The following is a 56,423-nucleotide window of genomic DNA, read 5'->3' on the forward strand; positions in this document are numbered from 1 at the left end:
AGTACCTCGTGCTCGACGAGGCCGACGAGATGCTCAAGATGGGCTTCGCCGAGGACGTCGAGACGATCCTCGCCGAGACCCCGGACGACAAGCAGGTCGCGCTGTTCTCGGCGACGATGCCCGCGCAGATCCGCCGCATCTCGAAGCAGTACCTCGACGACCCGGCCGAGATCACCGTCAAGCAGAAGACCACGACGTCGGCGAACACCACGCAGCGCTACCTCATGGTGTCGTACCCGCAGAAGGTCGACGCCCTGACCCGGATCCTCGAGGTGGAGAACTTCGAGGGCATGATCGTCTTCGTCCGCACCAAGAGCGAGACCGAGACGCTCGCCGAGAAGCTCCGGGCCCGCGGGTACTCCGCAGCGGCGATCAGCGGTGACGTCGCCCAGGCGCAGCGCGAGCGCACTGTCAACCAGCTGAAGTCCGGCAAGCTCGACATCCTCGTCGCGACCGACGTCGCCGCCCGCGGTCTCGACGTCGACCGCATCAGCCACGTCGTGAACTACGACATCCCGATCGACACCGAGTCCTACGTGCACCGCATCGGCCGCACCGGGCGCGCCGGCCGGAGCGGTGCGGCGATCAGCTTCGTCACGCCCCGCGAGCGCCGTCTGCTCGGCGCCATCGAGAAGGCCACCCGCCAGCCGCTCACCCAGATGCAGCTGCCGACGGTCGAGGACGTCAACGTCACCCGCCTGACCCGCTTCGACGACGCGATCACGGCCGCGCTCGAGCAGCAGGACCGCATCTCGGCGTTCCGCGACATCATCGCGCACTACGTCGAGCACCACGACGTGCCGGAGAACGACGTCGCGGCGGCCCTCGCGGTCGTGGCGCAGGGCGACGAGCCGCTGCTCCTCGACCCCGCCACCGAGCGCCAGCGTCGCGCCGCCGAGGACCGCGGCCCGCGCGTGTTCGACCGCGATGACCAGTCCGGTGGCCGAGGCGACCGCAGCGACCGCGGTGACCGTCCGGAGCGCCGTCGTTCGAGCCAGCCGATGGCGCCGTACCGGATCGAGGTCGGTCGACGTCACCGCGTCGAGCCGCGGCAGATCGTCGGCGCGCTCGCGAACGAGGGCGGACTCGGCCGCGACGACTTCGGGCAGATCCAGATCCGCCCGGACTTCTCGATCGTGGAGCTCCCGGCGTCGATGGACCCCGGTGTGCTCGACCGCCTCCGCGACACCCGGATCAGCGGTGTGCTCATCGCCATCCGGCCGGACCGCCGGGGCGCACCCCGCCGTGCCGACGACCGCGACGACCGTCCGGAGCGGAAGCCGCGCCACTAGCAAGCATCACGGTCGCCCTCCGGACGGTCGAGCATGCACGAACGCGGGGTCTGACCGAGGTCGGACCCCGCGTTCGTGCATCCTCATCGAAGGACCGGACAGGACCGGACCGGACCGGACCGGACCGCGTTCCGGACTGGAGGGACGGTGCCAGCTGGTGCCGTGCCTCCCGTCCGTCAGGCGCGTGCGCCGAGCGCTGCCGTCGCCGCTCTGCGGGTCAGGAGCAGGTTCGCGACAGCCGCGAGCACCACGATCGCCGCCGCGACCGCGGGGAGCGTCATCGCGGCTGGCGTCCCGAGACGCTCGGCGACCTCGCCGGTGACCGCCGACGCGATCGACTGGCCGACGATGACCGCCGAGCCGAGGATCGTCATGGTCGTCGCCGAGCGCCCCACCGGTGAACGGTCCGAGCCGAGGCTGTACTGCGACACCAGCGTCGGACCGATGCCCACGCCCATCACCGCGAGCACGATCGCGACGGCGAGGACGGACCCCGCCGTGGCGAAGGCGATCGCACCGCCGAGCAGCACCGCCCCGAACACGAACCACCGCCAGCCGAGCGCGAACCGCTCCGGGAACGCCGCCGAGCCGAGTGCGAGTCCCGCAGACCCGATGCCCATGAGCCCGTAGAGCAGTCCCGCCCGCGCTGGTTCGCCCTGGTCCCCCATGAACGCGGTGAGCGACGTCAGGGTCGCTCCGAAGAAGAGTCCGACTCCGAGGATCCCGACGACGACGGCCACGAGCGCCGGTCGGAGGAGCTCCCGGGCAGGCGCCTGCACCGACTCGGCGCTGTGGCCGACCGCGAGCCGGCCGGTGGGGTGGAGCGCGAACGCCGTGACGAACACGAACGTCAGCGCGGCGGCACCCGCGAGGGCGACCCACGGCGCGATCGCGCTCGCGAGCAGCCCGACGAGGAACGGACCGATGATGAACACCGTCTCGTCGGCGGCGGACTCGTACGCCATGGTGCCGCTCAGGGTCCGTTCACGACGCTCCGGGGCGAGCCGGGTCCGGATGATCGCGACGAGCCGCGTGCGCGACATCGGGGCGACCTGGGGCGCGGACGCCCCGATGAGGAACGACATCGCCAGCACCGCGACGTCGGGCGACCCGCTCTGGACCACGAGTGGCAGGAGAGCGAGGAGGACCCCGTTGACGATGCCGATCGGCACGAGGACACGGCGCTGCCCGAGTCGGTCGGCCGCGGCACCGAGCATCGGGCCGAAGAGCGCCGACCCGATGCCGACGAACGCGGAGTTCACACCGCCGAGTGAGAGCGATCCGCGTTCCGCGACGACGAGCGTCAGGACACCGACGACCATCATCGCGAACGGGAGCCTGGCGATGAACGCCACGGGGAAGTAGGTGCGGCCGGCGTGCGCGATGAGGGAGCCGCCGGCGGGACGGGTGTGGAGCATGGGTCGGTGCCTCAGGGCCCGGCAGTCGTGGCGGGCCTCGTGTCGGGGTGCCGCCGTGGTCCGACGAACTGTGCTCGACGGCCGGTAGATACACGCTGGGTGTTCGAACTGCGACGCCATCCTACCCGGGCGGTGGGGACGGGGACGGGGACGGGAGACGGGGTCAGGGTAGCGTTGCGGCGTGGTCGAGGTCGTCGAGTACCGATCGTCGTGGCCGGCGCGGTACATGCAGCTCCGGGAGGCCTACGCCGAAGCACTCTTCGCCGCCGACGTTCCGTGCCTGAGCATCGAGCACGTGGGCAGCACCTCGGTTCCCGGGCTGGCCGCGAAGCCCGTGATCGACATCGACGTCGTGGTCGCTGTCGAGCACGTCGAAGGAGCCACGGAGGCTCTGGCACGGATCGGTTTCACCCCGCTCGGGGACCTCGGCATACCGGGCCGGGCGGCCCTCGTGACCCCGGAACGGTTCGCGCCGAGCAACACGTCGGTGATGGTCGACGGCTCGCTCCCGTTGCGGAACCACCTCGCAGTCCGGAGCGTCCTGCGCGCAGACCCAGAGCTCCGCGACGAGTACGCGACCGTGAAGCGCCGGGCGGCGGGATCGGCGGTGGACATCGACGACTACCTGCGGCGCAAGAGCGACGTCCTCGAGCGGATCCTCGAGCGGGCGGGACTGTCCGACGCGGACCGGGCGGCGATCGCGGCGACCACGCGGAGCATCGTCGAGCGGGGGGCCGCCGGATGACTCCGGTCAGCCTCGGAGCGTGGCGCTCGGCAGCTCGTCGAACCGAGCCCGGTACGCCGCCGAGAACCGTCCGAGGTGCACGAACCCCCACCGCGCCGCGGTCGTGCTCACCGAGTCGTACGGTCGTGCCGGTGACGACGCTCTGCCGATGCTCGAGCGGAGCAGGTCCCGCCGGACGTTGCCGAGTCGGACGTTCCGCAGGTAGTCGTGCGGCGTGGTGCTGAGGTCGCGCTGGAACGCCTGCTGCAACCCCCTCGCCGAGAGCCCGACCGCGGCCGCGATGTCCTCGGTGCTGATCGGGAGACCGGCGGACGCCTCGATGTAGTCCATCGCGCGCTGCACACGCGGGGCCCGGACGGGTCGGTCGAACGCCGGCACCGGTGCCCACCGGGGGAAGGTCCGGACGGTCGCCTCGGCCAGTTCCCGGTTGCACGCCCGGCGGGCCCGTCCGGTCATCGAAGCGACGGGCTCGAGCAGTGCGACCGCGGCGGTCCGCACGGATGCCGTCCAGCCGGCGAGCTGTTCGTCGGCGGGCACCGCGCCCGCGATCGAGCCGCTCGGCGCGCTCCCCGGCATGCCTGCGTCGGCAGCGACCCGGTCCAGGAAGTCCGCGCGGAAGTGCACGTGGTTCTGTCGCGCATCGTCGAGATGCAGGACGACCCGACCCGGAGGGAGCATCACCGGGCGGCCCGTCGTGAGCGGCGTCTCGAACCCGCCGATGCCGACCGACCCCGCACCCGCCGTGAGCCAGAGGACGACGTACTGGTCGCCGAAGTCGAACGGCCCCGAGACGAGGGCACTGATCGCCGACGACTGGAGCGACACGTCCGCGTCGCCCGTCGTGCCGGAGCGGAACCGGAAGGCCGAGCGTGTCGGGATCAGCTCCACCTCGGCCCCGGCGTACCGGCGGAGGAGGACCTTCGCGCGATCGGGGTCGTCCGTGTCGAACCTCGCGGAGAAGGCCCCCGTCGTGGCGGATGGTGACAGCTGGTCACCCATGGGGAGCCTCCTGTCGACATCGGATCGGGGATCCGGCGACCGAGGTCCGGGGCGGCCGTGATGGAGAGTATGCCCGGCGCGCTCGATCCCGCAAGGGGCTTCCTCGTGCGGGGAAGTGTCGGCGGGTCCGTCGGCGCGGTAGGTTGTACACCGCAGGCACCCGGACCCAGCGCGCTGCACATCGAAGCTGGGACGAGGGAGTGCACCCATGCAGGACACGTGCGAGCGGTGCAGACGCCGCCATGAGTGACTTCGTCGTCGCGGCCGCGGCGTTGCAGGCCGCCGGCACGGATGCCGATCTGTCGCCGCCGTTCATCGCGGCGCTGCGGGTCTCCGGCGTGAGCATCTCGACGCTGGCGGAACCGTTCGACACGGAGACCGTCTCCGCGAGCAGCGCCCGCGCGGCGCTCCTCGACGAGATCCAGCTCGACCTCGGCGAGGGTCCATGCTGGGAGGCGATGCGCACCGATCGTCCGGTCCTGACACCGGACGTCAGATCGGCCGTGTCGGACCGCTGGCCGACGGCACTGCTCGCGCTCCAGCACGCGGACTTCCGCGGGGTGTTCGCGTTCCCCATGCGGATCGGCACCATCCGCGTCGGAGCCGTCGACCTGTACACCGATGCCGCCGCCGACCCGACCGAGGCGTTCGTCTCCGACGCGACCGCACTGGCCGGCATCGCCGCACGACACGTGTTGCACCGGGCGCTCCGTGCCGTGGAGCGCGCGGACACCGGTGACCTGCCGGCGGGTGAGTACTCTCGACGTGAGATCCACCAGGCATCCGGGATGATCGCGGCGCAGCTGTCCGTCACCGTCGAGGATGCCCTCCTGATCCTCCGGGGGCACGCGTTCAGCTCGGACCGGTCGGTCAGCCAGATCGCCGCGGACGTCGTGTCCCGCACACTGGACTTCACAGCCCCCGACGTATCCTCGCGGAACGCATCCGGATCCGGTTCCGCATCCGGGTCCGGATCCGAGGGACCATCTGCACCACCCACGGCCTCCGAGAGCCAACCAGGGAGCACCGATCATGACCCAGACACGTGAGCACCGCCTCGTCGACACGTTCGTGCGTCTCACCGACACGCTCGTGGCCGACTACGACGTCGTCGATCTGCTCCAGCGCCTCGTGGACGAGGCGACGGAGCTGTTCGATGCGCAGGCCGCCGGGATCCTGCTGGCCAACGACGACCACGTCCTCGAGGTCGTCGCGTCCACGAGCGAGCGGAGCAACTTCATCGGGTTGCTCCAGTTGACGTCTGGAGAGGGACCCTGCGTCGAGGCGTTCACGACCGGCCGCGCGGTGTCGGTCGTCGACACCGCCGAGATGCAGCGCCGCTGGCCGGTCTTCGCCGAGGCGTCCCGGGAGTCCGGCTACGCGTCGGTCCACTCCATCCCGCTCCGACTGCGGGACGCCACGCTCGGATCGATGAACCTGTTCCGCGAGACCGAGGGCGCCCTCAACGAGGAGGACGCCCGTGCGGCGCAGGCGCTCACCGACGTCGCGACGATCAGCATCCTGCAGCAGCGTGTCCTCGAGCACGCGACCGTCGCGCAGGAGCAGCTGCAGCGCGCGCTCGACAGCCGCGTCGTCATCGAGCAGGCGAAGGGGTTCCTCGCACACACGCGACAGGTCGACATGGACGAGGCGTTCCGCATCCTCCGCGGGCACGCGCGCTCGAACCGGCTCCCGCTCGGCGACGTCGCCCGCGCCGTGGTCAGCCACGAGCTGGAGCTCTGACCCCGTGGTGGACGCCGGATGGCTCCGCACCGGCCCCCGGGTCGGAGCACAGCGAGGCACGTCGTCCTACTCGGAGCTGCTCCGCCGTGCCAAGGCCGAGGGGCTCATGGGCCGCCGCACCGGCTGGTACTGGACCGTGTTCGCGGTCCTCGTCGCCGGGCTCGCGAGCGCGTGGACGGCCTTCTCGATGCTCGGCGACAGCTGGTGGCAGCTGCTCGTGGCCGGCGGACTCGGCGTGCTGTTCACCCAGTTCGCGTTCCTCTCGCACGAGGCCGCGCACCGACAGGTCTTCGCGTCGAACGCCTGGAACGACCGGGCCGCCCGCTACGGCGGCACGTTCCTCGCGGGCATCAGCTACGCGTGGTGGATGAACAAGCACACCAGGCACCACGGCAACCCGAACACCGTGGGCCGTGACCCCGACATCTCCTTCGACGCGATCTCGTTCCGCGAGGAGGACGCCCGCAGCCGCACCGGGTTGCTCCGCGTCCTCGTCCGTGTGCAGGGGTACGCGTTCTTCCCGATGCTGCTGCTCGAGGGCGCGAACCTGCACTGGCAGTCGATCCGCACGTACCTCACCGGGACGGGGGTGCGAGGCCGATGGTCGGAGGGCAGCGTGTTCCTCGTGCGGTTCGTGCTCTACCTCGGGGTGCTGTTCTGGTTCCTCCCGCCGGGGCTCGCGGCGACGTTCCTCGGCGTCCAGCTCGCGGTGTTCGGCTTCTACATGGGGATCGCGTTCGCGCCGAACCACAAGGGCATGCCGATCATCGAGCACGACCAGAAGGTCGACTTCTTCAGCCGTCAGGTCCTCACGTCCCGGAACATCCACGGCGGGCGGTGGGTCGAGTACTTCATGGGCGGCCTGGACCACCAGGTCGAACACCACCTGTTCCCGAACATGGCCCGGCCGAACCTCCGCGCCGCCCGCATCCTCGTCCGCGAGTTCTGCGCCGAGCGGGACGTGCCGTACACCGAGACGAGCCTGGTCCACTCGTACGTGATCGTCGTGCGGTACCTCAACCGTGTCGGGCTCGCGGCACGCGACCCCTTCGCCTGTCCGATGGTCGAGCAGTATCGCTGACACGGCGGGCGCCTCGCACACGCTGCACGTGACCGTGGTCGTCCCCGTGCTCGACGACGCCGACCAGCTCCGGACATGCCTCGCCGCCCTCGCCGCTCAGACCCGTCCCGCTGACGAGGTGATCGTCGTCGACAACGGGAGTTCCGACGGCAGTGCCGACGTGGCGCTGGCTGCCGGGGCGACTGTGCTCCACGAACCGGTCCGCGCGATCGGCGCTGCCGCGGCCCGCGGGTACGACGCCGCGCGCGGGGAGCTCATCGCGCGGATCGACTCCGACACGGTGGTGCCCGCGGACTGGATCGAACGAGCCGTCGCGTGGTTCGACGACCCGATGGTCGCCGCGGTGACGGGACCCGGGCACTTCCGCGGGCTCGGTCCACTCGCGAGCCTGTTCTGGCAGGCCGCCTACATGCGCGCCTACTTCCTGCTCATGACGGCGGCACTCGCCCGTCCGCCGCTCTTCGGCTCGAACATGCTCCTCACCGCTGCGGTCTGGCGTGCCGTCCGGGGCCGGGTGCACCGTGCCGATCCGCTCGTGCACGACGACGTCGACCTCGCCTTCCAGCTGGATCCGGCTTGGCGGACCGTGCTCGACCGTTCGCTCGCGGTCTCGGTGTCGGGGTCCCCGGTGCGGGATGCGTCGGGGTTGGTGCTCCGGGTCCGCAAGGCGTACCGCACCATCCGGCTCGCCGGCGTCCGTGGTGTGCCGACCCTCCGGTTCCTCCGGCGGCTCGCCGCGGGGCCCCGCACGCCACCGCCGATCCTGGCACCCGAGCCCGGTCCCCACGTGACCGATCCGGATCCGGAACCGTCACGGCCGACCTGACCCGTCCCTCCATTCCGAGCGCAGCGCGTCGGTCTCCTCGCTCACTCGCCGCGCCAGATCGCGCTGCGCCGGGTCGGACCGGGCGGCCGCCTCGCTGAGCGCCCGCATCCGTGACACGGCGCTCCCGGCAGGATCGACCGCGCCGACGCGCGCGAACCCGCGCTCGAGCAGTCCGTCGACGTCGCCCCGGCCGCGCGCGACGGCCTTCACCGCGGCGACGACGTTCATCAACGCGCTCTCGGCCGGCGACCATGTCGCGCTCGCGACCGACCGCTCGAACGTGCCGACGATCTCGAGGTCCAGGCGCCAGGCGAGCGGCCACCCGGCGAACCGCACGAACACCAGGCGGCGGTTCCGCTGGCCGGCGGAGTCGGGGTCGACGCGGACGGACTCGACCGGGTCCACCGATGCCAGGAGCTCCGGGAGCGCTCGGAACGCCGCGTCGCCCTCCTCGCCGACGGACCAACGGAGATCGATGTCGCTGTGCGCGTCGGCGGTGCCTGACGCGATCGATCCGAGCACCTCGGTCGTCGAGCGCCCCCGTGACGAGGACCCGCGCCATCCGGCGAGGACACCCCGGACCGACGTCACGAGTGCGGACCGGTCTCGGACAGTCATGCTCCGGGACTCGTGTAGTGCCGGGACTGCCGCATGAAGAACCACCAGCCGACGACGAGCAGCAGCGGCCCGGCGAGCGGAGCGACGGCCGCGAACCACACCGGTACGAGCAGCTCTGCCGTTTTGCCGAGCACGATCGTCGCGGGGAGGTAGGCCACGAACGCGAGCGGCAGCGCGAAGGTCAGCGCGAAGACCCCGGCCGGACCGAACACGGGCAGCGGGTACGCCCCGAAGTCCGTGAACGTGTTGTCGACCGTCACCTTGAGGTCCCGCGTCGACCCGAGCCGGAACGACAGGCCGGCGAGCCCGATCTGCAGCCCGGCCTCGACGAGCCCGCCACCGACGACCGCCGCGACGGTGAGGACCACGAGCCCCGGGGTCCAGTCGATGGGTGCGAGACCGATGGCCGTCCCGAGGATGCCGAACCCGAGCGCCAGGTCGCCGAGTGTCCCGAGGTTGAAGTACCGGGTCAACAGCTGCACGAGCGGACTCACGGGCCGGAGGAGGAACCGGTCGTACTCCCCGAGCCGGATGACCGAGTCGGTCGCGAGGTGCTGCCCGAACAGGGACGTCCCCACACCGTGCGCGGTGAGTCGCAGCCCGTAGAGGAACGCGATCTGCGCCGTCGACCAGCCGGCGATGACCCCGAACCGGTCGAGGAGCACCCCGATGAAGAGCAGCTGGGTCCCCTGCAGCGCGGCGCTGCCCGCCACCATCAGCACGAGGTTCCCCCGGTGGATGATGCTCGACCGGAACGCCGCACCGAGCAGGATCCGCCATTGGCCCAGTCGGCCGGGAGGCGCGGCTCGGCTCTGTTGGACCACGGTCGCGCCCGCCTCATCCACCGTTGATCACCGTCCTCCGGAGTGCCCGCAGCCAGACCAGGTGGGAGACACCCGCGAGCAGCAGGATCCATCCGGCCTGCAGGCCGAGCTCGCCGAGGACGTGCCACCCGGGAGCGTGGTCGAACCAGATCGACAGCGGCGTGAAGATCTGCGCGCTGAACGGCAGGAACCGCAGCGTCGTCGCGAGACCGTCCGGCATGAACCACAGCGGGATGAGTGACCCGGAGCAGAACGCGGCGGCCATGCTGTAGACCATGTACGCGCCACCGACCTCGGTCGTCCAGAACGCCGTCAGCCCGACGACGAGGTTGCACTGGATCGCGATGACCAGCCCCAGGAGCGCACTCACGACGAATGCGACCGCCTGCCACCAGGTGTCCGGCCCGGGGACGGCTCCGAGCACCAGTGCGAGCGCCAGGCCCACGACGGCCTTCGGCACACCGGCGAGCGTCGTGCCGAGCTGGTCGGCCGTGGACTGGGTGATGAGGCTCACCGGTCGCATGATGTCGAACACGACGTTGCCGGTCCGCACGCGGTCACGGAGCGACGAGAACTGCCACGGCTGGAGCACGACGGCGAACAGGGCGCCGAGGACCGCGTACCCGACCGCGTCGTCGCGGGCGATCCCGCTCACCGTCACCCGGTCGCCGTACACCGCTCGCCACACGAGCATCACGAGGATGACACGGAGCAGGGTGCTGACCGTGCCGACGAGCAGATCCGCGCGGAACACCAGCACCGAGCGGACACCGTGTCGGACGAGCGCGGCACGGACCGCGAGCCCGTCAACGGCCATGATCGGACCCGGCGACGGTGTCGATCGGCCGTACCGCGCGCGCGGTGTAGATCTCGGTGATGACCTCCTCGAGTTCTGGCTCCCGGACCGTGAGGTCCGCCACCGGGAGCACCGCCGTCGTCCGCGCGATCGCCTCCGACGTCGAGACCTCCGTCGGGTCGAAGCGGAGGTCGAGGACGGTGGTCTCCATCTGCTGGCGTGAGCCGGCACGGTGGAGCCCGTCGATCCTCCAGTCCGTCGGCTCGTCCGCCGAGAGCTGCACGCGCAGCATGCGGTGCGGGAGGTACGCGCGGCGGAGCGCGCCGAGGTCGCCGTCGAAGAGGATCCGGCCCTCGTCGATGATCACGACGCGGTCGCACAGTTGCTCGACGTCGCCGATGTCGTGCGTGGTGAGCATGACGGTCGTCCCCGTGGTGCGGTTACGTTCACGGATGAACTCCCGGATGCGCGCTTTGGCGACGACGTCGAGGCCGACCGTCGGCTCGTCGAGGTAGAGCACCGGCGGCTCGTGCAGCATCGCTGCGACGAGGTCACCCCGCATCCGCTGCCCGAGGGAGAGGTTCCGGACCGGTCGGTCGAGGAACGAGCCCATGTCGAGCAGGTCGACGAACTCGTCGAGCGTCCGGCGGTGGTCCGCCGCGCTGACACCGTAGAGCTTCGCGAGGATGTCGAACGAGTCCCGTAGCGGGAGGTCCTGCCAGAGCTGCGTGCGCTGCCCGAAGACCGCGCCGATGGTCTTGGCGTTGGCGGACCGGTCACGCCACGGCACGATCCCGTTCACCGTCACGCTGCCCGACGTCGGCACGAGGACACCGGTCAGCATCTTGATCGTCGTCGACTTCCCCGCGCCGTTCGGACCGAGGTACCCGACGATCTCGCCGGGCTCGATCCGCAACGAGACGCCGTCCACTGCCCGGTTCGTGACCCGCCTCGTGCTGAACACGCTCCGGATGCTCGAGAACGCCCCCGTGGCGCGCACGGGGCGGGAGAACTCCTTGACGAGGCTGTCGGCGACGATGAGCGACATCCGACCAACGTATGGGAACACCGCCGGCAACGGAACCCCGTGGCCGGTCGGTGCCGGAGTCCGCTGCCGGTCGGTGCCGCAGCGCACTGCCGGTCAGTGCCCGGGCGCGCGCCCCGTCAGGATGGCCTCGTTGCACCCGTCCTCGAGTGCCACGTGCAGGACGTCGGCGATGAACTGGTCCGCGCCGAGCGCCAGCAGGTGCGTGACCGCGGCCTCGTGCTCCGCGAACTCCGGGTTCCACTCGTCGTGCAGGAACGCGACGATGTGCCCGGAGTCGTGGATCGTCACGGCACCGATGTGCTCGTGCCCGAACGACGTGACCTGCAGCGCCTCGAACGTCCGCGGGTCGCCGTCGTCGTCACCCACGAGGTCGAGCTCCACCTCGCCGTCGCCCGGCCACGGTGCCTCGGGCGGTGTGAGGCGCGGGATGTGCAGGTGCGGGGTGTCCTCGTCGGCGGCGGGATCGAGCGTGCCGTCCATCGCCTGCTCGACGCGGACGTGGATCTGGTCGTGCAGCTCCGGCCAGTACTGCCAGTAGCGCGTGTGCACCTCGCGGAGCCACGCCTGGGTCGCCGCAGAGGACTCGGTCGCCACACCCACGAGCTGCGGCGCGTTCCCCGGGCGGCCGACGACCTCGAGTTCCGCGTCGTGCGTGTGGATGCTCAGCGCCCCGGTGTCCTCGTCGGCGTCGAGCCCGTGGATGTCGTCGGGCACGCCGGCGACGACGGTGTCCGGCAGCGTCGGCGGGAGGTCCATCGGGACGGGCACCGACGGCCCGGTCATCGCCTGCTCGACGAGGTCGGCGAGCCACAGCTCGTCGGTGCGCGCACCCTGCGGGAACGGGATCACGGCGTCCCCGTCCGCGAGACGCTCCTCCACCAGTTCCGCCGCGGCCTCGGGATCGGCGTTCATCGCGACGAGCACGTCGGTGCCCGCCCACGCGGTGAAGCCGTCCTCCTCGAGCTGGTCCCGGACTGACGATCGGTCTCCGGAGCGCTGACGGTCGGTCGGCTGCCGGACTCCCAGGCGTCCGGAGGTCGTCCGGCCGGGCGCCTCGACGTCCCACCCGGACGGTGCGACGACGACGAAGGCCGCCGCTCGACCAGCGGGCCCGTCCTGCACGGCGGACACGATGTCCGCGACGAGGTCGTCGACACCGTGGAACGGAGCGCGGACCGCCACGTGCCCGATCACGAGCAGGTCGGGCAGGTTCAGGAGGCTCGCCGCGGAGTCGAAGAGCTCGAGGAACCCGCCGTTCTCGGCGTCCGGGGCGGCCAGGGCGACTCCGATCCGGGGATCCACCTCGGACTCCCCCAGCGCCTGGCCGACGTCGTCGAGGTCCTCCGGCGACAGGATGGTGAACGCCGTCACCGACGCGACCGCGACGAGCTCGCTCCGACCGCGGAGGCGCACCGGGACCCGGACGTCGATCTCCCACCGGTCGACGTCGGCTGCCGGGAAGCCGTCGCCGTCCTCGTCGGACACCGTCGTGTGCACGAGGTGCAGCCCGCCGTCGTACTGGTCGCGGGCGGCTCGGTCGAGGGCGTCACTGTCGGCGGTCACACACGCAACCGTAGCCGGACTGGAGGGACGGTGCGGGCGGGTGCCGCGCCTCCAGTCCGGCGTCCGGTCGCGCCCGGCTCCCGCGGTGTCGGCCGCGTCCGGTGGCGTCCGCCTACCGCGGTGTCGGCCGCGTCCGGACCGGGGCGAGCCACGTGGTGACCGCGACCGCGACGAGGGCGCCGGCCGCCATGATCGACGCGAGGACGACGATCTGGAACCTGCCCGCCTCGAGCGGCGAGACACCGCCGAAGATCGCACCGACGAAGGCGCCGGGAAGGGTCACGAGTCCGGTCGTGCGCGTCTGGTCGGTGGTCGGCACCATGGCCGCATGCACGGCGCGCCGCACGAGGTCGGCGGTGGCGCGGCGCGGGGTCCCGCCGAGTGCCAGCCAGCCCTCGACCTCCTCCCACCGGTCGTCGACCAGCTCGACGAACCGGCGGCCGCTCAGCGTGGCGATGGTCATGGTGTTGCCGATCACGATGCCGCCGACCGCCAGGACGTACCGCGGGGAGAACTCGATCGCCCCGGTCGCGAACACCACCCCGAGACTGACGACCACCCCGATCGCCATCGACAGCGCGACCGGTCCGAGCATCTCGCGGCGTGTGCCCAGTCGCCCCGCGGCCGTCCAGCTCGCGACCGAGAACATCACCACCAGGGCCGCCGTGATCCACAGCGGGTCGCGGATCACGCCGGCGAGCACGAGGCTGATGGCGGCGAGCTGGACCGTGCCCCGGAGCACCGCGAGGGCGGGGGCCCAGGGGCTCGGCGCGCGCGAGACGAGCAGTACCGTGGTCGCCACGGCCACGAGGGCGAGCACGCCGACGAGCGTCGCGACGATCGTCGAGGTGGTCAGCATCCGACGACCCTACGCGGTGGGCTGCGGTGGGCTGCGGTGGGCTGCGGCGGTCCGCGCCGCTACGCTGCCGGGATGTGGCCGACGGAGGATGCCTGGCGGACGACCATCCCGTCGACCATCGACCGCGCGGTGGAGCGGTGGGACCTCGAGGTCCTCGACCCCTACACCGGCGGGAGCGCCTCGCACGTCGTCGCGGTCCGGACGGCAGACGGTCTCGACGCCGTGCTGAAGCTCTCGCTGCCGCACCGCGAGGCCCGGGACGAGGGTGCCGCCCTCCGCTGGTGGGACGGCAACGGAGCCGTGCGGCTGCTCGCGAGCGATCCCGACGATCCCTTCGTGCTGCTGCTCGAACGCTGTGCCCCGGGTGTCCGGCTCGCGGACCGTGCCGGACTCGCCGCCGACGACGGGCTCACGATCGCCGCCTCGCTCCTCGTCGAGCTCTGGTCGGCCGGCGATCCCGACGATGCCCCGTTCGAACGGCTCACCGACGTCGCCGACGAGTGGGCCGACCTCGCCGAGGAGCGGATGTCCACGCTCGCGCCGCCCCTCGACCCGGGCGTCGTACGGAGGGGCGTCGGCCTGCTGCGGGAGCTCCCGCGGTCGGCCGGGTCCACGGTGGTGGTGCACGGCGACTACAACCCGGGGAACGTGCTGACGGCCAGTCGTCGGCCGTGGCTGGTCATCGATCCGAAGCCGATGACCGGCGATCCCGCGTACGACCTGTGCCCGCTGCTCATGCAGGTCGACGACCCCTTCGCCCGCCGAGACCCGGTCCGTCGGCTCCGCGAACGCATCGCCCTGCTCTCGGACGTGACTGCGCAGCCCCGGGAGCGCATCGCGGCGTGGTGCGTGGCGCGGCTCGTCGAGTCGGCGCTCTGGTCCGTCAGTCGCGGGCAACCGCGGGACGCCGAGGACGGTGTCGCGCGCGCAGCGCTCATGGCGGGGCTGGTCGACTGACGGGCGGGTCGGGCACCGGGATCACCGGTGGGTCATCCGATCGAGTTCCGGACCATCGCGAGCGCAGATCCGACGAACGGGGACGCGAGCAGCACGACGCCGGCGAGCACCAGCCACCGGCGGTCCCTGCGGGTGAACGTGCCGCACAGGGTGATCGTCACGATGGCGATCGGGACGAGCAGGAACGCGGCGACCATCAGTTGACCGCCAACCGGGGTCAGCAGTGCGCCGCCGAGCAGCGCGACGTTCACGAGCGAGGAGACCGCGCTGACCGCCCACCCCGTGACGAGCGCGCGTCTCGACTCCGGAGGGGCTGCGCCGTCCGCGGTCCCCGGCCGCTCCGGGTACAGGTCCACGTCGTCGTCGGTGTTCCAGGCATCGAGTCGTTCCCCCATGTCGGCAGCCTAGGAGGCGCCCCGAGCGCGCACATCCGTCGGATGGCTGATGCTACGTTCCGGGACCACCGACAACGAAGAAACCCCCGGTGATCGGTGCTCTGGGCACCGGACCGGGGGTTTTGTGTGGTGGGCGATACTGGGATCGAACCAGTGACCTCTTCCGTGTCAGGGAAGCGCGCTACCGCTGCGCCAATCGCCCAGAGGGGATCATCCGGTCCTGACGGAGCCAGATGGAGGTGGGGACGGGATTCGAACCCGCGTGGACGGCTTTGCAGGCCGCTGCCTCGCCTCTCGGCCACCCCACCCTGTGGAGAACCACTCGGCCGTTCGCACGGCGTCGTGTCCACGCAATCAGGTGCACCCGATCGGTGGGGTACCTCTCTGGTGAGCATCCAGAGTTCCGAGGAACTCCGTACTCGAGCGGATGACGAGATTCGAACTCGCGACCCTCACCTTGGCAAGGTGATGCGCTACCACTGCGCCACATCCGCATGTCCCCGCTGCTGCGGCGACTCCGTAACTGTATCCGACCTCGCGGCGCAATGCCAAAACGATCGGCCGGCGGTCGACCGTCGGAGGCTCAGTTCCCCGGAATTCCGGGCATCCGGGGCGGGTAACTGGCGCGCGGGCCGGGCGTGTCTCGCCGCGAGAAGCGGGTGACTGTCGGGTGCAGCACCGCGACCCAACAGTTGGACAGGTCTCACGGGCTCGGCGGCCTGGGCACCGAACCGAACCGAACGCCGGGCCACGGGCCCCCGGCCCACGCCCCACGCCCCACGCAGCGCACGTCAGGCACCGGTCGCACACCGCGCCACGCCGTCGCCGCCCGAATAGGACGCCGCGGGAGTTTCCACTACTATCGACGAGCGCAGTTCGCTGCGTAGGGGCGATTGGCGCAGTTGGTAGCGCGCTTCGTTCACACCGAAGAGGTCATCAGTTCGAGTCTGGTATCGCCCACCCTCATGTTCTCCCAGCAGTCAGACGGCACCGCCGTGCGCCGAACTCCCGGATCCAGGAGCTCGGCGCGGTGACCGACCTGGAACGCGAGTTCTCCCGCGTCCGGCAGGTCCTCGACCGTCCGACGCTCCGACTCATGTCGCGGCCGACGTCCGCCGCCGTGATCGCCGTCTTCCGCACGGTGTTCGACCGCGACGTGCAGTACGTCCCGGCAGACCGCATGCACCTGCAGGTCGAGGAGCACGTCGCGCGCCTGCGGTCCCTCGGGGCACGGGTCCCGGCGGGAGCGGCGGGAGCGGCGGGAGCGGCGGGAGCGGCGGGAGCGGCGGGAGCGGCGGGGAGCACCTCGGACCAGGACCGCCCTGACGGCCGGACCCTCTGCCGGGAGTGGGTGTCCGCACAGTGGCTCGTCCGCTCCAACTCCCCCGACGGCGACGAGCAGTACTCCCTGACGTCCCACGCGCTCGAGTCGCTCTCCCTCGTCGACGCGCTCTCCACCGACCGTGCACTCATCAGCGAGTCCCGGCTGACGATGATCGTCGACGCCGTCCACCGCTGGGCCCACCGCGCGGACCCGGACCGCGACGCGCACCTCCGACGCCTCGACGCCCAGATCGACGAGCTGCAGGCCGAGCGGGGCCGGATCCGGGACGGTGGCGACGTCGTCACGGTCGACGCTCCGAGGATGCGGGACGGGTACGCGAACCTCATCGACCTGATCCGGCAGCTCCCGAGCGACTTCAAACGGGTCGAGGAGGCCGTCGCGACGATGCACCGCGAGATCGTCGAGGACTTCCGGCAGGAGCTCCGCCCGATCGGCGAGGTCCTCGACGACTACCTCGCACGGACCGACTCGCTGATGGAGTCCACGCCGGAGGGTCGCGCGTTCGAGGGTGCGTTCGAACTCCTGCGGGACGACGACCTGCTCGTGCGCCTGCGGGACGACATCGCGACGATCCTCACCCACCCGTTCGCGCAGTCGCTGACGAGCCAGGAACGCCGCGCCTTCCGGAACACCGTCGCCATCCTCCGCCAGGGGATCGAGGACGTCCTCGCCCAGCGGCGCCAGCTCACCGCCACGCTCCGCGACCAGATCGTCGCCCACGACGTCGTCCGCGACCGTGAACTCGAGGCCACCCTCCGCAGTGTGAACCGCCGACTCGCGACCCTGATGCAGGCTCCGGGCGGCCCGACCAGGGTGCCGCTCGAACTGCTGCCGCCGACCGCCGAGATCGAGCACCTGCGCGAGCGGTTCCACGACCCGGACTCCGACTCCGTCCCGCCGGCGATCGAGGACGAGGACCTCGACGCGTTCGAGCCCGTCGAGGTCGACGACCTGCGCCGCCACGGCGGTCCGCTCCTCGACGAGCTCCGCGCCGCCCTCGCCGCAGCTGTCGGGAGTACCACCGACGCGGTGTTCAACGCGCTCCCGGCTGCGCACCGGCGTCCTGTCGAGCTGTTCGGGCTCGCGCACGTCCTGGCCGCGGTCGACGGGCTCGACGGCGCCACCGCGACGACACACCGGGCGATCCGCCCGGACGGCACCACGGTGACCTTCGACATGCCGGCCGTGCGGGTCGAACGCGATCTGGACGCGGCCGGCCCGACCGGTTCGGGACATCCGAGCGGCGAACGAACACGGCCCGATGTCCCGAACCGGTCGGCCGGCCCGAACGACCCCGTCCGGCGAGGACCGGAGCACGACAGGAGCACCGATGACTGACCCGGCACCCGCGTCCGCAGGCCTCGACAGCGCAGACGTCGACACCAGCGACCTCGACACCAGCGACGACCACGACAGCACCTTCGCGCTCTTCGAGGGCGACGAGGGCCACCTCGCAGACCCCGAACGCCGAGCACTCGTCGCACTCCTCCGACACCGCTACGTCAGCGCCCGCTCGCACCCCGTGGAGTGGCGCGCCCTGCTGACCGCCGAGCACCACCTCCGCTCCCGGCTCAACGACCTGTTCCTCGAGCTGCACATCGACCACGAGCGCGAGGTCGCGTTCAAGCGCCAGGCCCGCTCGGAGAGCACCAGGCGGCCGTTCCCGACGCTCCTCCACGACACCGCCTACACACGCGAGGAGACGCTCGTCCTCGTGTACCTCCGGATGCGGCTCCGCGCCGACACCCGGCCGGGCCCCGACCAGGTCGTCGTCGACCGGAGCGAGGTCCTCGGCCACGTTGCGGGGTTCCGTCCGGCGACCGCGACCGACCGGACCCGCGACGAGGGTCGGGTCGCGAAGGCCATCGACCGCCTCGTCACCGCCAGGATCCTGCTCCGCACGACGGACCCGGACCGCTTCCGGATCGCGAGCGTCGTCGAGGTCCTGCTCCCCCTCGAGCGCCTGCAGGAGCTGGACCGCTGGCTGCAGACCCAGACCGACACAGCGGCCCAGACCGGTGCAGTGACCCAGACCGACACAGCGGCCCAGACCGGTGCGGTGACCGAGACCGGTGCGGTGACCGAGACCGGACTGGAGGCGCGGGGCGGCCCCGCACCGTCCCTCCCGTCCGACACGGTGACCGTCGCCGGACTGGAGGCGCGGGGCGGCTCCGCACCGTTCCTCCCGTCCGGTGCGGAGCACGATGACCAGGGTGACCCGGACGCCGTTCCGGACGACCCGACCGACGCACCGCTCGAGGGACTGGACGACCGCGCATGACCGACGCACGCACGACCGAGGACGTCGGACTCTTCGACGTCGTGGCGCAGTGGCGCGCCGAGAGCCTCCAGGTCGTCAACTGGGGCGGGTTCCAGGGCCACCGGCAGATCGACCTGTCCGAGGGGTCGACGCTCGTCTCCGGTGCCTCCGGGACCGGCAAGTCGACGCTCATGGACGCGTACCTCGCGGTGATGATGCCGTCCGACGTGCCGTTCAACGGTGCGTCGAACGACGCCACGACCGGCCGCGCACGGAGTGCCGACCAGCGGAACCTGCTGACGTACCTGCGCGGCAAGGTGGACTCCCGGCGCGACCCGGAGACCGGGAGCCTCCGGGACGTGAACCTCCGCGGCGACGACCAGGCAACGTGGGGTGCCGTCGCGGTGACGTTCCGGAACGACGACGAGCGACGGTTCACCGTGTTCCGCGCCTACGTCGTGCCGAAGCGGGCGCGCGGCGTGTCGGACATCCAGATGACGATGGCGACGGTCGACGACGTCTTCGACCTCCGGCGGCTCGAGCAGTTCGTCCCGACGCGGTTCAATGCCGCCGAGCTCGCCGGGTACGTCCCGGGGCTCGTCGTCCGCGACACCTACACGGAGCTGGCCTACACGTTGCAGACCCGTCTCGGCATCGGCGACAGCGGTGGCGGTGGCCGGGCGATGCGACTGCTCGCCCGGATCCAGGCCGGCCAGCACATGCCGACCGTCGACACGCTGTACAAGTCGATGGTGCTCGAGACCCCGGGGACGTACGATGCCGCGGACCGGGCCCTCGCGCACTTCGCGGCGCTCGACGAGTCCTACGAGGCGATGGACACCGAGGAGCGCAAGGTCCGCATCCTCGAGCCGATCACCGGACTGCACGAGGAGATCGAGCGGAGCCGGGCGTCCGCTGCGGCGCTCGACGGCATCGGGGCGCTCGATCCGTCCGGCGAGGCGCCGCTGGCGTACTGGACCGCCGCCAGGAAGCGTGCGCTGCTCGACGCCGAGGTCGCACGGAACGCCCGTGAGCGGACGGCCGCGGCCGCGGAGCTCACCGCGGCGACCGTCCGGCACACCGCGGACGAGGTCCAGCTCCGCGACGCCGAGGCCCGACTCCGCGAGAACGGCGGCAACGCGCTGCAGCAGCTCGAGGACCGGATCGACCGCGTCACGGCGGACGTTGCGGCGGTCCGGGCCGCGCGGGCGACGTTCGAGGAGCGGACCGCGGTGCTCTCGCGCGAACCGGGAGCGTCCTCGTCGACCGACGCGCGCTCGTCGACTGACGCGCGCTCGTCGACTGACGCGCGCTCGTCGACCGACGCGCGCTCGTCGACCGACGCGCGCTCGTCGACCGACGCGCGCTCGCTCACGGACGCCCGCTCGTTCGCGGAGACGCAGTCCAGGAGCTCCGCGTTCCTGACCGAGTTCGACGCCGAGCGCGCGGCCCTCGGTGACCGCCGCGACGCGCTCAGCCGCGAGGAGTACCCGCTCCTCGACCGCGAGCGGGAACTCCGACGCGAGCGGAACTCCCTCGAGCACCGCCAGGGCGCCATGCCGCTGCCGATGCACGAGGCACGGGTCGCGATGGCTGCCGCGGCGGGGCTCGACCCGAGCGACGTGCCCTTCGTGGCCGAGCTCCTCGACGTCCTGCCGGGCGAGGAGCACTGGCGGACCGCGATCGAGTCCGTCCTCGCCCCGGTCGCGCGGACCCTGCTCGTCGACGAGGAGCACCTCGACCGCTTCAGCGCCGCGATCGACGACGTGCGGATCCCCGTGCGGATCGCGTTCGAGGGCGTCGCACCCGGGTCACTCCCGGCCCCCGCCGGTGACCCGTCGATGGTGTCCGGCAAGGTCGCGCTCAAGGACTCCCCCTTCGCGGCCTGGGTGCACGACCGGATCACCGCCGACCGTGCCGACGCCCGGTGTGTCGAGGACGCCGCCGACCTCGGCGGCGGTGGTCGACGCGTGACCGCGAGCGGGCAGCTCCGCGACGGTCGGCGCGGACAGCACGGCGACCGTCGGCAGCCGAACATCATCGGCTTCACCAACGAGGCGCGCCTCCTGGTCGTCGACCGTGAGCTCACCGAGATCGCCGCCGACATCGCCGGACTGGAGGCACGGCGTGCGTCCGTCACGCGCGACCTGTCCGACCTGGAGGCACTCCGCGTCGCCCACCAGCACGTCGTCGACACGACGTGGGACCGCATCGACGTGGCCGGCGGAGCCGCCGCGCTCGACCGCCTCGAGCGGGAGCGGACGGCACTGCTCGCCGCCGACGACGGCCTCCGCACGCTCCGCGACTCCGTCGCCGGGTTCCGTCGGGCGCTCGACACGTCCGCAGATCGGCGGTCCGAGGCCCGCACCGGCGTGGCACGGCTCGACGAGCGTCACGCGGTGCTCGTCGACGGCCAGGACGCCGCCGCCGAGGTCCTGGAGCGGTTCGACGACCGCGCGGACCTGCTGCCCGACGACACCCAGACCGGCATCCTCGAGGAGGCCTTCGCGGAGATCGGGGCGCCGGCCGACCTGGACGGCTTCGACGACGCCGCGCGACGACTCCGCCGGCGACTCGAGGAGCGTCTGACCCAGGCACTCGACGGCGCCTCCGCGGCGACCATCGCCATGGTCACGACCTTCCAGCGCTACCAGGACGCCTGGCCGGACCCCAACCTCGGCACCGGGGCCGCGTCGTACCCGGACTACGCGCGGATCCTGGAGCAGATCCTGGAGACCGGGCTGCACTCGCGCCGGGCCGAGTGGCGTCGCCGGCTCAGCCAGTGGAGCGGCGAGGACCTCGTCCCGCTCGCCGGTGCCTTCGACCGGGCCGTCGTGGAGATCGAGGAGCGGCTCGAGCCGGTCAACGAGATCCTCCGGGAGCTGCCGTTCGGGGCCAACCGCGACCGACTGCGGATCGCCCTCCGACGGGTGTCCCGCGAGGACGTGGCGTCGTTCCGTCGCGAGCTCAAGGCCCTGTCCGCGAACGTCGCCGAGGCGCTCCCGGACGACGCGCTCGAGACGCGGTTCCGACGCCTCCGCCGGTTCATGGACACGATCCGCCCGGACGCCGGTGCCCCCGGCCGGCCCGGCGCCGGTGGCGGTCCCGGCGGGCGTGGCACGGGGTCGCTGCTCCGGGATGCGGTGCTCGACGTCCGACGGCACATGGAGATCACCGCCGTCCGGTACGACACCGACGGCAACGACCTCGGGGTCTACTCGTCCCTCGGCGACAAGAGCGGTGGCGAGACGCAGGAGCTCGTCGCGTTCATCGTCGGGGCGGCACTCCGCTACCAGCTCGGCGACGAGACGAGGCCCCGCCCGCGGTTCGCCCCGGTGTTCCTCGACGAGGCGTTCATCAAGGCGGACTCCGAGTTCGCCGGGCGTGCCGTCGCGGCGTGGCTCCGGCTCGGGTTCCAGCTGGTCGTCAGCGCGCCCCTCGACAAGGTGACCGCGCTCGAGCCGAGCATGGACCGGCTGCTGGCGATGCGCAAGCACCCGACGACCGGGCACTCGTCCGTGACGGAGATCGTCCGGGCCGACTGAGCGGCGAGAATGCAGGAACCGGCAGTCCCAGCACGTCGGGACTGCCGGTTCTTGCATCCTCACGGGCGCCGTGGGCCAGGGCCAGGGGCCAGGGGCCGGGGGCCGGCGGGGGTCTTACTGCTTGCCCTCGTAGCCGCCCTTGAGCATGGCTCCGAAGGCGGCGCAGACCCCGACGCCGCCGAGGACGCCGATGCCGATGATGACGACTGCGATGAGTGTGAGCATGGTGGCCCTCCGATCGGAACGAACAGCGCCGAGTCTACCGGCCGGAGCTGACGAACCAGGTCCCGCGCCCCGGCGTCAGCGCACCCCGCGCATGAGCTCCAGCACCGGCCGGGCGAACGCGAGCAGCACGACGCCGACCACCACCGCCGCGATGCCGAGGATCGCGAAGTACGGGCCCTCGTTCGTCGGGTCGTAGTACTTCGAGAGGAGACCGGTTCCGGCGGTCCCGAGCGCCACGGACAGGAAGAACAGCGCCACCATCTGCGTCTGGAACTTCGCGGGCGCGAGCTTCGTGGCGACCGACAGGCCGACCGGGGACAGCAGCAGCTCGGCGATCGTGAACACCAGCAGGATGCCCACCAGCGCGATCAGCGGGGTGCCGTTCTCCCCGGTCCCGATGAACGGCAGGAAGAGCAGGAACGCGACGCCCATGATCCCGGTGCCGAGCGCGAACTTGGTCGGGGTCGACGGCTGGCGGTCCCCGAGCTTCGTCCAGACCGCGGCGAAGACCCCGGAGAGCACGATGATCATGATCGGGTTGATCGACTGCACCCACGACACGGGCATCTCGAACCCGAAGATGCTGCGGTCCAGCCGCTCGTCGGAGTACACCGTCAGCACGGTGAACTGCTGCTGGTAGAGCGACCAGAACACGGCGCTCGCGAAGAACAGCGGGATGAACGCCAGGATGCGCGAGCGGTCCACCGGGTCCAGCCGACTCGTCAGGATGACCACGAAGTAGATCACCGTCGCGACGAGCGTCACGATGACCACGATGTTCGGCAGGGTGCTCGGGGTGATGACCCCGGTGAGCACCGCGACGCCGATCACGACGAGGCCGATGACCGCGATGCCGACCACGAGTGGCATGCGGCGGCGCTCGAGCGGGTTCGGCACGGTCCTGGCGCTGTCCGGCAGCTTGCCGCGGCGGAGTGTGTACTGCACGAGACCGGCCGCCATGCCGAGCGCGGCGAGCCCGAACCCGAAGTGGAAGCCGATCGAGGACTGCAGCAGCCCGGTGAGGATCGGTCCGGCGAACGCGCCGAGGTTCACCCCGAGGTAGTACAGCGAGAACCCGGCGTCTCGGCGCGGGTCCTCGGCGGAGTAGAGCGTGCCGACGACCGTCGTGGCCGTCGCCTTCAGCCCGCCGGAGCCGACCGCGATGAGCACCAGACCCACACCGACGCCCGCGACACCGGGGATCAGGGCGAGCGCGATGTGCCCGCACATCACGACGATCGCGCTCCCGAGCAGCGTCCGGTCGGCGCCGATCAACCGGTCGGCGATCCACGCCCCGAGGATCGTGAACAGGTAGACCGCGCCGCCGTAGGCACCGACGATCCCGGTCGCGACGCCCTGGTCGATGCCGAGCCCGCCCCGCGTGACCGAGTAGTAGAGGTAGATGAGCAGGATGCCCTGCATGCCGTAGAACGAGAACCGCTCCCACAGCTCGAGCGCGAACGGCGTCGACAGTTCGAACGGCTGCCCGAAGAAGGTGCGGCCCCCGCCCCGACCCGTCGCGGGGTCCGGTGTCGACGGATCGTGTGCCGCTGGGGTGATGTCGGTGCGGGGCATGCCCGCCATGATGCCCGGCCCGTACGGACCCGGTCGAATCCTCAAGGAATCCTCACCTGAGTTTCTTGGAGGTTTCCTCCACTCGCATCCGTGAGCAGAACACCGCCGATTGTGCAGCGCACATCGCCGGTGTGCACCGGACCACCCACCTGCCTAGCCTGGTCCCGACAGCGCGCACCGGGCCTCCAGTCCGAGTGTGCGCCGGGGCGTACCGCCCCGGTCCGGACACCGTCGTTCAGGAGACGCCCCATGGTCGACACCATCCCCGCAACCGCCCCCACCACCGGTCACCGGACGGGAGGCACGGCTGACGTCCGCCCCGCAGGCGGGGGCGACGACGCGGTCCGGTTCGACGTGGACGCGGTCGCGTCGATGCTCCTCGGGCGGTGGGCCGACGACCGACGCACCTCGCGGCGGCTGGCCCTCGACCCCGCACTGCACCGCGTGGACGGCCTGACCATGGCCGAGCAGCGCGAACGGGTGCTGGCACAGTGCCGGATCCTCGTCGAACAGGACGCCATCCAGCGGCCGTTCCCCACGGCCTTCGGCGGGACCGAGAACCACGGTGGCAACCTCGCCGCGTTCGAGGAGCTGACGACGGCCGACCCGTCGCTGCAGATCAAGGCGGGTGTGCAGTGGGGGTTGTTCGGGTCCGCCGTGCTCCACCTGGGCACCGCGCCGAACCACGCGGAGTTCCTGCCAGCGATCATCGACTTCCGGGTCCCCGGATGCTTCGCGATGACGGAGACCGGCCACGGGTCCGACGTCCAGAGCATCGCCACGACCGCGGTCTACGTCGAGGACACCGAGGAGTTCGTGGTGCACACGCCGTTCCGCGGGGCGTGGAAGGACTACATCGGCAACGCTGCGGTGCACGGCACGGCGGCGGTCGTCTTCGCCCACCTCGTGACTCGGGGCGTCGACCACGGCGTGCACGCGTTCTACGTGCCGCTCCGCGACGACACCGGCGCGTTCCTCCCGGGCGTCGGCGGTGAGGACGACGGCGTCAAGGGCGGACTCGGCGGCGTGGACAACGGGCGGCTGCACTTCGACCACGTGCGTGTTCCCCGGACCAACCTGTTGAACCGCTACGGAGACGTCGCCCCGGACGGTACCTACTCGTCGGCGATCGACTCCCCCGGGCGCCGGTTCTTCACCATGCTCGGCACGCTCGTCCAGGGCCGCGTGTCGCTCGACGGCGCCGCGATCGTCGCGCAGAAGCTGGCACTGCAGATCGCGCTGACGTACGCCGGCGAGCGGCGGCAGTTCCCCACGGGCGGCGGTGACGAGGGCGTGCTGCTCGACTACGGCCGGCACCAGCGCCGACTCATCCCACGGCTGGCCACCGTCTTCGCGCAGTCCTTCGCGCACGAACAGCTCCTCCGGACGTTCGACGACGTGTTCAGCGGACGCCAGGACACCCCGGACCGCCGACAGGAGCTCGAGACGCTCGCCGCCGGGTTCAAGGCGCTGTCGACCTGGTCGGCACTCGACACGCTGCAGGAGGCGCGCGAGGCCTGCGGCGGGGCCGGGTTCCTCGCCGAGAACCGGCTCACCTCGCTCCGGGCCGACCTCGACGTCTACGTGACGTTCGAGGGCGACAACACGGTCCTGTTGCTGCTCGTGGGCAAGCGGCTGCTCACCGACTTCGCCGCGGCCGCACCACGGGACCCGGCATCGACCGCGAAGTTCGTGGCCGCGCAGGTGGGGAACAGGATCGCGGACGTGTCCGGGCTCAGGATGATCGGGCAGACGGTGCTCGACCGCGGCTCGGTGGCACACGCCGTCAAGGACCTGCAGGACACCGACACGCAGCGCGCACTCCTCACCGAGCGCGTCGCGACGATGGTGTCCGGCATCGCGATGCAGCTCCGGACGGCGGGTCGGGACCGGGCCGCGGCGGCGCGCATCGCGAACGACCACCAGCACGAGCTCATCGAGGCCGCTCGCGCCCACGCCGAGCTCCTGCAGTGGGAGGCGTTCACGGCGGCGCTCGAGGACGCGCCCGACGACGACACCCGTGGCGTGCTCACCTGGCTCCGGGACCTCTTCGGCCTCGGGCTGGTCGAGGAGCACCTGGCGTGGTACCTGCTGCACGGCCGTCTGTCGATGCAGCGCGGACAGGCCGTCTCGGCGTACATCGACCGACTGGTCCGCCGGCTCCGTCCGATCGTCCCCGACCTGGTGGCGACGTTCGGGTACGAACCGGGTCACGTCCGCGCGGCGATCGCGTCGGGCGCGGAGGGTGCGCGGCAGGACGAGGCTCGCGCGTGGTTCGCGGCGGAACGTGCTGCGGGTCGACTGCCCGAGCAGGAGAAGAAGCCGAGGCGCTGACAACGTTCGGAGGTTGATCTCGTGGTCATCAACCGCATAGGGTTGATCACCGAGGAGGCAACCCTGTGTACGTGATCACCGCAGACCAGATCGACAGCCGCCACAGCCGCGACCTCGTGGCGTCGACCATCCGGGTGCTCGACGACGAGTTCGGCGATCGGCTCGCGCTGCCGCCGGACCGCACCGCCGGGGACGAGCTCCAGGTCCTCACCGCCGATGCGGCGGCCGCACTCGACGTCGTCCTCCTGCTCGCGCGGAGTGGTGCGTGGAGCATCGGCGTCGGCATCGGATCGGTCGAGGAACCACTCCCGGAGGACACCCGGGCAGCATCGGGCGGGGCGTTCTTCAGCGCCCGGGACGCCATCGAGACCGCGAAGACACGCCAGGACCACTTCGCCCTCGTCGTCGAACCCGGCCGACACCGACGGAGCGCCGACGTCGAGCCGCTCGTCGCCCTCATGCTCGTCCAGCGGGCACGTCGGAGCGCCGAGGGGTGGGAACTCGCCGACCTGCTCGCTGGCGGAGGGACGCAGCGGGCGGCGGCGGCGGCGCTCGGCATCACCCCGCAGGCGGTCAGCAAGCGCGCGGGCGCGGCGGGGCTCCGGGTCGACGAGGCTGCGCGTGGCGCGATCGTACGGCTCCTCGAGGACGCCGACACCCGAGCGTCGGACGCTGTCGGTAGCGTCGATGGCATCGGTGGCGTCGAGTCCATCGGTGGCGTCGAGTCCGTCGATGGCATCGGGTCCGTCGGAAGCGTCGGTGGCGTCGAGACCGGAGGGGCGAACGGATGACTGCAGCGCAGGTCGTGGTGTGGCCCGTCGGCCTCGTGGTCGTCGTGGCGTGTGCGGTGCTCGCGGTCGTCACCGCCCGACGGCCGACCCGCGTCGGCGGACTGCTCGGACTGCTGCCGATCGTCCTCGGTGGCCTCGCGATCGCGTTCGACGTCGTCGTCCCCGCCCCGCAGCCGGCCTGGGCGACGGGCATGGCCATCGCCGTGGCACTGCTCGGCGTCGTCGGAGGCGGTCCGGCCACGTCGGTCATCCTCGACCTGTCGACGCAGCACGACATGCACACCGGCGACCACGGCGGGATCGTCATCCTGTCGGCGCCCACCCCGTCGGGCGCGCTCGAGCGACACGAGGTCCTGCGTGGTGGGGCGGCGATCGGGTACCTCGAACGTGTGGCGGTGATGGGCGCGATCGTGCTCGGACACCTGTCGATCGTCGCGGCGGTGATCGCGATCAAGGGCCTCGGGCGGTTCTCGGAGCTCGACAACGCCGAGGCACGGGAGCGGTTCATCATCGGTACGCTCGCGAGCCTGCTCTGGGCCGGCGCCTGCGGTGCGCTGATCGTCCTGACCCGCTGAGTCCCGACGTCACATCAGTCCCTGCGCACGACACCACGATCGGCGCATGGCACCACAGGTCACAGGTGGTGCGATGCGTCAGGAGTGGTGCCATGTCGATCCACGCGGAGTGGCACCACGATCGGCGCACGACACCACGGATCGCGCACGACACCACGATCGGCGCATGGCACCACAGGTCACAGGTGGTGCCATGCATCAGGAGTGGTGCAATGTCGATCCGCGCGGAGTGGCACCACGATCGGCGCACGACACCACGGACCGCGCACGACACCACGATCGGCGCATGGCACCACAGGTCACAGGTGGTGCGATGCGTCAGGAGTGGTGCGATGCGTCACGGGTGGTGCGACGGGGACCTGCGCGAGGAGAACCACTCGGGGAGACCCCTGAGACCCACCCCGCGCTCAGGCCTGCGAGGAACCCGACCCCGACCCAGAACCCGACCCAGACCCAGAACCCGACCCAGACCCAGACCCAGAACCCGATCCCGAACCCGGACCCTCGCCGAGCCCCAGCGCTGCGCGCAGCCTCGACTCCGCGTCCTCGGAGGTCTTCGCCGCCTCGGCGTTCTCCTCGGCCACGGCGCGGACCACTTCCTCGCGCTGGATCTTCACCCCGCGGGGCGCGTCGATCCCGATGCGGACACCCTCGCCGCGCGAGTCGAGCACGGTGATGACGATGTCGTCACCGACGAGGATCCGCTCGCCGACCTTCCGAGTGAGCACCAGCATCCCGTCAGCCTATCGGCGCGGGGGCCCGAGCCCTACGACCAGTCCCGCGCGTCCACCACCGGCAGCCCGAACATGTGCACCGTCTCCGGCGACGACGTCTCCCCCATCCCCACGGCGACGATCCCCGCGAGCGGCACCGTCCCCGACACGGCCCGGAGCACCCGGGCGGTGTCCTCGTGCTTCCGCTCGGCATCGACGACCACCCACACCTGGTCGGCACCGATCCCCCGGAGCCGGTCCGCGGAATCCGTCGACCACGCGAACGCACTCGCCACCCCGTGGCCGCCCTGCACACCGGCGGCCCGCGCGAGGATCGCCCCGCGACGGTCACCCGCCTCGACGACCTGCACACCGTGCGTGCGGGCGAGCGCCCCGGTCACGATCTCCGCATCCCGGGCCCGCCCCACGACGACGACGAGGTCGCCGTCCGCCCGCATCACCGCGGGGGCCATCGGCAACCCGGCCGCGTCGATCGGTGCGCTGGTCCGCGCGACCTGCGCCGTCCCTCCAGTCCGGCTGAGCGCGACCGCCTCGAGCGCCGAGCGCGCATCGACCGGCCCGCCGTCCGTGTGCGTCGCGTCCGGAGCGATGACGGCAGTGCCGGACTGGAGGGCCGGTGCCGGTCCGCCGGATCGGCCCACCGTCGTCACGGAACCGTCACGCGCGCCCTCCCGCGGTCGGTCCACCACGTCGCCGGACGACGACGCGAGAGCCTCACCGAGCGAGACGTCCGGGGCGAGCCCGTTGAACGTGAAGTCGTCCATGATCGACGCGAACGCGTCCGACCTCGTGGCGAGGACGGGGTCGGCGTTCGGGACGAGGTCCGGAGCCGCACCGTCCGCGGCACGGTGCCCGACACCGTGCCCGGCACCGTGCCCGGACATCGGCGCCGGCATCGATGTCGACACGGGCGTCGGCAGCACCACGGCCGTCGATGCGCGAGCCGACACGGGGGGCGCATCGACCGGCCGGTCCGCCGCACGACGCGACCGCCGCGCCGCCCGGGTCATCGGCACGTCGGTCAGCGAGGTCTCAGCGCTCTCGGCGTCCTCGAGGAGCGCCAGGATGCCGGCACGGGTCCGGCCGTCCGACGCGATCGCCACCCGCGCCACGGGCGACTCGCCCGGGGACGGGACCTCGACGATGGCCTCGAAGTGGTGCTTCCGGAACAGGCCCCCGAGCCCGCCCGTCGTGACCTTCTCCGCGGCGACGATGCGTGCGGCCGGTCCGAACTCCTCCCGGATCGACGCCCGGAGGTCGTCGAGGGAGGAACCCTCACGCTGCAATCGGGTCGGCGGCACGGACCACTCCCACGGTCTCGATGGTGGATCCGGCGGCGGTGGCCTCCTGGTAGGAGAGCACCGGCAGGCCGTTGGACTGGGCGGACACCATGCGGTGGATCGCCGGGCGGAGCTGCGGGGCGCAGACGAGGACGGCGGAGAGGCCCTGGTCCTCGACGGCGCCCACGGCGTCGCGGACGGAGCCGAGCACCTGCTCGACCCGGTGCGCGTCGAGCAGGATCTGGGTGCCGAGCTCGGACGGACGGAGCCCCTCGAGCATCGACTGCTCGAGGCCCGGGTCGATCATGATGACGCGGAGCACACCGTTGTCCAGGTAGCGGGCCGGGAGCGCCGGACCGAGTGCCGCACGTGCGGACTCGATGAGGCCCTCGGGGTCGGTGGACACCTTCGCGCGGAGCGTCAACGCCTCGCAGATCCGGCCGAGGTCGTTGATCGGGACCTTCTCGACGAGGAGGCCCTGGAGCACCCGCTGGAGCTCCGCCATGGACAGCATGCTCGGGACGAGCTCCTCGACCGCGGCGGGGTTGACCTGCTTGACACCCTCGGTGAGCACCTTGACGTCCTCGCGGGAGAGCAGCCGCGCGGCGTTGTCGCCGATGATCGCCTGCAGGTGCGTGACGAGCACCGACACGCGGTCGATCACCGTGGCACCGGTCATCTCGGCCGAGTGCCGGAGCTCCGCGGGGATCCACTTGCCGGCCAGCCCGAAGACCGGCTCGGTGGTCGCCTCGCCCGGCAGCCCCTCGAGCTGGTCCCCGAGCGCCAGGACGCTCCGCGCGGGGGCGGTCCCCCGGCCGGCCTCGACCCCGGCGATCCGGATCGAGTAGGTCGTCGGCGGCAGGTCGACGCTGTCGCGGGTGCGGACCGGCGGCACGACGATGCCCATGTCGATGGCGATCTTCCGGCGGAGCGCGCGCACCCGGCCGAGCAGGTCGTCCGAGGCGCCGGAGACCATGTCGACGAGATCCGGTGCGAGCAGGATCTCGAGCGCGTGCACCCGCATCTGCTCGACGAGGTCCTCGGGCGCGTCCGAGGCGGGCGCGGTCTTCGCGGCGAGCTCGGCACGCGTCTCGGCCGCGGCATCGGCCTTCGCCTTCTGTCCGAGCCGGTACGCGGTGAACAGCAGGGTGCCGCCGATGAGCAGGAACGGGACGATCGGCATCCCGGGGATGAACCCCATCGCCACCGCCGCGACCCCGGCGATGCCGAGCGCGTTCCGGGACTGCCCGAGCTGCGCCGCCGCCGACGAGCCCATGTCGGACTCGGCGTTCGACCGGGTCACGATCATGCCGGTGGAGACGGCCATGAGGAGCGCCGGGATCTGCGTGACGAGGCCGTCGCCGATCGTCAGGATGCCGTACTTCGACAGCGCGTCGGTGATCGAGAGTCCGTTCTGGACCATCCCGATCGCGATCCCGCCGATGAGGTTGATGACGATGATGAGGATGCCGGCGATCGCGTCGCCCTTGACGAACTTCGACGCGCCGTCCATCGCCCCGTAGAAGTCGGCCTCGGCGGAGACCTCGGCGCGACGCTGCTTGGCGACCGCGTCGGTGATGAGTCCGGCGTTGAGGTCGGCGTCGATCGCCATCTGCTTGCCGGGCATCGCGTCGAGGGTGAACCGCGCACCGACCTCGGCGACGCGCTCGGCACCCTTCGTGACGACGACGAACTGGATGACGACGAGGATCAGGAAGATCACGGCGCCGATGATGATCGACCCGGCGACGGCGACGTGCCCGAACGCCTGGATGACGTCGCCGGCGAAGCCCTGGCCGAGCACGAGCCTGGTCGACGCGACGTTCAGACCGAGGCGGAACAGCGTCGCGACGAGGAGCAGCGACGGGAACACCGAGAAGTCGAGCGGCTTCTTGACGAACAGTGTCGTCAGGAGCACCACGAGCGCCAGCAGGATGTTGCAGATGATGAGGAAGTCGAGCATGAAGCTCGGCACCGGCATGATCAGCAGCAGGATGATGCCGACGATGCCGATCGGCACGGCGAGCTTGGGCAGGTCCTTGCGGTTCATGCCAGGGCTCCTTCCAGGGTGGTGGTCGTGGTCGGGCGGGCCGCGCGGCGGCCGTGGGACTTGGTGGTGGTCGCGGTCGCGGCTGAGGTCGCGTCCGCCTCGGTGTCGGCGGTCGGCCTGGAGGCACGGATGCGGCGGGGCAGGGAATGCCCCGTCAGCTGGTCTGCCGCGATCACGGCGGCCACCTCGTCGGCGGTGGTCGGCTTCGGGGCGGTGTGCGTCCCGCTCGCGGCGCCCCGGGTGCGGAGCGCCATGACGAACGACAGGACGCGGGCGACCGGCGTGTAGAGGTCGATCGGGATCTCGGCGCCGATGTCGCACGCGGCGTGGAGCGCGCGGGTCAGCGGGATGTCCCGGACCATCGGCACGCGGGACTCCTCGGCCTTCGCGCGGATGACCTCGGCGACGGCACCGGCACCCTTCGCGACGACCCGCGGCGCGGACTTGCCGGGCTCGTACTTCAGGGCGATCGCGAAGTGTGTCGGGTTCGTGAGGACGACGTCGGCCGTGGCGATCGCACCGATCATCCGGTTCCGGCTCATCGCGAGCTGTCGGGACCGACGCTGCCCCTTGACGTGCGGGTCGCCGTCGGAGGCCTTGTTCTCGTCCTTGACCTCCTTCTTCGTCATGCGCGTCTTCTTGCGGTTGCGCCGCATCACGACGAACAGGTCGGCCGCGGCGAGCACCATGCCGGCCGCGATCGCTGCGCGGAGGAGGGTCCCGGCACCGTCCCCGGCCTCCTCGAGGAGTGCGGTGAGGGGCAGCGACCCGCTCGTCATGAGCACGGGGACGAGCGCCTGCACGGAGAACCAGAGCACGAGGCCGACGACCGCCGTCTTGAGCAGGGCCTTCACGCCGCCCCAGAGCGCCTGCGTGCCGAACACCCGGGTGACGCCCTTCAGCACGTTGAACTGCTCGTAGTTGCCCGTCATCCGCTTGACGTGCACGCCACCCTGGGCGACCGCGGTCGCGAGCACCACGACACCGACGACCCCGAGCATCGGGCCGATCGTCGCCGCCACGGACCCGAGCCCGGCGAGCATCGTCTGCCGCATGGTCGCGATCGACGGGTCGGCGATGATGCGGGGGATGCTCGCCATCTGGGCCTGTCCCGAGGCGGCCGCGGCGGCGATCGTCGGCGGGACCATGATCGCGGCGGCGGCGATGCCGAGCCACGCGCTGAGGTCGGTGGAGCGGGAGAGCTGGCCCTTGGAGTGGACCTCCTTCATCCGCTTCTGGGTGGCCTGTTCGGTGCGTTCTCCGGTGTCGGACATGGTCACCCCCTGCCCATCAGGACGTTCGCGGCGTCGTTCGTCAGCGACGACACCACGGACGGCAGCGCCATGAACAGCGCTCCGGCGAAGACGACCGTGAGCGCGATCTTGATCGGGAAGCCCATCTGGAACGCATTGAGCGCCGGTGCCACGCGGGTCAGGAGCCCGAGGCCGACGTCGGCGAGGAACAGCACGACGACGAGCGGGCCGGCGATCTGCAGCGACGACAGGAACATCTGCCCGACACCGCCGACCATCGCCGCGACCGGGGCGGTGAGGTCGAACGCACCGGCGAGCGGGATCGCGTCGAAGGACCGCAGGAGTCCGCCGATGATGAGCTGGTAGCCGCCGGACGCGAACAGCAGGGCGAGTGCGGTCATCTGGAACAGCCGGGTGAACTGCGCACCGTTCACCATGGACTGCGGGTCGTACGCCTGCGCGAGCGTGAACCCGCCGAACAGGTCGATGAGCGCACCGGCGGACTGCACGGCCGCGAACACCAGGTACACGAGGAAGCCGAGGGCCAGGCCGACGAGCAGCTCGACGACCAGCGCCATCACGAACGGCCCGGTCGCGAGCGCGTGGTACTCGCTCGTCACATGCGGGCCCGCAGCCAGGGCGAGACCCATCCCGAGCATCGCCTTCGTCGTCGCGGGGAACGCCCGGTACGAGAACGGGGGCGCGACGACGATGAACGCCACCATCCTGACCCCGGCGAGCATGGTGCCCTCGAGCCAGTCGAAGTCGATCGAGAGGTCCACGGATCAGCTCCCGAGCAGCTTCGGGATCTGGTCGAACGCGAAGTGCGTGAACCCGACCATCTCGTCGATCATCCAGCTGCCGCAGACCACGAGCGCGATGGCGACCGCGATGGCCTTCGGCACGAACGACAGCGTGACCTCCTGGATCTGCGTGATCGACTGCAGGAGGGAGATCGCGAAGCCGACGACGAGCGAGGTGATGAGCACGGGCGCGGCGAGCTTGCCGGCGACGATGAGTGCCTGGAGGGTGAGGTCGAGGACCGCTGCTTCGTTCATGAGATGGAGTAGCTCTCGATCAGGGACTTGATGATGAGACCCCAGCCGTCGACGAGGACGAACAGCAGGATCTTGAAGGGCAGCGAGATCATCACCGGCGGCAGCATCATCATGCCCATCGACATGAGCGCGGCGGAGACGACGAGGTCGATGACGAGGAACGGGATGAAGATGACGAACCCGATGATGAACGCGCTCCGGAGCTCGGAGATCATGAACGCCGGGATGAGCGTCGTCATCGCGACGTCGCTGTGGTCCTTCGGGTTCGGGAGCTTGGCGGCACGGGTCATCAGCGCGAGGTCCTCCTCGCGGGTCTGGTGCAGCATGAACTTCCGCAGCGGCGCGGATCCGACCTCGACGGCCTGGTTGAAGTCGAGGTGCCCGGCCAGGTAGGGCTGTAGGGCGTCGGTGTTGATGTGCCCGATGATCGGCCCCATGATGAACAGCGACAGGAAGAGCGCGAGCCCCGCGATCACCTGGTTCGGCGGGATCGACTGCAGCGCGAGTGCGTTCCTGGTCATCGCGAGCACCACGAAGATCTTCGTGAACGACGTCATCATGAGCAGCAGTGCCGGTGCGACGCTCAGCAGGGTGATCCCGATGAGGGTCACGACCGCCGAGGACGGGGTGCCGTCGGGGCCGTTCAGCTGGACGTTCAGCCCGCCGTTCGTCGCCGGTGCGGTCGGGGCGACGGGCGTGGCGGGTGCGCTCGGCGTGGTGACCCCGGTCGCGTGCGCGGTGCTCGTGACGAGCAGCACGAACCCGGCGACGGTGACGAGCCCGAGGAGCACCAGCGCGACCACGCGCGCGACGCGACGCCAGTCGGCGGACGTGTGCCGATCCTCCCGGCCGACCCGGAGGGTGCCCGTCAACGTGACGCGCGTGCCCAGCAGGGACGCGCTCACCCGGCGCGCCTCGAGCGGACCGCCGCGGCGGCCTGCTTCCAGGTGCCCGCGGACAGGATCGAGCCCTGCAGCTGCTGCTTCGTGGGCACCGCGGTCCGGCGGTCGCGGTTGCGGGGGCGCATGGGGAGCGGCTCCGCCGCGGGCGCGGACGGGAGGAACGGTGCGGCCTGGTGCTCGGCGGCCAGCACCGCGGAGAACGGCTGGGGCTGGGCCGCGGGCAGGACGATCGTCCCGGTGCTGGCCGTCGGCGTGATGTCGACCGGTGCGACGAGCTCCAGCTCCGGTACGGGGGTCTCGCCGGAGGACAGGACGTTGACCTGCGACTCGGTGACGCCGAGCACGAGGCGCTCCCCCTCGACGTCGACCACGACGACGCTGGCCTTGCCGCCGATGCCCTGACGAGCCACGACGGTGACGGTCGCCGCACGGTGCGCACGGGCACCCTTGCCGAGCATGCCCTTCGACAGCTTGCGCTGCAGCACCCAGAGGAGTGCGAGCACGACGCCGAGCGAGAGGGCGACACGGAGTGCGACGACCACGGTGTCCATCGGGGTCAGACCCCTTCGGCGACGTCGAGGATCTGGGTGATCCGGACGGCGTAGTCCTGGTCGACGACGACGACCTCGCCGTGCGCGATGAGCCGGCCGTTCAGCAGGACGTCGGCCGGGGCGCCGGCGGAGCGGTCGAGCTCCACCACGGCGCCGGGCTCGAGGCCGAGGACGTCGCGGACGGACATCCGGGTGTGGCCGATCTCGACGGTCAGGGTCATCTCGACGTTGTTGATGCGGCCGAGGTTGCCCGCGATCGACCCGGGCGCGTGCGCGGTCGGGAGTCCGCTGATCGCGGCGGCCTCGCGGACCCGGACGGCGAACCAGCCGGCGGGGACCCCGCCGGCGGTGAGCTCGAAGACGACGGTGGCCTGGTCGACGAAGAGCGACGCAGCGCTCTCGCGGACCGCCTCGCCGAGGACACCCGCGCCGAGCATCGCGGCGGCGGCCTCGAGCGCGGGGCGGAGGACGTCGGTCACCGCGACGAGCGACGAGTCGCTCCCACCCGCGGCGAGCACGGCGTCGACGTCGACGAGGACCACGGCGAGGTCGGCGGACAGCGCACCGACGAAGGACGCGACCACCGCGTCACCGGCGTTCGCGGCGGCGAGGCTCGCGGCGCCGGCGGGGATCGCCGTGGCGTGCAGCGGGGCCGGGGTCGGCAGCTGGCCGACGAGGGCCTCGGCAGCCGCGGTCTGGAGCGTGATCGTGGCGGTCATCAGGACCTCTCGGAGTTCGTGGTGGTGCCGGCGGGGTTGGACGTGACGACGATGCCGGCGAGACGCGAGCCGTTCGCCCCGACGGCCGCGGTGCCGATCGGCTCGCCGTCGACCGTGATGGTCAGCGGGCGGTGCTGGGCGTGCGGGAGCCGGACGAGGTCGCCGACGGCGAGCCCGAGCACGACGCTCGGGAGGACCTCGGCCGGTGCGAGCTGGAGCGACACGCCGACGGGCACCGTCGCCACCTGGGCGTCGAGGAGGTCGCGGGCGGCCGCGGCGGAGATCGTCGGGACGGCCTCGCCGAGCTGGGGCAGGAGGACCTCTGCGGGGATCGCGAGGGTGCCCGGTGCGACGCGGTCGCCGACCCGGATCGCGAACGTCGCGACGATCATCAGGTCGCCCTTCGAGGCGGCCTGGGCGAACTGGCTGTTGAACTGGAACGTGCCCACGCTGATCGGCTGCACGAGGAGCGTGCCGAGCGAGTACCGGAGGTCGTCGAGCGCGTCGTCGACGAGCTTCCGGACGAGGGCCTGCTCGATGGGCGTGAAGGTGCGGTCCGGCGTCGGCAGCGGCTTCGACGCGCCGAGCATGTGGCTGACCCACGTCAGCACGGCGTCGAGCGGGAACTGGATGACGGCCTTCGCGCCGGCGCCCTCGACCGGGAGCAGCACCATCGCGGTCAGGGGCGGCAGCGACGCGGCGTACTCGTCGTACGTCAGCATCGAGAGCTGCTCGCACGTGACCTGCGAGAGCACGCGGACCTTCGCCGTGAGCTGCGTGCCCCACTGGCGCGCGAACGTCTCGAACGCGAGCTCGAGTGCGCGCGAGTGCTCACGCGCGAGCGTCGTCGGACGACGGAAGTCGTAGACCTCGACCACACGTGCCGGCGCGACGGACGTCACGGCGTCGCTGGTCTGCACGAGGAGGTCGGTCACGAACGGCACTATCGGCCCGTCGCGGTGCCCTCGTTAGCCCTGACCCCCCTACTGGGTTCACAGCGGATTCTGATGTTCGTCCAGGCCGAGGGCGCGCCGCTGCCCGCATCCGGTCACCCGCCGCTCGCGACCCCCTCCGTCGAGGCCGGCGTCGACGCGTTCGCCGCGTCCTGTGCCGCCGCGATCTTCGGCATCAGGGCGCTGACGTCCTCGTCGGCCGCGGACAGCACCACGATGTCGACCCGGCGGTTCAACGCGAGGTCGGCGTCCGTCGTGCCGTTCGCGAGCGGGCGGCTCGACCCGAACCCGACGCCCTGGATGTGGTCCGCCGGCATCCCGCCCCGCTCCACGAGGTCGCGGAGGACGCCGGTGGCCCTCGCCGAGGACAGCTCCCAGTTCGTGGCGTACGGCGCGGTCGAGTTGCGCTGGTCGGCGTGGCCCTCGACGCTCACCTCGTGCCCGGAGTCCTTGAGCACCGGCGCGATGGCGTCCATGATCGTGCGGGCGTCGGTGGACAGGTCGGCGCTGTTCGTGCCGAAGTACGTCTCGCTCCCGACGAGTCGCACCGTGAGGCCGCGGGCGTCGAGCTGGAACTGCACGTTCGCGGTCTTGCCCTCGGCCGCGAGGTTCTTGGCGATGGCGTCCTTGATCGCCCGGAGCGAGTCGAGCTCCTTGGTGGCCTTCGCGATGTCGGTCTTGCTCGCCGCCGGGATCACGATCGACGCGGGGTCGGTCGTCGTCGTCGTGCTCGTGCTCGCCTTCTGCGCTGCACCGGCACCCGTGGAGTCGGTGCCCTCGTTGCCGCTCGCCGCCGTGGAGTGCTCGGCGTCGGTCTTCGAGACCGAGTACCCCTTGCCCGCCTTCTTGCTCACCTGGTCGGGCGGGACGATGGTGCCGGACGCGGTGTCGACCTTCTGGGACTGCGTCTGTCCGAAGCCGGTCGCGAGCGAGTTCTTCAGCGCGATGAACTTCTGCTGGTCGACGGTCGACATCGCGAACAGCACGATGAACATGCACATCAGGACGGTGATCATGTCCATGTAGGACGCCATCCAGCGCTCGTCGGGGTGTTCCCCCTCGTCGTCGTGGCCCTTGCTCCGGCTCCGGCCGCGCCCGCGTGCGCCGCTCATCAGGCGGCCAGCTGCTCGTCGAGGTCGGCGGCGCTGCCGCCCTTCTTGCCCTTGGCACCCTTGCCGTTCCCGCCGCTCTTGCCGTCGGCGTCCGGCTTGCCGAGCATGGTCGGGGGCACCATCGCGCGGAGCCGTTCGCCGAGGAGCCGAGGCTGCGAGCCCGCCTGGACCGCCAGGAGGCCCTCCATGAGGAGCGTCTGCCTGGCCACCTCGAGGTCGCTGAGCTTCTTCAGGCGCGTGCCGATCGGCAGCCACATGAAGTTCGCGCTGAGGAGGCCCCAGAGCGTCGCGACGAACGCGCTCGCGATGAGCGGCCCGAGCTCGTCCGGCTTCGACAGGTTCTCGAGCACGTGGGTCAGGGAGACCACCGTGCCGATGATGCCGACCGTCGGTGCGTACCCACCGAGGCCCATGAAGAACTTGCTCGCGGTGCGGAGCGTCGACGCGTTCGACTCGATCTCGTCCTCGAGCAGCACCCGCAGCTCCTCGCCGTCGGTGCCGTCGGCGATGTTCTGCAGCGCCTTCTTGGTGAAGGGGTCGTCGTGCTTGTCCGCCTCCTGCTCGAGTGCGAGCAGACCGTTCGACCTGGCCGTCTCGGCGAGGCCGACGACGTCGTCGATGACCTTCTGCGGCGGGATCACCTTGCCGGTGAACGCCTTGGGGAGCGAGGTGAAGTTCGAGATCGCGTCCTTCAGCGTGGTGCCGGCGATGCCGACCGCCAGGGTCGCGCCGAACACCAGGATCATGGGTGCGGGGATGATGAGACCGCCGATGGAGACGTGCTCCATCGAGATCATCGCGAAGAGCGCGCCGAACGCGAGGATGATGCCGATGATGGTTGCCGGATCCATCGTCACCACCGCCCGTCTGCATCGCGGACGTCGGCGATGTCGCGGACGTCGGCCATGGCGGACACGTGGGCGAGGACCGGCTGCGGGCCGGTGCTGTTCGACGTGGTCGTCCGGGACTCCGGCTCGCCGTAGGCGAGGGAGACGATGCGGGCGCGGTACCGGGCGATCATGTCGATGACCTCGGCCATCGACTCGGTGACGATGTACTTCGCACCGTCGACCATGATCAGCGTGGTGTCCGGAGACTCCTGGATGCGCTCCACGAGGTCTGGGTTGACAGCGAATCTGCTGTCGTTGAGTCGCGTGACGACGATCATCGGCCCGTCCTAGGTCTGGTTCCCCGCCACCATCCATGGGGCGGGAGCGCCGCTCGTCCTGAGCGGCTACGAGGGACTATCGGCCGGAGCCCCCGCACCGTTAGGCCCTGACGCACGATCGCGTGCCGGTGTCTCAGCGTCGACGCAGCGCGGCGCTCCGCACGGACAGCCACACGGCGAGGCCGTAGATCACGAACGCGAGCACGACGTGGAACGGGGTGACCCAGTCCATGTGCAGCGTCGTGATGGCGTGCCCGAGGAGCCACTGCACGACGGCGCCGACGAAGAGCAGGCCGGCCATGATCGCCGTGCCCCGGGCGTTCAGACGGGCGAACGCGACGATCGCGGCGAGCAGCGCGAACACCATGATCGGGTAGGCGAGCAACCCGTGCACGTCGGTCCACACCTCGCGCGCGCCGTTCGGCAGGCCCTCGGTGATGAACTCCCCCGCGGTGAGCGACTGCAGGAAGATGAACAGCACGGTGATCCCGACGGCGATCGCGAAGAGGCGTCGCGCTCCGTCCGGGGTGGCACTCGGTCGGCGATCGGCGGTCGTGGACGGTGTCGAAGCAGTCATGTTCGGAACGCTAGGCGCATCGCTGCGCCCCGCACCGGCAGCGATCACTCGAGACCTCACACGTTCGCCCGACGCGACCCGAACGCTCCGGCGCAGCGGGCCGATGGTGTTGAGTGGTCGACATGGCGCACATCCTCGTCGTGGAGGACGACCACGAGATGGGCTCGCTCGTCGAGGCGGGGCTGGCCGGCGAGGGCCACACCGTGACGCTCGTCCACGACGGTGTCGCGGCGCTCGTCGCGGTGTCGCACGACACGTTCGACGTCGCCGCGATCGACGTGATGCTGCCGGAGATGACCGGGTTCGAGGTCTGTCGCCGGATCCGGGAGATGGGCGGAGACTTCCCGGTCATCCTCGTGACGGCGCGCGATGCCGTCGACGACCGGGTGTTCGGCCTCGACTCCGGCGCCGACGACTACCTGACGAAGCCGTTCGCGATCGCCGAGCTGAACGCCCGGATCCGCGCGCACCTCCGGCGGCAGGCGACCGGCGGGTCCACGACCGTGCAGTTCGGCGTCGTCCGACTCGACACCATCGCGGTCAGGGCGACGGTGCTCGGCCGTGACCTCCCGCTCAGCGTCAAGGAGTTCTCGCTCCTCCGCTTCCTCATCCAGGGTGCGCCCGAGGTCCGGTCGCGCACGGCGATCCTCGACGACGTCTGGGGGTCCTCGGAACACTTCGACCCGACCATCGTCGACCAGTACGTGAGCTACGTGCGGCGGAAGCTCTCGGCGGCGGACGCGGACGTCGCGATCGTCACGGTGCGCGGAGTCGGCTACCGACTGGAGGCCCGGGTACGGTCCGAGCGGACGGCCGGTCCGTGAGAGCGGTGCGGTCGTTCTCGATCCGCACCAGGATCACGCTCGGCAGCCTGCTCATCGGTGCCCTCGTGCTCGCGGTGGTCGCGGTCGTGCTCCACCTCCAGATCCGTGCCGAGACGCGGAGCACGGAGGTCTCACTCGCGACGAGCGACATCGCCCCGTTCCTCGCCGACCTCCGGAACAACCCCGACGAACAGCCGGACGCGCCCTCCGCCGGCGTGCTCGTCGCCGTGCAGAGCCCCGACGGGTCCTTCCTCATCGACACCCTCCCGCACGACGTCACGAGGGGACTCCCTGGCTCGATCGGACCGGACGGGTCGGGGTCGAGGTCCGGGAACGGCTCCGGGTCCGAGCAGCACCGCGACGAGCCCGGCGACGGGCCCGTCACCCGGAACCCGGAGGGCGGGCCCGCGGACGGCATCCCCGTCGGACTGTCCACCACCGACGGCCGCACGACGTACCGGACGCAGGCGGACGGCGCCGTCTTCAGCGTCGTCGGCGAACAGGTGTCGACCGCGGAGGGCACGTTCCGGGTGTGGGCCGCCCGGAACGGTGCCGCGGGTGAGCTCACCCTCGCGGCCGTCGATCGGTCGCTCGTCATCGGCACCGTCCTCGCACTCCTGGCGTTCGCCGGGTCTGCCTGGCTCCTGACGTCCCTCGCGCTCCGCCCGGTCGCGCGGATGCGACGTGCGGCGGAGGACCTCAGCACGGGCGCCGCCGACGGCGACCTGCCCGTGGGCCGGACCGACGACGAGATCGCCGACCTCGCGACGACACTCAACGCGTTCCTGCAGCGGCAGCGTGCCAGCGCCGAACACGAGCGTCGCATGGTGTCGGACGCCAGCCACGAGCTCCGGACCCCGCTCGCGGTGCTGACGAACCGGCTCGAGCTCGCGCACCGGTCGTTCGGCGACGCCGAGGCACTCGAGCGGGACGTCCGCGCCGTCGAGGCGGACGTGCATCGCCTCACCGCCCTGACCGCGACCCTCCTGGAGCTGTCGCGGCTCGACGAGACCGCACGGAGTCCGCAGGGCGCCGCCCTGGTCGAGACCACCGCCGCGACAGAGCTCGTCTCAGAGCTGATGGCGGCGATCGACCGCGGACGGGCCGGGACCGCGGGTGCCGAGGTCAGCGTGGACTTCGACCTCGCCGTCCCGGAGCATGACGCGGCCTACGCGGTGTCCGCGCCGGCGTTCGGACGGATCGTGGACAACCTCGTGACGAACGCGACCACGTTCAGCCCCGAGGGCGGATCGGTCCGTGTGCACCTGTCACAGCGCGAGGACGCAGCACTCGTCCTGACGGTCGCCGACGACGGGCCGGGTGTCCCCGAGGCATTCCTGCCGGTCGCGTTCGACCGGTTCACCCGGGCGGACGAGTCGCGGCGGCGGGTCCGCGGTGGGAGCGGGCTCGGCCTGTCGCTCGTCCGGGCGATCGCCACGAGCGCGGGCGGCAGCACCGGACTCGCCAACGCCCCGGACGGCGGCGCCATCGCGACGGTGGTGCTCCCCCGCACCTGACCCCGGCACCTGTCCGGGTGCGGGGGTCGATCGCGTGAGATCTCGAACGAAACCACCGCCCCGTTCGATGCTTCTCCAAAGGACGGCTCGCGATGCTGTGACTCCACTGATCGAGAGCCGAGTGCTCTCGACCCCGTCCGAGAGGAGCGCGTGATGACCGACCAGATCACCCGCCCACTGCACCGACCTGCTCCACCGGCACCGCGCCTCCCGTCCGCACCGGCGGAGTCGCTCGAGCGCGCCGCAGCGCGACGTCGACGCGACCACCGGCGGCGCTCGGCGGCATCGGACGCCCTCGGCGTGCTCGCCTGGGCGTCCGCCGCCATGGCGGTCGCCCTGTACCTGGCGTCCCCCGGATCGCACGCCGTCTCGGGCATCGCCGGCTGGCTCACCGCGGCGGGGATCGTCGCCGGCCTCGTCGCGACGGACCTCTGTCTCGTGATGATCGTCCTCGCGGCGCGCGTCCCGCTCATCGACCGGGTGTTCGGCAGCGACAACGCCATCGCCCAGCACCGGTCGCTCGGCAAGCCGGTGCTGTACCTGCTCCTCGCACACGCTGCCCTGCTGACGCTCGGCTACGGCCTGTCGGACCGGACGAACCCGGTGGCGGAGACGATCTCGCTGTTCACGAGCGGTTCGGACATGGTGCTCGCGTACGTGTCGCTCGGGCTGTTCCTCGCGGTCGTCGTGACGAGCGTGGTGTCGGTCCGCCGGCACTTCGCCTACGAGGCCTGGCACGTCATCCACCTCCTCAGCTACGTCGCCGTCGGTGTCGCACTCCCGCACATGCTGAGCGTCGGGAGCGTCCTCGGGGCCGGCACCTGGCAGCGCGGCTACTGGATCGGGCTGTACGCCCTGTCGCTCGGCCTGATCGCGCTGTACCGGTTCGTGATGCCCGTCGTCGTCACCATGCGGCACCGGATCCGGGTCCTCGCCGTCGAGCAGATCGCCCCCGGTGTCGTCTCCATCCACCTCGCCGGGACCGACCTCGACCGGCTCGGCGTCCGCGGTGGACAGTACGGGGTGTGGCGCTTCTGGACCGCACGGACCTGGTACCACGCGCACCCGGTCTCGTTCTCCGCCGTCCCGACGAGTCGTGGTGCCCGGATCACGGTGCGCGACCTCGGCGCCGGGTCCGCTCGGCTCGGGCGCATCCGCCCCGGGGCGTTCGTCTCGCTCGAGGGTCCGTACGGCCTGTTCACCACGACGGCAAGGACCGCCCCGTACCTGGCGCTCGTGGCGTCCGGGATCGGCGTGACACCCGTCCGGTCGCTCCTCGAGGACACCGACCTCCGCCCCGGCGAGGCGACCGTGGTCCTCCGCGGCTCGGACGCCGACCAGCAGTACCTGTGGAACGAGGTCGCCGAGCTCGCCGGCAGGAGCGGGAGCGCGCTCTACGCCATGGTCGGGCCCCGCGCTCGGAGCCGGGAGAGCTGGCTCACCGAGGAGGACCTCCGCCGCGGTGTCTCGCTCCGGACCGCCTTCCCGCACCTGCTGCAGTCCGACCTCTACGTCTGCGGGCCGCGCGCGTGGAGCGACCTCGTGGTCGAGGAGGCCCGCCGCTCCGGCGTCCCGGAGCACCAGATCCGCCAGGAACGGTTCGAGTCATGAAGCCACGCATCGTGGTCGGCGGGGTGCTGTCCTCCGTCGCGCTGCTCACCATCGGATGGCAGCTCGGGGTGCAGCCCGCGATCACCGCGGCGCCGGGCACCGGCACCGGCACGTCCGGCACGTCCGGCACGTCCGGTACGTCCGGCACGACGGGGACCGGGACGGGAGGCACGACCAGCGGCTCCGGGACGGCCTCCGGGTCCGGCGACTCCGGGTCCGGCACCTCCGCGTCCGGCAACTCTGCATCCGGCACGAGTGGCTCAGGAACGTCCGGCTCGGCGGCGTCCGGTGTCTCGGGCACGTTCGACGGCACGGCGACGCAGACCCGCTACGGCCCCGTCCAGGTCGAGATCGTCGTCGCAAACGGCACCATCACCGACGTCACGGCACTCCAGCTCACCGACCACGACGGTCGATCGGTCGCGATCAGCAACCAGGCCGCCCCGGTCCTCCGGCAGGAGGCACTCGCGGCCCAGTCGGCGAACATCCAGTCGGTGTCCGGCGCGACCTACACGAGCGACGGCTACACGACCTCGCTGCAGTCCGCGATCGACAAGGCCGGGCTGTGACCGTCCACACGTTCGGCACGATGGGCACCGTCGCGAGCCTCCGATTCGCGACCGACACGCTGTCCCCGGCCGACATCGCGGAGGTCGAGGCGGTGTTCACGGCACACGACCGCACGTACAGCCTCTGGGACGAGCGGAGCCCGCTCAGTGCCGTGGCGCGCGGGGACCTCCGTCTCGTGGACACCGACCCGGCGATCCGCGAGGTGTACGGTCTCGCGATCGACTGGCGACAGCGCACCGACGGCGCGTTCACCCCGCACCGCCCGGACGGTGTCGTCGACCTGTCGGGCGTGGTGAAGGCCCTCGCGATGCGTGACGCCGGGGACGTCCTCGACCGCGCGAGTGACGCGTGGCTCCTGACCGTCGGCGGTGACGTGCTCGCGCGCGGTGCGCACGCGGACGAGGGGTCGTGGACGGTGGGCGTCGTCGATCCGGACCGGCGGGATGCACTCGCTGCGTCCCTCCAGATCGGATCCCCTCGGCGCGCACTCGCGACCTCCGGGATCGCCGAGCGGGGCGAGCACATCTGGGTCCGCGGCGCGGAGACGTTCGCGCAGGTGACCGTCGCCGCGGACGACATCGTGACGGCCGACGTCCTGGCGACCGCGGTCATGGCCGGCGACCAGGCCGATCTGAACCGGATCACCGCGTCGTTCGCGGTCGACGTCCTGGCGTTCGGCCGTGACGGGTCGTGCGTCGCGACCCCCGGTGCCCGTCCGTGGCTCGCGCCCACGACCGTCCGCGCCGAATGAGACGTGCCCAACTGTCGGGTCCCGAGGACCAGGCGACAGTTGGGCACTTCTCGACGACGCGCGAACCCGAGCCCGAGCCCGAGCCCGAGCCCCAGCGCGCGCTAGCGCTTCAGGTTCGTCAGCTCCTGCAGGACCTCGTCCGACGTGGTGATGATGCGCGCGTTCGCCTGGAAGCCGCGCTGCGCGACGATCAGGTTCGTGAACTCCTGCGACAGGTCGACGTTCGACATCTCGAGCGTGCCGGACGCCAGCGAGCCGACACCGGCCGACCCGGGGATCCCGACCGACGCGTTCCCCGAGTTCGCGGTCGAGCGGTACCCGGAGTTGCCGGTCTTCTCGAGGCCGGCGGGGTTGGCGAACGTCGCCAGCGCGATGCGGCCGACGGCGAGCGACGAGCCGTTCGAGAACTGCCCGACGAGCGTGCCGTCCTTGGAGAGCGAGAACCCCTGGAGGGTCCCGGCCTCGTGCCCGTTCTGCGACACGATCGAGGCGGTGGACAGGGTCGCGAACCCGGTCAGCTGCGACATGTCCGCCGTGATGTTGCCGACCTTCAGCGAGCCGCCCGAGCTGATCTTGCCGTCGGCACCGAACGTGATGCTCGCGGACGCGCCCTTGCCGGAGCCGTCGGCGGCGGTGACGTCCCACCCGGCGTCCGTCTTCTTGTAGGAGAGCGTCATGGTGTGCTTCGTGCCGTAGGCGTCGTACACGTCGCTGTCGCGGGAGATGACCTGCCCGACGGCGGTGTCGGAGGGCAGGTTCCCGGCGACCGTCGCGGAGGTCGTGGCGGTCGCGGGCGCCGCGGCGTTCAGCGGGAGCGAGATGTCGCCGAGCCCGCCGCCGTCGTTGACGACACCGTTCGTGGCGGAGTAGCCCTGGACGATCTTGCCGTCCGGGGTGACGAGCCGACCGTTGGCGTCGAAGTCGAACGACCCGGCGCGCGTGTACACGGTGTCGTTGCCCTGCCTGGTGACGAAGAACCCGTCGCCGGAGATCATCAGGTCGGTGGCCTTGCCCGTCGCCTGCGCGGAACCCTGCGAGAAGTTCGTGGACACACCGGCGACCTGGACGCCGAGGCCGATCTGCGCGGGGTTCGTCCCACCGATGCCGGTCTGCGGGCCGCCGGCGCCCTGGGTCATCTGCGACAGGGTGTCCTGGAACACGGTCGTCGAGGCCTTGAAGCCCGCGGTGTTCACGTTGGCGATGTTGTTGCCCGTGACGTCGAGCATCTCCTGGTGGGAGCGGAGTCCGGAGATCCCGGAGTAGAGCGAGCGGAGCATGGATGCAGCCTTTCGTGGTGTGCGAAGGAAGGAGATCCGCGGCGCATCCGTGCTGTGCGGGAGAGAACGAGCCCGGCCGTCCTGGCCGGGGCTGGGTGAGCGACTACTTCGGGGCGGTGACGGTCGACAGACCGGAGATGACGTCCAGGTCGACCTCCTTCCCGTTCACGGTGACGGTGGGCACGCTCTTCGCGTACGACACGGCGGTGGCGGTCCCGGTGACGGCCGTGCCGCTCGCGGCGTCCGTGTACGAGACCTGCTTGCCGACGAGGTTCGCCGCGGCCATGCGCATCTGCAGCGAGAAGCCCTCGTTCGCGGTCGTGGTCTGGTTCGAGACCTGCTCCATCATCGCGAGCTGCGTCTGCTGGCCGATCATCGCGTTCGTGTCCATCGGGCTCGACGGGTCCTGGTTCTGCAGCTGCGTCACGAGGAGCTTCAGGAAGACCTTGGAGTCCATCGTCTGCGACGACGAGGTCTTGTTGGCCGCGAGGGCGGCGGCCTGCGTGGCCGCGTCCACCGAGCCGGTGATGCCGTCGAGTGGCATGGGGGTCCTTGTCTGCGTCGGTCGGTCGGTCGGTGAGGTTCGGCGGGTGGTGCGGCCCGCGGGTGGTGCGGATGGTGCGGTGGAGCGGTGGTGCGGGTGGAGCGGCGGTGCGGATGGTACCCCCGCACCGGACTGGAGGGACTGCTGCTGTCGGGACTATCGGCCACCGTCAGCAGGCGGTCAGGTCCGGCGGACCCCCGGGTCGGGGGACGTCGCGCGCATCGCACCGCCGTCCGGACGCGGCACCGCTCTCGAGCGCGGTGTCTCGGCCGGAGGGCGGTGTGCTGCGTGGCGAGTGGTCATGCGAGCACGTCCAGCCCTGCCGACTCGTGCGTCCGCACGGCTGTCGCCGACGGGGCGGAGGGGTGGCGGGCCTCCCGTCCGGTGTCGCCAGGCCGGACCGGCGTCGCCTGCCGCGGCAGATCGTGTCCGTCGGCGGAGGGCTGGTTCTGGCTCGACAGGTCGAGAGTGGTGCTGATCCCGGCCTGGCCCATGTCGCGGCGGAGGTCCGGGAGGACGGCGCGGACGGCCTCGCGTCCGGCGTCCGACGCGGCGAACATCTCGACGTGCATGCCCTGGGCGCTGACGTGCGCGCGGACGGTGACCTGTCCGAGGCTCTCGGGGATCACCGTGACCGTGACGACGTGGTTGCCGTGGCCGGCGTTCGCGAGGGTGAAGAGCGGGCGGGCGAGCTGCTGGGGCAGGGGCTGCGGCTGCTGTGTGGCCGCGGGTTGCGCCGTGGTCGAGGGTGTCGCCGACACCGCGGGGCCGACCGTCGCCGCGCCCGGGACGGTCACGGGCATGACCGTCTGGGCGTCGGGGGCGGACTGCTGGCCGGGGTCGACCGCCGTGGTGGGGACGGTCGGGTGCGGCGTGCCGGAGGTCGGCTCCGCGGTGCGGATCTGGGGGGTCGGGGTGGCCGGGGCTGGCACGGCGGTCGTCGCGGCAGCGGTCGTCGCGGCGGCAGCGGCTGCGGGTCCGGCCGGTGCGGTGGCGGCGGCGGCGGCTTGCCCGACTGCGGTCTGGGGCTGCGCGGCGGACGCGGTGCCGGCCGGGCCCCCGGCGGAGGTGGCGGCGGTGGCCGTGTTCGTCTGCGCGCCGGCGGCGGGAGCCGCGGGTGCGGCGGCCGCGACCCCGGGGGCGGCTGCGGCTGCGGCTGCGGTGACGAAGGACGTGCCCGTCGGGGCGATCGGCGTGCTGGTCGGGACACCGGCGGTGGGGACGCCGGCCGTCGCGGCTGCAGCGGGTGCGGCGGCAGCAGCCGTCGCGGCGGCGGGTATGGCGGTCCCAGTGGTCGAGGATGCCGGAACGAGGAGTGCAGCCGCGCTCGGACCCGTGTTCCGCGCAGACTCGACGGTCGGCGAGGCGGTGGGGCCGGCTGCGGGGACGGTCGCCGGGCGTGCCGTCGAGGCTGCGACGCCGAGGGCGCTCAGTGCCCCGGTGCCGGACGGTGGTGCGTCCTCGGCAGCGGTTGCTCCTCCCCCGGCCGGGGTCGTGGCCGGGGCCGTGGCCGTGGCCGTCGCCAGGGTTCCGGCTGCCGCGAGGACGGCGCTCATCGAGACTGCAGAGACCTGGGGTGCGGGCGTGCCAGCACTGCTGGTCGTCGCATTCTCGTCGGGGGTCGGGGCGACGGTCTGAGCTCCTGGGACGAGTCCGGCCAGCGCGGCGGCGTCGACCGGAGTCCCCGCGGCTGCGGCTGTGCCCGTGACAGCCGTCGTGCCCGCCGTGGAATGCTCCGCCGTCGACGTTCCCGCTGCGCCCGCGGTGTGGTCGTCGTCGGACCGGGTGACCGAGGCTCGGACCCCCGGACGTGTGGGACCGGGGTGGCGACGGTCGGAGCCGTGGCCGTGGTCGTCGCGGGAGACGGCGGTCATCGCAGCGCCGAAGCCCTTCGCACCGTCGGCGGAGGTCGGAGCGTGCGAGGAACCGGACGGCGCAGCGGGGGTGGTCGTGGGGGCGATGATCATGCTCACGTGAGCGAGCCTCCGTTCATGAGCGCCTGGAGCGCTGCGGACTGCAGGTTCGTGGTGGAGCCGGTGGCCCCGGACAGACTCGACAGGCCGGACAGACCCGACAGGCCGGAGAGACCCGACAGGCCGGACAGACTCGAGAGGCCAGACAGACTCGAGACACCGGACAGGCTCGACAGACCCGACATGCCCGACAGGCCGGACAGGTCAGAGAGCGACGACGCCGTGCTCGCGCGTGCGGCGGTGGCGGCGCTGGCAGCGGCGGACGCTGCCGAGGCGGCGGACCGCGCGGCGTCGGCCCCCGACGGCACGATGCGCCGGATGGTCGCCAGGTCGGAGTCCTTGTACCAGTTGTCGACGATCCGGACGTCCTTGCCCGGGTGCGGTGCGTGCAGGACCTTGCCGTTCCCGACGTAGATGACGACGTGACCCTCGCCCTTCGGGATGATGAGGTCGCCCGGCTGCGCATCGGCGAGCGACGGCACGGCAACGCCCATCTTCGCCTGGTCGGGCACGACCCGGGGCATGCTCACCCCGAGGTCCTTGAAGACCGTCTGCACGAGCCCGGAGCAGTCCATGCCGGATCGGGTCGTCCCGCCGAAGACGTACGGCACCCCGAGGTACTTCTTGGCGTCCGCGACGACATCGTCGCCGGTCTTGCCGGAGCCTGTGGCCACCGACCCCTTCGCGGCGTCGACCGAGGTCGTCGTCGCGGTCGAACTCGTCCCCGTCCCTCCGGCTGCCGTTCCGGTGGCGGTCCCGCTGCCGGTCCCGGTGGTGTCCGCCGTCGCGAGGGCGTCCGCGAACGCACTCGACGCTGCGGTGGACGACGCGCTCGACGACGACAGTCCACCCTGCAACGACTGGATCTGCGTCTGGATCTCCTGGATGCGGGCCATCACCGCGTCGACGCTCATCGCCGCACCTCGTCCAGGTCCGAGGACACGGCACGGTCCGAGGACCCGGCCCGGCCCGCAGACCCGGCCCGGTGCTGCGTCGCCGCGATCTCGTCGAGCACGACCTGCTCGCTCCGGAGGTCCTCCGCCGCGACGCGGACCCCGTGCGCACCCTCGAGCTTCTCGAGCCCGAGCGCCGACCGCCGCGCGTCGTTGTAGGCCGTCTGCGCCGCCTCCGCAGCGTGTCGACGGTTCCGGGCGACGGCGTCGAGCTCCTCGAGCATCCCCCTGGTGCACGCCCGAGCCGCGGCGACGGCACTGAGCATCGTCGCGTCCGTGATCTCGACGGGCCCGTCCGACAGGGTCCGACGCGCGGCGATGCGTGCGTCGGCGGCATCGCGCATCCGGTCGTTCGCCGCGGCGAGGGCGGCTCCGGCCTGGTCCTGCTGGGCGTGCCGCAGCCGGAGCAGTCCGGCGAGCGGGAAGTTCCTGGCCATCAGCGCACTCCGAACATGTCAGCGAGGGACTGCAGGCGGAGCCAGGAGTCCGCGGCGGTGGCGCGCTCCCCCATGCTCTGCTGCAGGAACTGGTCGATCGCGTCCTGGTGGTCGACGGCGGCGTCGACGAGCGGGTTCGTGCCCCGCTGGTAGGCCCCGACGTCGAGCAGGTCCTGCGCGGCCTTCCGCGCGGCCATGACCTTGCGGAGCAGGACCGCGGACGACCGCTGTGCGTCGCTCGTCACCTTCGAGGCCACGCGGGACACGGACCCGAGGGCGTCCACCGACGGGAAGTGCCCGGTGATCGCGAGCCGACGGTCGAGCACGACGTGCCCGTCGAGGATGCTCCGTGCGGCATCGGCGATCGGCTCGTTGTGGTCGTCGCCGTCCACGAGGACCGTGTACAGCCCGGTGATGCTCCCGACCCGGTCCGTCCCGGCACGCTCGAGCAGCCCGGCGAGCACCGAGAACGTCGACGGCGGGTAGCCCCTGGTCGCCGGGGGTTCCCCGACCGAGAGTCCGATCTCGCGCTGCGCCATGGCGACGCGGGTGAGCGAGTCCATCATGAGCACGACGTCCTGCCCGGCGTCCCGGAACGACTCGGCGATCCGGGTGGCGACGAAGGCTGCTCGGAGTCGCATGAGCGCGGGCTCGTCGGAGGTCGACACGACGACGATCGAGCGTGCCAGTCCCTCGGCACCGAGGTCGTCCTCGAGGAACTCCCGGACCTCGCGGCCACGCTCCCCGACGAGGGCGATGACGTTCACCGCGGCGGAGGACCCCCGCGCGATCATCGACAGCAGCGAGGACTTGCCGACACCGGAGCCGGCGAACAGGCCCATGCGCTGCCCCCTGCCGACCGTGGTGAGCGTGTCGAGCACCCGGACCCCGAGCTGCAGCGGGGTGTCGATCCGCGCGCGGTGCATGGCGGACGGGGTGTCGTGGTCGAGCGGCACGAGGCCGTCGGAGTCGAGCGGACCGCGGCCGTCGATCGGCCGTCCCAGCCCGTCGAGGACCCGGCCGAACAGACCGGCACCGGTCGGGACGAGCACCGGTCGGCCGGTCGGTCGTGCGGGCATCCCGGCGGTGATGCCGGTGAGCCGACCGAGGGGCATGCAGCGGATCCCGGTGGTGTCGGTGGCGACCACCTCGACGAGCGACGAACCGGCGGTGCCGTGTGCCCCGACCTCGACGACCTCGCCGATGGCGCAGTCGAGTCCGGCGATCGTCACGCCGAGCCCGACGACGCTCGACACGACGCCGACGCGCTGGGGGCGGGCGGCGAGCAGTGCGTCCGCGAACGCGGGATGCTCCAGCAGCGTGCTCATGCCGTCACCAGCGCCGTCCGTGCCCGGTCGAGCGCGGTCGCGATGCGAGCGTCGAGCAGCCCGTTCTGCAGGTCGACGACGGCGTCGCCGTCACGGAGCGCCCCGTCCACGAGGACGGGCAGACCGAGGTCGACGCCGGCGACGGCTGCGGCGTCCGCCGGACTCAGCCGGATCGAGACGGCGACGGTGCGGTCGACGGACGCGAGCGCCCGCTCGACGGTGGCGTGTGCGCCGGACGTGCTCCGCTCCTCCAGTCCGTCACCGGACACACGGTCCGACGGATGGCCGGCAGTCGGACGGGAGGCCCGGATCTCGTACCCGACGACGGCCTCCGCGAGCTGCAGCGCAGCTTCGACGAGGGTCCCCTCGGCGTCCTCGAGGACGGGGGTGAGTCGTGCGTCGAACGCCGCGGTGGCCGCGGTCAACGCTCGGAGGGCCGCAGCGTGCCGGAGCTCGAGCTGCTCGGCGCGGGCGGCGTACGCGGTCTCGGCGTCCAGGCGACGGTCCTCGGCGACGAGGTCGGCGGCACGGAGTCCGGCCGCGTACCCGGCGGCGTGCCCCCGGGCCTCGATCTGCGCGGCCCGTGCAAGGGCGTCGGCGTCGGCCGGTGCGCCGATGACGGGGTAGGTGATGCGCGCGTAGGCCGGGGTCTCGCGCAGCTGCGTCTCACTCAACGAAGTCGTCCTCCTCGGCGCGGTGCATGGTGATGACGCCCTGCGCCTCGAGCTCGCGGATGGCACGGACGACCTCGGCGCGGGCCTCCTCGACCTGCGACATCCGGACCGGGCCCATGTTCGTCAACTCGTCGTCGAGCAGGTCGCGGTTCCGCTCGGACACGTTCGCGCGGATCGTCTCGGTGACGGATGCGTCAGCGCCCTTCATGGCGGTCGCGAGGAGCTTGGAGTCGATGCCGCGGAGCACCTGCTGGATGTCGCGCCCCTCGAGCTTGACGATGTCGGCGAAGGTCAGCATGCGTGAGCGGATGTCCTCGGCGAGTTCCGGGTCCCGGGCCTCGAGCTGGTCGAGCAGTGCGCGCTCGGTGGCGACGTCGGAGCGGTTGATGATGTCGACGAGCGGCGCGATGCCCCCGACGACCTCGACGGTCTCGCGCGGGGCGACGACGGCGCCGGCCCGGACCTTGAGCGTCGTGGCGACGATGCCGATCGCCTCCGGGGTCGCGGTGCCCATCGTGGCGAACGACTGCGCGACGTCGGTCCGGACGTCCTCGTCGATCCCGGCGAGCACGGCGGACGCCTGCGCGGGCTTCAGGTGTGCGAGCACGAGCGCGATCGTCTGCGGGAGTTCGCCGTCGAGCAGCGCGAGGACCTGGCCCGGCTCGGCCTCGTCGAGGAACTCGAAGGACTTGCCGGCCATGGTCGACGCGAGACGGTCCATCACCCCGGCCGCCTTCTCGGAACCGAACGACGCCTCGAGCAGGCCGATGGCGGCGTCACGGCCGCCGCGCTTCTGGACGCGCCCGGTCATGCTCATCCGGTGGAACTCGGTCATCGTGCGGTCGGCGACGCTCTGGTCGACCCGTCGCATCCGGACGATCTCGGCGGTGATCTCCTCGGCCTCGAGCTCGCTGAACTGCTTCATGACCTCGGCGGCACGCGCGGTCTCCATCTGCATGAGGATGACGGCGACCTTCTGCGCGCCGCTCAGCGGCACGGCGGGGTTCACGCCCGGTCCGCTGGCGGTCGAGCCGGCGCCGAAGCCGACGGCGTGCTGGCCGATCACAGTGCGGCCCGGTCGTCGAGGAGCCCGCGGAGGAGGTCGGCGGTCTTCTCCGGGTCGCGCTCGGCGAACGCGCTGATGTCGGCGCGGCGACGCTCGGCGGTGAGGTCCTCGGACGACATCGCCTCGGTCGGGGCGTCCCCGGCGCCGTCGGGGAGGGTGCCGAGGACCGCGGTCGGCGCATCGGACGCGATCGCCGACCGGCCGGGAGCCTCGTCGAGGGCCACGGGCAGCGAGAAGCCGTCCGCGAAGGCGTCGAGCTCGCCGAGGTCGACGTCTTCGCGGGCCGGTCGACGCCCACGACGCGCGAGGATCACGAGCCCGGTGATGAGCACCGCGGCGATCCCGGCGACGATCCCCGCGGTCCGGATGGTCGACCACATGTCGTCCTGCGCGGCCTGGGCGTCGGCGGCCTTCAGCGCTGCGGCGGCCTGCTTGGCGGCGGAGGTGTCGAAGTCGACGATGCCGACCTTCACCTTGTCGCCGCGGTCCTGGTCGACGTTCGCGGCACTCGAGACGAGGTCGTTCACGGTCTGCAGGTTGAGGCCCTTGGCGTAGCGGGCGTCGATCGCGACCGAGATGGACTGGCTGTCGAGCGCACCGGACGGGATCGTCGTGGTCTCGGTGGTCTTGTCGACGGCGTTGTTCTTCGTCGCGGACTCGTTCGTGTACCCGTTGTCGGTGCCGGTCGTGCCGGTACCGGTCGTGCTGGTTCCGCTCGGCACGGCGATGTTGTCCGGGCCGAGGACACCCGTGGCACCGGACCCGCTCGCCCCCGCCGCGCCGTTGCCGTACTGCTCGGTGGTGCTCGACTCGTTGAGGGCGACCGGGCCGGTGGTCGGCTGGGCGAACGACTCGGTGGTCTTCGTGCCGGAGTTCTGGTTCATCCGCGCGGCGACGACGACCTGCGAGTGTCCAGCGCCGACCATCTTGTCGAGGAGCGCCTGGATCTTGTCGCCGGTCGAGCTGTCGTAGTCGGCGGCCTGGTCGGTCGACGAGCCGGTGGCGCCGGTGCCGACGGCCGAGAGCACGTCGCCCTTCGCGTCGACGACGGAGACGTCGGTGGTCTGCATGCCCTCGACCGCGGCGCTCGTCAGGTGCACGATGGCCTGGACCTGGTTGTTCGTCAGCGTCTGGCCCGCCTTCGGCTCGACGAACACCGACGCGGTCGGGTCCTTCTCGTCGGCGACGAAGACGCTCTTCTCCGGGATCGCGAGCTGCACGGAGGCGGTCTGGACACCGTCCATCGCGCCGATGGTCTTGGCGAGCTCGCCCTCGATCGCGCGCTTGTAGGTCACGTTCTGCTGGAACTCCGACGCCGTGACGCCCATCTTGTCGAGGAGCGAGTAGCCACCCTCGTTCGACGACGGCAGCCCGGCGCTCGCGGCCTTCAGGCGCTCGGCGTAGACGGACCCCTGTGGCACGAGGATCGTCGCCCCGCCGTCGGTCAGGGTGTAGGGCACCCCGTCCGTGGTGAGCTGGTCGGTGATGCCCGAGGCATCCGCGGCGGCGAGCCCGGTGAACAGCGGCGCGTACGACGGCTTGCCGAGCCAGCTCGCGAGCGCGATGCCGCCGAGCACCACCGCGGCGATGCCGATGACGGCGATGGTCCGCTGGGCGACGGAGAACCCCTTGATGGTCGCGCCGAAGCGGCCGAACATCCCCTTGAGTGCGTCGGGCATCAGGCCTGCATCCTCATGATCTCGTTGAAGGCGTCGACGCCCTTGTTGCGGACCGCGGCGACGAGCTCGAGCGTGACCTGTGCGCGGGTGGAGGCGATGGTGGCGTCGTGGATGTCGTCGAGGTTGCCCGTGACGGCCTTGACGGCCAGGTTCTTCGACGTGCCCTCGAGCTGCTGGAGGCCGTCGACGGCGTTCGCCATGCTCGCGCCGAAGCCGCTCGCGCCCGTGGCGGTCGTCCCGGTCGTCGCGGCCGGAGCCGTGCCGGTGGCGTCCGTCGTCGCACCCCACGCGCCCGAGAGCGCGTTCGTGCTGAATCCGTTGATCGCGCTGACCATCAGTTCTTCCCGATCTGCAGTGCCGCCTCGTAGGCGGTCTTGGCACGGTCCACCACGGCGGCGTTCGCCTGGTAGCCGCGCTGGGCCATGATGAGGTCCGCCATCTGCGTCCCCAGGTCGATGTCCGGCATCCGGACGTACCCCTCGGTGTTCGCCAGCGGGTTCGACGGGTCGTAGGTCACTCGGCCAGCGGCGCTGCCGAACGCGGCGCCCTTGACGTACGCGCCGGACGTGCCGGCGCCCTCCTGGACCTCGACGTAGCGGGCCTGGAACGCCGTGTCGTCCATCGACTTGACGGTGTTGACGTTGGCGATGTTGTCGGAGATGGCGTCGAGCCACTTGCGGTGCACGGTCATGCCGGTGCTCGCGATGCCGATCGCGTCGAAGGTGCTCATCAGCTCGTCCGCATCGCCGCGCGGACCGCGGTCAGCTCGGAGTTCATCGCCTGCGTGGCGAACTGGTACCGGAGGACGGTGTCGACGTTCGAGAGCGTCTCCTCGTCGAGGTTGACGTTGTTCCCGTTCGTGTTCGTCGGCTCGAGGCTGCGTGCCGTCGTCGCCGTCGTGGCCCCGCTCCCGGCGTCGATCGACTTCGCGAGCGCGTCCTCGAACTGCACCTTCTTGGCGTGGTAGTTCGGCGTGTTGATGTTCGCGACGTTGTCGGCGATCGTCTTCTGCCGGAGCGAGAGACCGTCGAGTGCGCTCTGCAGCGCC

General features: G+C 71.6%; 54 protein-coding genes and 4 tRNA genes (2 of these 58 running past the window's edge). 19 read left to right on the forward strand and 39 right to left on the reverse strand.

Features of this window, described 5'->3' with window-relative positions; genetic code table 11:
* Positions 1-1,292, forward strand: the 3' portion of a protein-coding gene (locus tag ASF23_RS01485; RefSeq protein WP_055947916.1) for a DEAD/DEAH box helicase. Its footprint begins 499 nt before the window's first position; 1,292 of the gene's 1,791 nt are visible here — the last part of the coding sequence; its start codon lies beyond the left edge, outside the window; it ends in the stop codon at positions 1,290-1,292.
* A gap of 176 nt (positions 1,293-1,468) precedes the next feature.
* Here the strand turns inward: ASF23_RS01485 and ASF23_RS01490 are convergent, their stop codons facing one another.
* A complete protein-coding gene (locus ASF23_RS01490; RefSeq protein WP_055947919.1) occupies positions 1,469-2,710 on the reverse strand; it encodes an MFS transporter in 1,242 nt (413 codons plus the stop codon).
* A 181-nt stretch (positions 2,711-2,891) separates the two neighbouring features.
* Between ASF23_RS01490 and ASF23_RS01495 the strand changes: the two genes are divergently transcribed.
* Entirely contained in the window at positions 2,892-3,455 is a 564-nt protein-coding gene (locus tag ASF23_RS01495) for a GrpB family protein (RefSeq protein WP_055947922.1), read from the forward strand.
* Positions 3,456-3,461: 6 nt separating this feature from the next.
* On the opposite strand, the gene ASF23_RS01500 is transcribed toward ASF23_RS01495, so the two are convergent.
* Entirely contained in the window at positions 3,462-4,454 is a 993-nt protein-coding gene (locus ASF23_RS01500; protein WP_055947924.1) for a helix-turn-helix transcriptional regulator, read from the reverse strand.
* Between the two features lie 242 nt (positions 4,455-4,696).
* On the opposite strand from ASF23_RS01500, the gene ASF23_RS01505 reads away from it, so the two are divergent.
* From ASF23_RS01505 to ASF23_RS01520, 4 genes are read left to right on the forward strand one after another with little or no spacing between them, the layout of a single operon-like run.
* Positions 4,697-5,503 carry a GAF and ANTAR domain-containing protein gene (locus tag ASF23_RS01505; RefSeq protein ID WP_082473697.1) on the forward strand — a complete coding sequence of 269 codons (807 nt, stop codon included), beginning with the start codon at positions 4,697-4,699 and terminating at the stop codon, positions 5,501-5,503.
* Positions 5,487-6,197, forward strand: coding sequence for a GAF and ANTAR domain-containing protein (locus tag ASF23_RS01510; RefSeq protein ID WP_082473698.1), 711 nt, complete (start codon positions 5,487-5,489; stop codon positions 6,195-6,197). The genes ASF23_RS01505 and ASF23_RS01510 overlap by 17 nt, the downstream gene beginning before the upstream one ends.
* Positions 6,198-6,204: 7 nt before the next feature.
* Positions 6,205-7,278, forward strand: a complete 1,074-nt coding sequence (locus ASF23_RS01515) for a fatty acid desaturase family protein (protein WP_442855004.1) — start codon at positions 6,205-6,207, stop codon at positions 7,276-7,278.
* A gap of 28 nt (positions 7,279-7,306) precedes the next feature.
* On the forward strand, positions 7,307-8,104 hold the full coding sequence (locus ASF23_RS01520; protein WP_200919278.1) for a glycosyltransferase family 2 protein: 798 nt from the start codon (positions 7,307-7,309) through the stop codon (positions 8,102-8,104).
* On the opposite strand, the gene ASF23_RS01525 is transcribed toward ASF23_RS01520, so the two are convergent.
* The 6 genes from ASF23_RS01525 to ASF23_RS01550 all read right to left on the reverse strand — a co-directional run bounded on the left by ASF23_RS01525 (position 8,090) and on the right by ASF23_RS01550 (position 13,812).
* A complete protein-coding gene (locus tag ASF23_RS01525) occupies positions 8,090-8,722 on the reverse strand; it encodes a hypothetical protein (RefSeq protein WP_055947932.1) in 633 nt (210 codons plus the stop codon). The genes ASF23_RS01520 and ASF23_RS01525 overlap by 15 nt on opposite strands.
* On the reverse strand, positions 8,719-9,546 hold the full coding sequence (locus ASF23_RS01530) for an ABC transporter permease (RefSeq protein WP_200919279.1): 828 nt from the start codon (positions 9,544-9,546) through the stop codon (positions 8,719-8,721). Before ASF23_RS01530 ends, ASF23_RS01525 begins: the two co-directional genes overlap by 4 nt.
* Before the next feature lie 13 nt (positions 9,547-9,559).
* Complete coding sequence (locus ASF23_RS01535; protein ID WP_055947935.1) at positions 9,560-10,363, reverse strand: ABC transporter permease; 804 nt, start codon at positions 10,361-10,363, stop codon at positions 9,560-9,562.
* Entirely contained in the window at positions 10,353-11,390 is a 1,038-nt protein-coding gene (locus ASF23_RS01540; protein WP_055947937.1) for an ABC transporter ATP-binding protein, read from the reverse strand. The genes ASF23_RS01535 and ASF23_RS01540 overlap by 11 nt, the downstream gene beginning before the upstream one ends.
* Positions 11,391-11,483: 93 nt before the next feature.
* A complete protein-coding gene (locus ASF23_RS01545; RefSeq protein ID WP_055947940.1) occupies positions 11,484-12,953 on the reverse strand; it encodes a hypothetical protein in 1,470 nt (489 codons plus the stop codon).
* Between the two features lie 112 nt (positions 12,954-13,065).
* Positions 13,066-13,812: an ABC transporter permease gene (locus tag ASF23_RS01550; protein ID WP_055947943.1), complete on the reverse strand. Its 747-nt coding sequence runs from the start codon at positions 13,810-13,812 to the stop codon at positions 13,066-13,068.
* Positions 13,813-13,884: 72 nt separating this feature from the next.
* Between ASF23_RS01550 and ASF23_RS01555 the strand changes: the two genes are divergently transcribed.
* The gene (locus tag ASF23_RS01555) at positions 13,885-14,769 is read left to right on the forward strand and encodes an aminoglycoside phosphotransferase family protein (protein WP_055949060.1); all 885 of its coding nucleotides are present in this window, start codon (positions 13,885-13,887) and stop codon (positions 14,767-14,769) included.
* 32 nt (positions 14,770-14,801) lie between these two features.
* Here the strand turns inward: ASF23_RS01555 and ASF23_RS01560 are convergent, their stop codons facing one another.
* The 4 genes from ASF23_RS01560 to ASF23_RS01575 all read right to left on the reverse strand — a co-directional run bounded on the left by ASF23_RS01560 (position 14,802) and on the right by ASF23_RS01575 (position 15,658).
* Positions 14,802-15,164 carry a hypothetical protein gene (locus tag ASF23_RS01560; protein ID WP_055947946.1) on the reverse strand — a complete coding sequence of 121 codons (363 nt, stop codon included), beginning with the start codon at positions 15,162-15,164 and terminating at the stop codon, positions 14,802-14,804.
* Positions 15,165-15,291: 127 nt separating this feature from the next.
* A tRNA-Val gene (locus ASF23_RS01565) sits at positions 15,292-15,366 on the reverse strand.
* A gap of 32 nt (positions 15,367-15,398) precedes the next feature.
* Positions 15,399-15,472 (reverse strand) — tRNA-Cys (locus tag ASF23_RS01570).
* A gap of 114 nt (positions 15,473-15,586) precedes the next feature.
* Positions 15,587-15,658 (reverse strand) — tRNA-Gly (locus ASF23_RS01575).
* Positions 15,659-16,051: 393 nt separating this feature from the next.
* Here ASF23_RS01575 and ASF23_RS01580 point away from each other — a divergent pair.
* The 4 genes from ASF23_RS01580 (at position 16,052) to ASF23_RS01595 (ending at position 22,314) form a co-directional block, all read left to right on the forward strand.
* A tRNA-Val gene (locus tag ASF23_RS01580) sits at positions 16,052-16,124 on the forward strand.
* Positions 16,125-16,194: 70 nt separating this feature from the next.
* Complete coding sequence (locus tag ASF23_RS01585) at positions 16,195-17,847, forward strand: DUF3375 domain-containing protein (RefSeq protein ID WP_055947949.1); 1,653 nt, start codon at positions 16,195-16,197, stop codon at positions 17,845-17,847.
* Positions 17,840-18,790, forward strand: coding sequence for a DUF4194 domain-containing protein (locus ASF23_RS01590; protein WP_162236673.1), 951 nt, complete (start codon positions 17,840-17,842; stop codon positions 18,788-18,790). Before ASF23_RS01585 ends, ASF23_RS01590 begins: the two co-directional genes overlap by 8 nt.
* A complete protein-coding gene (locus ASF23_RS01595; RefSeq protein ID WP_055947955.1) occupies positions 18,787-22,314 on the forward strand; it encodes an ATP-binding protein in 3,528 nt (1,175 codons plus the stop codon). The genes ASF23_RS01590 and ASF23_RS01595 overlap by 4 nt, the downstream gene beginning before the upstream one ends.
* A gap of 300 nt (positions 22,315-22,614) precedes the next feature.
* Here the strand turns inward: ASF23_RS01595 and ASF23_RS01600 are convergent, their stop codons facing one another.
* Complete coding sequence (locus ASF23_RS01600) at positions 22,615-24,123, reverse strand: peptide MFS transporter (protein ID WP_055947957.1); 1,509 nt, start codon at positions 24,121-24,123, stop codon at positions 22,615-22,617.
* Positions 24,124-24,363: 240 nt separating this feature from the next.
* Here ASF23_RS01600 and ASF23_RS01605 point away from each other — a divergent pair, with 240 nt between their 5' ends.
* The 3 genes from ASF23_RS01605 to ASF23_RS01615 all read left to right on the forward strand — a co-directional run bounded on the left by ASF23_RS01605 (position 24,364) and on the right by ASF23_RS01615 (position 27,814).
* Positions 24,364-26,448, forward strand: a complete 2,085-nt coding sequence (locus ASF23_RS01605; RefSeq protein ID WP_082473699.1) for an acyl-CoA dehydrogenase family protein — start codon at positions 24,364-24,366, stop codon at positions 26,446-26,448.
* A gap of 71 nt (positions 26,449-26,519) precedes the next feature.
* Entirely contained in the window at positions 26,520-27,239 is a 720-nt protein-coding gene (locus ASF23_RS01610; protein ID WP_200919280.1) for a DNA-binding protein, read from the forward strand.
* Positions 27,236-27,814, forward strand: coding sequence for a hypothetical protein (locus tag ASF23_RS01615; protein ID WP_055947960.1), 579 nt, complete (start codon positions 27,236-27,238; stop codon positions 27,812-27,814). The genes ASF23_RS01610 and ASF23_RS01615 overlap by 4 nt, the downstream gene beginning before the upstream one ends.
* 407 nt (positions 27,815-28,221) lie before the next feature.
* Here ASF23_RS01615 and csrA read toward each other — a convergent pair whose 3' ends face one another.
* The 14 genes from csrA to ASF23_RS01685 all read right to left on the reverse strand — a co-directional run bounded on the left by csrA (position 28,222) and on the right by ASF23_RS01685 (position 40,171).
* Positions 28,222-28,548: a carbon storage regulator CsrA gene (gene csrA / locus ASF23_RS01620; RefSeq protein ID WP_082473701.1), complete on the reverse strand. Its 327-nt coding sequence runs from the start codon at positions 28,546-28,548 to the stop codon at positions 28,222-28,224.
* Positions 28,549-28,580: 32 nt separating this feature from the next.
* Positions 28,581-29,849 (reverse strand): hypothetical protein, encoded by a 1,269-nt coding sequence (locus ASF23_RS01625; RefSeq protein WP_055947963.1) that lies wholly within the window; start codon positions 29,847-29,849, stop codon positions 28,581-28,583.
* Complete coding sequence (locus tag ASF23_RS01630) at positions 29,824-31,878, reverse strand: flagellar biosynthesis protein FlhA (RefSeq protein WP_055947966.1); 2,055 nt, start codon at positions 31,876-31,878, stop codon at positions 29,824-29,826. The genes ASF23_RS01625 and ASF23_RS01630 overlap by 26 nt, the downstream gene beginning before the upstream one ends.
* A complete protein-coding gene (locus ASF23_RS01635) occupies positions 31,875-33,152 on the reverse strand; it encodes an EscU/YscU/HrcU family type III secretion system export apparatus switch protein (RefSeq protein WP_082473702.1) in 1,278 nt (425 codons plus the stop codon). The genes ASF23_RS01630 and ASF23_RS01635 overlap by 4 nt, the downstream gene beginning before the upstream one ends.
* Positions 33,153-33,154: 2 nt before the next feature.
* Positions 33,155-33,913, reverse strand: coding sequence for a flagellar biosynthetic protein FliR (locus tag ASF23_RS01640; RefSeq protein WP_055947969.1), 759 nt, complete (start codon positions 33,911-33,913; stop codon positions 33,155-33,157).
* Between the two features lie 3 nt (positions 33,914-33,916).
* Positions 33,917-34,189 carry a flagellar biosynthesis protein FliQ gene (gene fliQ / locus ASF23_RS01645; protein WP_055947971.1) on the reverse strand — a complete coding sequence of 91 codons (273 nt, stop codon included), beginning with the start codon at positions 34,187-34,189 and terminating at the stop codon, positions 33,917-33,919.
* Entirely contained in the window at positions 34,186-34,992 is an 807-nt protein-coding gene (gene fliP, locus ASF23_RS01650) for a flagellar type III secretion system pore protein FliP (RefSeq protein WP_055949067.1), read from the reverse strand. Before fliP ends, fliQ begins: the two co-directional genes overlap by 4 nt.
* A 98-nt stretch (positions 34,993-35,090) precedes the next feature.
* Positions 35,091-35,642, reverse strand: a complete 552-nt coding sequence (locus tag ASF23_RS01655; RefSeq protein WP_055947974.1) for a FliO/MopB family protein — start codon at positions 35,640-35,642, stop codon at positions 35,091-35,093.
* 5 nt (positions 35,643-35,647) lie between these two features.
* On the reverse strand, positions 35,648-36,361 hold the full coding sequence (gene fliN, locus ASF23_RS01660) for a flagellar motor switch protein FliN (RefSeq protein WP_055947977.1): 714 nt from the start codon (positions 36,359-36,361) through the stop codon (positions 35,648-35,650).
* The gene (locus ASF23_RS01665) at positions 36,361-37,296 is read right to left on the reverse strand and encodes a flagellar motor switch protein FliM (RefSeq protein WP_235510735.1); all 936 of its coding nucleotides are present in this window, start codon (positions 37,294-37,296) and stop codon (positions 36,361-36,363) included. The genes fliN and ASF23_RS01665 overlap by 1 nt, the downstream gene beginning before the upstream one ends.
* A 113-nt stretch (positions 37,297-37,409) precedes the next feature.
* Positions 37,410-38,426, reverse strand: a complete 1,017-nt coding sequence (locus ASF23_RS01670) for an OmpA/MotB family protein (protein WP_156364035.1) — start codon at positions 38,424-38,426, stop codon at positions 37,410-37,412.
* Positions 38,426-39,277, reverse strand: coding sequence for a motility protein A (locus ASF23_RS01675; RefSeq protein ID WP_055949075.1), 852 nt, complete (start codon positions 39,275-39,277; stop codon positions 38,426-38,428). Before ASF23_RS01675 ends, ASF23_RS01670 begins: the two co-directional genes overlap by 1 nt.
* Before the next feature lie 2 nt (positions 39,278-39,279).
* Entirely contained in the window at positions 39,280-39,594 is a 315-nt protein-coding gene (locus ASF23_RS01680; RefSeq protein WP_055947979.1) for a flagellar FlbD family protein, read from the reverse strand.
* Between the two features lie 133 nt (positions 39,595-39,727).
* Positions 39,728-40,171 (reverse strand): hypothetical protein, encoded by a 444-nt coding sequence (locus tag ASF23_RS01685; protein WP_055947983.1) that lies wholly within the window; start codon positions 40,169-40,171, stop codon positions 39,728-39,730.
* A 122-nt stretch (positions 40,172-40,293) separates the two neighbouring features.
* Between ASF23_RS01685 and ASF23_RS01690 the strand changes: the two genes are divergently transcribed.
* The 5 genes from ASF23_RS01690 (at position 40,294) to ASF23_RS01710 (ending at position 45,444) form a co-directional block, all read left to right on the forward strand.
* Positions 40,294-40,995, forward strand: a complete 702-nt coding sequence (locus ASF23_RS01690) for a response regulator transcription factor (protein WP_055949078.1) — start codon at positions 40,294-40,296, stop codon at positions 40,993-40,995.
* Entirely contained in the window at positions 40,992-42,512 is a 1,521-nt protein-coding gene (locus ASF23_RS01695; protein ID WP_082473703.1) for a sensor histidine kinase, read from the forward strand. Before ASF23_RS01690 ends, ASF23_RS01695 begins: the two co-directional genes overlap by 4 nt.
* Positions 42,513-42,665: 153 nt before the next feature.
* Positions 42,666-44,123, forward strand: a complete 1,458-nt coding sequence (locus ASF23_RS01700) for a ferredoxin reductase family protein (protein WP_055947988.1) — start codon at positions 42,666-42,668, stop codon at positions 44,121-44,123.
* The gene (locus ASF23_RS01705) at positions 44,120-44,692 is read left to right on the forward strand and encodes an FMN-binding protein (protein ID WP_055947991.1); all 573 of its coding nucleotides are present in this window, start codon (positions 44,120-44,122) and stop codon (positions 44,690-44,692) included. The genes ASF23_RS01700 and ASF23_RS01705 overlap by 4 nt, the downstream gene beginning before the upstream one ends.
* Complete coding sequence (locus ASF23_RS01710) at positions 44,689-45,444, forward strand: FAD:protein FMN transferase (RefSeq protein WP_055947994.1); 756 nt, start codon at positions 44,689-44,691, stop codon at positions 45,442-45,444. The genes ASF23_RS01705 and ASF23_RS01710 overlap by 4 nt, the downstream gene beginning before the upstream one ends.
* 101 nt (positions 45,445-45,545) lie before the next feature.
* Here ASF23_RS01710 and ASF23_RS01715 read toward each other — a convergent pair whose 3' ends face one another.
* From ASF23_RS01715 to ASF23_RS01770, 12 genes are all read right to left on the reverse strand, one after another.
* Entirely contained in the window at positions 45,546-46,721 is a 1,176-nt protein-coding gene (locus tag ASF23_RS01715; RefSeq protein WP_055947997.1) for a flagellar hook protein FlgE, read from the reverse strand.
* A 103-nt stretch (positions 46,722-46,824) separates the two neighbouring features.
* Positions 46,825-47,265 carry a flagellar hook assembly protein FlgD gene (locus tag ASF23_RS01720; RefSeq protein ID WP_055947999.1) on the reverse strand — a complete coding sequence of 147 codons (441 nt, stop codon included), beginning with the start codon at positions 47,263-47,265 and terminating at the stop codon, positions 46,825-46,827.
* Between the two features lie 299 nt (positions 47,266-47,564).
* Entirely contained in the window at positions 47,565-49,232 is a 1,668-nt protein-coding gene (locus ASF23_RS01725) for a flagellar hook-length control protein FliK (RefSeq protein ID WP_055948003.1), read from the reverse strand.
* Between the two features lie 2 nt (positions 49,233-49,234).
* A complete protein-coding gene (locus ASF23_RS01730; RefSeq protein ID WP_055948006.1) occupies positions 49,235-50,152 on the reverse strand; it encodes a C40 family peptidase in 918 nt (305 codons plus the stop codon).
* On the reverse strand, positions 50,149-50,628 hold the full coding sequence (locus tag ASF23_RS01735; protein WP_055948010.1) for a hypothetical protein: 480 nt from the start codon (positions 50,626-50,628) through the stop codon (positions 50,149-50,151). Before ASF23_RS01735 ends, ASF23_RS01730 begins: the two co-directional genes overlap by 4 nt.
* The gene (locus ASF23_RS01740; protein ID WP_055948013.1) at positions 50,628-51,956 is read right to left on the reverse strand and encodes a FliI/YscN family ATPase; all 1,329 of its coding nucleotides are present in this window, start codon (positions 51,954-51,956) and stop codon (positions 50,628-50,630) included. Before ASF23_RS01740 ends, ASF23_RS01735 begins: the two co-directional genes overlap by 1 nt.
* A complete protein-coding gene (locus tag ASF23_RS01745; RefSeq protein WP_055948017.1) occupies positions 51,953-52,630 on the reverse strand; it encodes a FliH/SctL family protein in 678 nt (225 codons plus the stop codon). The genes ASF23_RS01740 and ASF23_RS01745 overlap by 4 nt, the downstream gene beginning before the upstream one ends.
* Positions 52,623-53,639: a flagellar motor switch protein FliG gene (gene fliG / locus ASF23_RS01750; RefSeq protein WP_442855005.1), complete on the reverse strand. Its 1,017-nt coding sequence runs from the start codon at positions 53,637-53,639 to the stop codon at positions 52,623-52,625. Before fliG ends, ASF23_RS01745 begins: the two co-directional genes overlap by 8 nt.
* Before the next feature lie 53 nt (positions 53,640-53,692).
* Entirely contained in the window at positions 53,693-55,375 is a 1,683-nt protein-coding gene (fliF, locus tag ASF23_RS01755; RefSeq protein ID WP_055948022.1) for a flagellar basal-body MS-ring/collar protein FliF, read from the reverse strand.
* A complete protein-coding gene (gene fliE / locus ASF23_RS01760) occupies positions 55,375-55,710 on the reverse strand; it encodes a flagellar hook-basal body complex protein FliE (protein WP_055948025.1) in 336 nt (111 codons plus the stop codon). The genes fliF and fliE overlap by 1 nt, the downstream gene beginning before the upstream one ends.
* Complete coding sequence (locus tag ASF23_RS01765) at positions 55,710-56,105, reverse strand: flagellar basal body rod protein FlgC (RefSeq protein WP_055948028.1); 396 nt, start codon at positions 56,103-56,105, stop codon at positions 55,710-55,712. Before ASF23_RS01765 ends, fliE begins: the two co-directional genes overlap by 1 nt.
* On the reverse strand, positions 56,105-56,423 hold the 3' portion of the coding sequence (locus tag ASF23_RS01770; RefSeq protein ID WP_055948031.1) for a flagellar basal body rod protein FlgB. Its footprint extends 23 nt past the window's final position; 319 of the gene's 342 nt are visible here — the last part of the coding sequence; the start codon falls outside the window, past its right edge; the stop codon is at positions 56,105-56,107. Before ASF23_RS01770 ends, ASF23_RS01765 begins: the two co-directional genes overlap by 1 nt.

The organism is Curtobacterium sp. Leaf261 (genome assembly GCF_001422205.1).
In the GTDB taxonomy this organism is placed as follows: Bacteria; Actinomycetota; Actinomycetes; order Actinomycetales; family Microbacteriaceae; genus Curtobacterium.

Coding starts and splice junctions, on each gene's coding strand:
- ASF23_RS01735 (WP_055948010.1), bottom strand. CDS start 50,628: ATGGCCAGGAACTTCCCGCTCGCCGGACTGCTCCGGCTGCGGCACGCC.
- csrA (WP_082473701.1), bottom strand. CDS start 28,548: ATGCTGGTGCTCACTCGGAAGGTCGGCGAGCGGATCCTCGTCGGTGAC.
- ASF23_RS01635 (WP_082473702.1), bottom strand. CDS start 33,152: ATGTCCGACACCGGAGAACGCACCGAACAGGCCACCCAGAAGCGGATG.
- ASF23_RS01670 (WP_156364035.1), bottom strand. CDS start 38,426: ATGAGCGGCGCACGCGGGCGCGGCCGGAGCCGGAGCAAGGGCCACGAC.
- ASF23_RS01680 (WP_055947979.1), bottom strand. CDS start 39,594: ATGATCGTCGTCACGCGACTCAACGACAGCAGATTCGCTGTCAACCCA.
- ASF23_RS01685 (WP_055947983.1), bottom strand. CDS start 40,171: ATGACTGCTTCGACACCGTCCACGACCGCCGATCGCCGACCGAGTGCC.
- fliE (WP_055948025.1), bottom strand. CDS start 55,710: ATGGTCAGCGCGATCAACGGATTCAGCACGAACGCGCTCTCGGGCGCG.
- ASF23_RS01705 (WP_055947991.1), top strand. CDS start 44,120: ATGAAGCCACGCATCGTGGTCGGCGGGGTGCTGTCCTCCGTCGCGCTG.
- ASF23_RS01655 (WP_055947974.1), bottom strand. CDS start 35,642: ATGGACACCGTGGTCGTCGCACTCCGTGTCGCCCTCTCGCTCGGCGTC.
- ASF23_RS01505 (WP_082473697.1), top strand. CDS start 4,697: ATGAGTGACTTCGTCGTCGCGGCCGCGGCGTTGCAGGCCGCCGGCACG.
- ASF23_RS01525 (WP_055947932.1), bottom strand. CDS start 8,722: ATGACTGTCCGAGACCGGTCCGCACTCGTGACGTCGGTCCGGGGTGTC.
- ASF23_RS01550 (WP_055947943.1), bottom strand. CDS start 13,812: ATGCTGACCACCTCGACGATCGTCGCGACGCTCGTCGGCGTGCTCGCC.
- ASF23_RS01630 (WP_055947966.1), bottom strand. CDS start 31,878: ATGAACCGCAAGGACCTGCCCAAGCTCGCCGTGCCGATCGGCATCGTC.
- ASF23_RS01730 (WP_055948006.1), bottom strand. CDS start 50,152: ATGAGCGTCGACGCGGTGATGGCCCGCATCCAGGAGATCCAGACGCAG.
- ASF23_RS01725 (WP_055948003.1), bottom strand. CDS start 49,232: ATGATCATCGCCCCCACGACCACCCCCGCTGCGCCGTCCGGTTCCTCG.
- ASF23_RS01595 (WP_055947955.1), top strand. CDS start 18,787: ATGACCGACGCACGCACGACCGAGGACGTCGGACTCTTCGACGTCGTG.
- ASF23_RS01740 (WP_055948013.1), bottom strand. CDS start 51,956: ATGAGCACGCTGCTGGAGCATCCCGCGTTCGCGGACGCACTGCTCGCC.
- ASF23_RS01510 (WP_082473698.1), top strand. CDS start 5,487: ATGACCCAGACACGTGAGCACCGCCTCGTCGACACGTTCGTGCGTCTC.
- ASF23_RS01700 (WP_055947988.1), top strand. CDS start 42,666: ATGACCGACCAGATCACCCGCCCACTGCACCGACCTGCTCCACCGGCA.
- ASF23_RS01555 (WP_055949060.1), top strand. CDS start 13,885: ATGTGGCCGACGGAGGATGCCTGGCGGACGACCATCCCGTCGACCATC.
- fliQ (WP_055947971.1), bottom strand. CDS start 34,189: ATGAACGAAGCAGCGGTCCTCGACCTCACCCTCCAGGCACTCATCGTC.
- fliF (WP_055948022.1), bottom strand. CDS start 55,375: ATGCCCGACGCACTCAAGGGGATGTTCGGCCGCTTCGGCGCGACCATC.
- ASF23_RS01765 (WP_055948028.1), bottom strand. CDS start 56,105: ATGAGCACCTTCGACGCGATCGGCATCGCGAGCACCGGCATGACCGTG.
- ASF23_RS01540 (WP_055947937.1), bottom strand. CDS start 11,390: ATGTCGCTCATCGTCGCCGACAGCCTCGTCAAGGAGTTCTCCCGCCCC.
- ASF23_RS01720 (WP_055947999.1), bottom strand. CDS start 47,265: ATGCCACTCGACGGCATCACCGGCTCGGTGGACGCGGCCACGCAGGCC.
- ASF23_RS01500 (WP_055947924.1), bottom strand. CDS start 4,454: ATGGGTGACCAGCTGTCACCATCCGCCACGACGGGGGCCTTCTCCGCG.
- ASF23_RS01615 (WP_055947960.1), top strand. CDS start 27,236: ATGACTGCAGCGCAGGTCGTGGTGTGGCCCGTCGGCCTCGTGGTCGTC.
- ASF23_RS01590 (WP_162236673.1), top strand. CDS start 17,840: ATGACTGACCCGGCACCCGCGTCCGCAGGCCTCGACAGCGCAGACGTC.
- ASF23_RS01690 (WP_055949078.1), top strand. CDS start 40,294: ATGGCGCACATCCTCGTCGTGGAGGACGACCACGAGATGGGCTCGCTC.
- ASF23_RS01560 (WP_055947946.1), bottom strand. CDS start 15,164: ATGGGGGAACGACTCGATGCCTGGAACACCGACGACGACGTGGACCTG.
- ASF23_RS01600 (WP_055947957.1), bottom strand. CDS start 24,123: ATGGCGGGCATGCCCCGCACCGACATCACCCCAGCGGCACACGATCCG.
- ASF23_RS01490 (WP_055947919.1), bottom strand. CDS start 2,710: ATGCTCCACACCCGTCCCGCCGGCGGCTCCCTCATCGCGCACGCCGGC.
- ASF23_RS01535 (WP_055947935.1), bottom strand. CDS start 10,363: ATGGCCGTTGACGGGCTCGCGGTCCGTGCCGCGCTCGTCCGACACGGT.
- ASF23_RS01715 (WP_055947997.1), bottom strand. CDS start 46,721: ATGCTCCGCTCGCTCTACTCCGGGATCTCCGGACTCCGCTCCCACCAG.
- ASF23_RS01675 (WP_055949075.1), bottom strand. CDS start 39,277: ATGGATCCGGCAACCATCATCGGCATCATCCTCGCGTTCGGCGCGCTC.
- ASF23_RS01605 (WP_082473699.1), top strand. CDS start 24,364: ATGGTCGACACCATCCCCGCAACCGCCCCCACCACCGGTCACCGGACG.
- fliN (WP_055947977.1), bottom strand. CDS start 36,361: ATGACCGCCACGATCACGCTCCAGACCGCGGCTGCCGAGGCCCTCGTC.